Origin of the sequence: Nocardia sp. CA-120079 (assembly GCF_050955745.1) — a bacterium.
Taxonomy (GTDB): Bacteria; Actinomycetota; Actinomycetes; order Mycobacteriales; family Mycobacteriaceae; genus Nocardia.
Genome location: NZ_CP192088.1, coordinates 6,111,273 through 6,168,943 on the forward strand (window position 1 = coordinate 6,111,273; position 57,671 = coordinate 6,168,943).

At 64.4% G+C, this 57,671-nt stretch carries 51 protein-coding genes and 3 pseudogenes (2 of these 54 cut by a window edge); 31 read left to right on the top strand and 23 right to left on the bottom strand.

Going from position 1 to position 57,671, the window contains the following annotated elements; translation table 11 throughout:
* On the top strand, window positions 1-644 hold the 3' portion of the coding sequence (locus ACQPYR_RS28270; protein ID WP_433621981.1) for a family 2 encapsulin nanocompartment cargo protein terpene cyclase. It extends 625 nt beyond the left edge of the window; 644 of the gene's 1,269 nt are visible here — the last part of the coding sequence; its start codon lies beyond the left edge, outside the window; its stop codon occupies window positions 642-644.
* A 325-nt stretch (window positions 645-969) separates the two neighbouring features.
* On the opposite strand, the gene ACQPYR_RS28275 is transcribed toward ACQPYR_RS28270, so the two are convergent.
* Genes ACQPYR_RS28275 through ACQPYR_RS28285 form a run of 3 tightly spaced genes read right to left on the bottom strand, consistent with a single transcriptional unit; the run spans window position 970 to window position 2,672 of the window.
* A complete protein-coding gene (locus ACQPYR_RS28275) occupies window positions 970-1,146 on the bottom strand; it encodes a hypothetical protein (RefSeq protein ID WP_433621982.1) in 177 nt (58 codons plus the stop codon).
* Window positions 1,147-1,551, bottom strand: a complete 405-nt coding sequence (gvpJ, locus tag ACQPYR_RS28280; RefSeq protein WP_433621983.1) for a gas vesicle protein GvpJ — start codon at window positions 1,549-1,551, stop codon at window positions 1,147-1,149.
* Complete coding sequence (locus tag ACQPYR_RS28285) at window positions 1,548-2,672, bottom strand: SRPBCC family protein (protein ID WP_433621984.1); 1,125 nt, start codon at window positions 2,670-2,672, stop codon at window positions 1,548-1,550. The genes gvpJ and ACQPYR_RS28285 overlap by 4 nt, the downstream gene beginning before the upstream one ends.
* 188 nt (window positions 2,673-2,860) lie before the next feature.
* On the opposite strand from ACQPYR_RS28285, the gene ACQPYR_RS28290 reads away from it, so the two are divergent.
* The gene (locus ACQPYR_RS28290) at window positions 2,861-3,037 is read left to right on the top strand and encodes a hypothetical protein (protein ID WP_433621985.1); all 177 of its coding nucleotides are present in this window, start codon (window positions 2,861-2,863) and stop codon (window positions 3,035-3,037) included.
* A gap of 7 nt (window positions 3,038-3,044) precedes the next feature.
* Window positions 3,045-3,272, top strand: a complete 228-nt coding sequence (locus tag ACQPYR_RS28295) for a hypothetical protein (protein WP_433621986.1) — start codon at window positions 3,045-3,047, stop codon at window positions 3,270-3,272.
* 279 nt (window positions 3,273-3,551) lie between these two features.
* On the opposite strand, the gene ACQPYR_RS28300 is transcribed toward ACQPYR_RS28295, so the two are convergent.
* Window positions 3,552-3,887: a hypothetical protein gene (locus ACQPYR_RS28300; RefSeq protein ID WP_433621987.1), complete on the bottom strand. Its 336-nt coding sequence runs from the start codon at window positions 3,885-3,887 to the stop codon at window positions 3,552-3,554.
* A gap of 278 nt (window positions 3,888-4,165) precedes the next feature.
* On the opposite strand from ACQPYR_RS28300, the gene ACQPYR_RS28305 reads away from it, so the two are divergent.
* The 3 genes and pseudogenes from ACQPYR_RS28305 to ACQPYR_RS28315 form a co-directional block, all read left to right on the top strand.
* Window positions 4,166-4,384 carry a hypothetical protein gene (locus ACQPYR_RS28305; RefSeq protein ID WP_433621988.1) on the top strand — a complete coding sequence of 73 codons (219 nt, stop codon included), beginning with the start codon at window positions 4,166-4,168 and terminating at the stop codon, window positions 4,382-4,384.
* Window positions 4,385-4,646: 262 nt separating this feature from the next.
* Window positions 4,647-6,869 carry a hypothetical protein gene (locus ACQPYR_RS28310; RefSeq protein WP_433635439.1) on the top strand — a complete coding sequence of 741 codons (2,223 nt, stop codon included), beginning with the start codon at window positions 4,647-4,649 and terminating at the stop codon, window positions 6,867-6,869.
* A gap of 745 nt (window positions 6,870-7,614) precedes the next feature.
* Window positions 7,615-7,695 (top strand): annotated as a pseudogene (locus ACQPYR_RS28315) (hypothetical protein); the annotation flags it as partial.
* A gap of 41 nt (window positions 7,696-7,736) precedes the next feature.
* Here the strand turns inward: ACQPYR_RS28315 and ACQPYR_RS28320 are convergent.
* Window positions 7,737-7,934, bottom strand: coding sequence for a hypothetical protein (locus tag ACQPYR_RS28320; protein ID WP_433635440.1), 198 nt, complete (start codon window positions 7,932-7,934; stop codon window positions 7,737-7,739).
* A gap of 451 nt (window positions 7,935-8,385) precedes the next feature.
* On the opposite strand from ACQPYR_RS28320, the pseudogene ACQPYR_RS28325 reads away from it, so the two are divergent.
* Window positions 8,386-9,433 (top strand): annotated as a pseudogene (locus ACQPYR_RS28325) (NAD(P)H-dependent amine dehydrogenase family protein).
* A gap of 548 nt (window positions 9,434-9,981) precedes the next feature.
* Here the strand turns inward: ACQPYR_RS28325 and ACQPYR_RS28330 are convergent.
* The 3 genes from ACQPYR_RS28330 to ACQPYR_RS28340 form a co-directional block, all read right to left on the bottom strand.
* Window positions 9,982-10,806 (bottom strand): SDR family NAD(P)-dependent oxidoreductase, encoded by an 825-nt coding sequence (locus ACQPYR_RS28330; RefSeq protein WP_433621989.1) that lies wholly within the window; start codon window positions 10,804-10,806, stop codon window positions 9,982-9,984.
* A complete protein-coding gene (locus tag ACQPYR_RS28335) occupies window positions 10,803-11,228 on the bottom strand; it encodes a nuclear transport factor 2 family protein (protein ID WP_433621990.1) in 426 nt (141 codons plus the stop codon). The genes ACQPYR_RS28330 and ACQPYR_RS28335 overlap by 4 nt, the downstream gene beginning before the upstream one ends.
* Before the next feature lie 389 nt (window positions 11,229-11,617).
* Window positions 11,618-12,340: a TetR/AcrR family transcriptional regulator C-terminal domain-containing protein gene (locus ACQPYR_RS28340; RefSeq protein WP_433621991.1), complete on the bottom strand. Its 723-nt coding sequence runs from the start codon at window positions 12,338-12,340 to the stop codon at window positions 11,618-11,620.
* A 274-nt stretch (window positions 12,341-12,614) separates the two neighbouring features.
* Here ACQPYR_RS28340 and ACQPYR_RS28345 point away from each other — a divergent pair, with 274 nt between their 5' ends.
* From ACQPYR_RS28345 to ACQPYR_RS28380, 8 genes are all read left to right on the top strand, one after another.
* Window positions 12,615-15,914, top strand: a complete 3,300-nt coding sequence (locus ACQPYR_RS28345) for a protein kinase domain-containing protein (protein ID WP_433621992.1) — start codon at window positions 12,615-12,617, stop codon at window positions 15,912-15,914.
* Between the two features lie 317 nt (window positions 15,915-16,231).
* Window positions 16,232-16,858 carry an NAD(P)-dependent oxidoreductase gene (locus ACQPYR_RS28350; RefSeq protein WP_433621993.1) on the top strand — a complete coding sequence of 209 codons (627 nt, stop codon included), beginning with the start codon at window positions 16,232-16,234 and terminating at the stop codon, window positions 16,856-16,858.
* 6 nt (window positions 16,859-16,864) lie between these two features.
* The gene (locus ACQPYR_RS28355) at window positions 16,865-17,737 is read left to right on the top strand and encodes an aldo/keto reductase (protein WP_433621994.1); all 873 of its coding nucleotides are present in this window, start codon (window positions 16,865-16,867) and stop codon (window positions 17,735-17,737) included.
* A 176-nt stretch (window positions 17,738-17,913) separates the two neighbouring features.
* Window positions 17,914-18,495, top strand: a complete 582-nt coding sequence (locus ACQPYR_RS28360) for a TetR/AcrR family transcriptional regulator (RefSeq protein ID WP_433621995.1) — start codon at window positions 17,914-17,916, stop codon at window positions 18,493-18,495.
* Window positions 18,496-19,029: 534 nt separating this feature from the next.
* Window positions 19,030-19,455 carry a nuclear transport factor 2 family protein gene (locus ACQPYR_RS28365; protein WP_433621996.1) on the top strand — a complete coding sequence of 142 codons (426 nt, stop codon included), beginning with the start codon at window positions 19,030-19,032 and terminating at the stop codon, window positions 19,453-19,455.
* Entirely contained in the window at window positions 19,452-20,054 is a 603-nt protein-coding gene (locus ACQPYR_RS28370; protein WP_433621997.1) for a nuclear transport factor 2 family protein, read from the top strand. Before ACQPYR_RS28365 ends, ACQPYR_RS28370 begins: the two co-directional genes overlap by 4 nt.
* Window positions 20,055-20,218: 164 nt before the next feature.
* A complete protein-coding gene (locus ACQPYR_RS28375) occupies window positions 20,219-20,779 on the top strand; it encodes a nuclear transport factor 2 family protein (RefSeq protein ID WP_433621998.1) in 561 nt (186 codons plus the stop codon).
* Between the two features lie 51 nt (window positions 20,780-20,830).
* Window positions 20,831-21,889: an NAD(P)H-dependent amine dehydrogenase family protein gene (locus tag ACQPYR_RS28380; RefSeq protein WP_433621999.1), complete on the top strand. Its 1,059-nt coding sequence runs from the start codon at window positions 20,831-20,833 to the stop codon at window positions 21,887-21,889.
* A gap of 525 nt (window positions 21,890-22,414) precedes the next feature.
* Here the strand turns inward: ACQPYR_RS28380 and ACQPYR_RS28385 are convergent.
* Both ACQPYR_RS28385 and ACQPYR_RS28390 read right to left on the bottom strand, forming a co-directional pair.
* Window positions 22,415-25,075 carry a discoidin domain-containing protein gene (locus ACQPYR_RS28385; protein ID WP_433622000.1) on the bottom strand — a complete coding sequence of 887 codons (2,661 nt, stop codon included), beginning with the start codon at window positions 25,073-25,075 and terminating at the stop codon, window positions 22,415-22,417.
* 450 nt (window positions 25,076-25,525) lie between these two features.
* A complete protein-coding gene (locus tag ACQPYR_RS28390; RefSeq protein WP_433622001.1) occupies window positions 25,526-25,840 on the bottom strand; it encodes a hypothetical protein in 315 nt (104 codons plus the stop codon).
* Window positions 25,841-25,966: 126 nt separating this feature from the next.
* On the opposite strand from ACQPYR_RS28390, the gene ACQPYR_RS28395 reads away from it, so the two are divergent.
* From ACQPYR_RS28395 to ACQPYR_RS28410, 4 genes are all read left to right on the top strand, one after another.
* Complete coding sequence (locus ACQPYR_RS28395; protein ID WP_433622002.1) at window positions 25,967-26,167, top strand: hypothetical protein; 201 nt, start codon at window positions 25,967-25,969, stop codon at window positions 26,165-26,167.
* 414 nt (window positions 26,168-26,581) lie between these two features.
* A complete protein-coding gene (locus tag ACQPYR_RS28400) occupies window positions 26,582-27,670 on the top strand; it encodes a serine/threonine-protein kinase (protein WP_433622003.1) in 1,089 nt (362 codons plus the stop codon).
* A 475-nt stretch (window positions 27,671-28,145) separates the two neighbouring features.
* Complete coding sequence (locus tag ACQPYR_RS28405; RefSeq protein ID WP_433622004.1) at window positions 28,146-28,388, top strand: hypothetical protein; 243 nt, start codon at window positions 28,146-28,148, stop codon at window positions 28,386-28,388.
* Window positions 28,389-28,522: 134 nt separating this feature from the next.
* Window positions 28,523-29,731, top strand: a complete 1,209-nt coding sequence (locus tag ACQPYR_RS28410; RefSeq protein WP_433635260.1) for an IS110 family transposase — start codon at window positions 28,523-28,525, stop codon at window positions 29,729-29,731.
* Window positions 29,732-29,752: 21 nt separating this feature from the next.
* On the opposite strand, the gene ACQPYR_RS28415 is transcribed toward ACQPYR_RS28410, so the two are convergent.
* Both ACQPYR_RS28415 and ACQPYR_RS28420 read right to left on the bottom strand, forming a co-directional pair.
* Entirely contained in the window at window positions 29,753-30,076 is a 324-nt protein-coding gene (locus tag ACQPYR_RS28415; protein ID WP_433622005.1) for a hypothetical protein, read from the bottom strand.
* A gap of 127 nt (window positions 30,077-30,203) precedes the next feature.
* On the bottom strand, window positions 30,204-30,788 hold the full coding sequence (locus ACQPYR_RS28420; protein WP_433622006.1) for a hypothetical protein: 585 nt from the start codon (window positions 30,786-30,788) through the stop codon (window positions 30,204-30,206).
* Between the two features lie 512 nt (window positions 30,789-31,300).
* Here ACQPYR_RS28420 and ACQPYR_RS28425 point away from each other — a divergent pair.
* The 6 genes from ACQPYR_RS28425 (at window position 31,301) to ACQPYR_RS28450 (ending at window position 40,931) form a co-directional block, all read left to right on the top strand.
* Entirely contained in the window at window positions 31,301-32,446 is a 1,146-nt protein-coding gene (locus tag ACQPYR_RS28425; protein ID WP_433622007.1) for a S8 family peptidase, read from the top strand.
* The gene (locus ACQPYR_RS28430) at window positions 32,412-34,697 is read left to right on the top strand and encodes a DNA/RNA non-specific endonuclease (RefSeq protein ID WP_433622008.1); all 2,286 of its coding nucleotides are present in this window, start codon (window positions 32,412-32,414) and stop codon (window positions 34,695-34,697) included. The genes ACQPYR_RS28425 and ACQPYR_RS28430 overlap by 35 nt, the downstream gene beginning before the upstream one ends.
* Window positions 34,698-35,276: 579 nt before the next feature.
* Window positions 35,277-36,314 (top strand): cupin domain-containing protein, encoded by a 1,038-nt coding sequence (locus tag ACQPYR_RS28435; RefSeq protein WP_433622009.1) that lies wholly within the window; start codon window positions 35,277-35,279, stop codon window positions 36,312-36,314.
* Between the two features lie 315 nt (window positions 36,315-36,629).
* Window positions 36,630-37,850, top strand: a complete 1,221-nt coding sequence (gene istA / locus ACQPYR_RS28440) for an IS21 family transposase (RefSeq protein WP_433635261.1) — start codon at window positions 36,630-36,632, stop codon at window positions 37,848-37,850.
* A complete protein-coding gene (istB, locus tag ACQPYR_RS28445) occupies window positions 37,850-38,638 on the top strand; it encodes an IS21-like element helper ATPase IstB (protein WP_433622010.1) in 789 nt (262 codons plus the stop codon). Before istA ends, istB begins: the two co-directional genes overlap by 1 nt.
* Before the next feature lie 202 nt (window positions 38,639-38,840).
* On the top strand, window positions 38,841-40,931 hold the full coding sequence (locus tag ACQPYR_RS28450; protein WP_433622011.1) for a serine/threonine-protein kinase: 2,091 nt from the start codon (window positions 38,841-38,843) through the stop codon (window positions 40,929-40,931).
* Between the two features lie 274 nt (window positions 40,932-41,205).
* Here ACQPYR_RS28450 and ACQPYR_RS28455 read toward each other — a convergent pair whose 3' ends face one another.
* The 3 genes from ACQPYR_RS28455 to ACQPYR_RS28465 form a co-directional block, all read right to left on the bottom strand.
* Window positions 41,206-42,318 (bottom strand): BTAD domain-containing putative transcriptional regulator, encoded by a 1,113-nt coding sequence (locus tag ACQPYR_RS28455; RefSeq protein WP_433622012.1) that lies wholly within the window; start codon window positions 42,316-42,318, stop codon window positions 41,206-41,208.
* Window positions 42,319-42,541: 223 nt separating this feature from the next.
* Complete coding sequence (locus tag ACQPYR_RS28460) at window positions 42,542-43,081, bottom strand: RDD family protein (RefSeq protein ID WP_433622013.1); 540 nt, start codon at window positions 43,079-43,081, stop codon at window positions 42,542-42,544.
* Window positions 43,082-43,525: 444 nt separating this feature from the next.
* A complete protein-coding gene (locus tag ACQPYR_RS28465) occupies window positions 43,526-44,062 on the bottom strand; it encodes a hypothetical protein (RefSeq protein ID WP_433622014.1) in 537 nt (178 codons plus the stop codon).
* A 555-nt stretch (window positions 44,063-44,617) separates the two neighbouring features.
* Here ACQPYR_RS28465 and ACQPYR_RS28470 point away from each other — a divergent pair.
* The gene (locus ACQPYR_RS28470; RefSeq protein WP_433622015.1) at window positions 44,618-46,114 is read left to right on the top strand and encodes a hypothetical protein; all 1,497 of its coding nucleotides are present in this window, start codon (window positions 44,618-44,620) and stop codon (window positions 46,112-46,114) included.
* A gap of 28 nt (window positions 46,115-46,142) precedes the next feature.
* Here the strand turns inward: ACQPYR_RS28470 and ACQPYR_RS28475 are convergent, their stop codons facing one another.
* Window positions 46,143-46,307 carry a hypothetical protein gene (locus tag ACQPYR_RS28475; RefSeq protein WP_433622016.1) on the bottom strand — a complete coding sequence of 55 codons (165 nt, stop codon included), beginning with the start codon at window positions 46,305-46,307 and terminating at the stop codon, window positions 46,143-46,145.
* A gap of 487 nt (window positions 46,308-46,794) precedes the next feature.
* On the opposite strand from ACQPYR_RS28475, the gene ACQPYR_RS28480 reads away from it, so the two are divergent.
* Window positions 46,795-47,883, top strand: coding sequence for a porin PorA family protein (locus ACQPYR_RS28480; protein WP_433622017.1), 1,089 nt, complete (start codon window positions 46,795-46,797; stop codon window positions 47,881-47,883).
* A 10-nt stretch (window positions 47,884-47,893) separates the two neighbouring features.
* Here ACQPYR_RS28480 and ACQPYR_RS28485 read toward each other — a convergent pair whose 3' ends face one another.
* From ACQPYR_RS28485 to ACQPYR_RS28500, 4 genes are all read right to left on the bottom strand, one after another.
* Window positions 47,894-48,550 (bottom strand): TetR/AcrR family transcriptional regulator, encoded by a 657-nt coding sequence (locus ACQPYR_RS28485; RefSeq protein WP_433622018.1) that lies wholly within the window; start codon window positions 48,548-48,550, stop codon window positions 47,894-47,896.
* Between the two features lie 341 nt (window positions 48,551-48,891).
* Window positions 48,892-49,674 carry an EthD domain-containing protein gene (locus ACQPYR_RS28490; RefSeq protein WP_433622019.1) on the bottom strand — a complete coding sequence of 261 codons (783 nt, stop codon included), beginning with the start codon at window positions 49,672-49,674 and terminating at the stop codon, window positions 48,892-48,894.
* Window positions 49,675-49,698: 24 nt separating this feature from the next.
* Entirely contained in the window at window positions 49,699-50,952 is a 1,254-nt protein-coding gene (locus ACQPYR_RS28495) for an AMP-binding protein (RefSeq protein WP_433622020.1), read from the bottom strand.
* A 321-nt stretch (window positions 50,953-51,273) separates the two neighbouring features.
* Entirely contained in the window at window positions 51,274-51,918 is a 645-nt protein-coding gene (locus tag ACQPYR_RS28500; RefSeq protein ID WP_433622021.1) for a TetR/AcrR family transcriptional regulator, read from the bottom strand.
* A gap of 125 nt (window positions 51,919-52,043) precedes the next feature.
* Between ACQPYR_RS28500 and ACQPYR_RS28505 the strand changes: the two genes are divergently transcribed.
* Together ACQPYR_RS28505 and ACQPYR_RS28510 are read left to right on the top strand one after the other, a co-directional pair.
* Window positions 52,044-53,336, top strand: a complete 1,293-nt coding sequence (locus tag ACQPYR_RS28505) for an NADH:flavin oxidoreductase (RefSeq protein ID WP_433622022.1) — start codon at window positions 52,044-52,046, stop codon at window positions 53,334-53,336.
* 38 nt (window positions 53,337-53,374) lie between these two features.
* On the top strand, window positions 53,375-54,241 hold the full coding sequence (locus tag ACQPYR_RS28510; protein ID WP_433622023.1) for an SDR family oxidoreductase: 867 nt from the start codon (window positions 53,375-53,377) through the stop codon (window positions 54,239-54,241).
* A gap of 164 nt (window positions 54,242-54,405) precedes the next feature.
* Here the strand turns inward: ACQPYR_RS28510 and ACQPYR_RS28515 are convergent, their stop codons facing one another.
* Both ACQPYR_RS28515 and ACQPYR_RS28520 read right to left on the bottom strand, forming a co-directional pair.
* Complete coding sequence (locus ACQPYR_RS28515; RefSeq protein WP_433622024.1) at window positions 54,406-55,212, bottom strand: MFS transporter; 807 nt, start codon at window positions 55,210-55,212, stop codon at window positions 54,406-54,408.
* 233 nt (window positions 55,213-55,445) lie between these two features.
* Window positions 55,446-56,009 (bottom strand): annotated as a pseudogene (locus ACQPYR_RS28520) (MFS transporter); the annotation flags it as partial.
* 126 nt (window positions 56,010-56,135) lie between these two features.
* Between ACQPYR_RS28520 and ACQPYR_RS28525 the strand changes: the two are divergent.
* Together ACQPYR_RS28525 and ACQPYR_RS28530 are read left to right on the top strand one after the other, a co-directional pair.
* Window positions 56,136-56,798 (top strand): TetR/AcrR family transcriptional regulator, encoded by a 663-nt coding sequence (locus tag ACQPYR_RS28525; RefSeq protein ID WP_433622025.1) that lies wholly within the window; start codon window positions 56,136-56,138, stop codon window positions 56,796-56,798.
* A 103-nt stretch (window positions 56,799-56,901) separates the two neighbouring features.
* A complete protein-coding gene (locus ACQPYR_RS28530) occupies window positions 56,902-57,168 on the top strand; it encodes a hypothetical protein (protein WP_433622026.1) in 267 nt (88 codons plus the stop codon).
* A gap of 78 nt (window positions 57,169-57,246) precedes the next feature.
* On the opposite strand, the gene ACQPYR_RS28535 is transcribed toward ACQPYR_RS28530, so the two are convergent.
* A protein-coding gene (locus tag ACQPYR_RS28535) for a bifunctional 3-(3-hydroxy-phenyl)propionate/3-hydroxycinnamic acid hydroxylase (RefSeq protein ID WP_433622027.1) crosses the window boundary here: on the bottom strand, window positions 57,247-57,671 show its end. The gene runs 1,111 nt beyond the window's last position; 425 of the gene's 1,536 nt are visible here — the last part of the coding sequence; its start codon lies off the right edge, out of view; its stop codon occupies window positions 57,247-57,249.

Consider the following 57,671-nt stretch of genomic DNA (forward strand, 5'->3'; position numbering starts at 1 on the left):
CGGCCTTGGATCCGTTGCCCGACGCGGGCGAGTTCACCACACCGCTGCAGCAGGTGCTGCGCGAAGACAAGGTGCTGCGTGCGTTCGGATCCGCGATCGCGAATCTGCGCGCCCACGCAACCCCCGGGCAAGTGCAGCGCGCCTGCTACGCGACGTTCACGATGTTCGTGTCCTGGACCGCCTACGCCGCATGGCGGCACACCGGCGAATCACCTTCGGCATGGGAATATCTCGCCGCCCGCCAACACGACACCTTCTACACCTCGATGACCTTGATCGACCCCGTCGCCGGCTACGAGCTGCCCGCGAACCTCTTCTACGACGATCGGGTCCGGCAGGCCGTATTCCGCGCGGGTACCGCCGCCGTCCTGGTCAACGACCTGTTCTCGATCAAAAAGGATGCCGCCGACGAAGTACCCGTCAGCAACATGGTGCTGCAAATCGCCGCCGATCGCGGCTGCTCGCTGGCCGACGCGACCAAGGTCACCGTCGACCTGCACAACCAGATGGTGCACCAGTTCGAAGCCGACCATCACGCCCTGCGCGCCATCCCCTCCCCCGAGCTCCAACTATTCATGCGCGGCGTTCGCGATTGGATGGGCGGCTCCTTCGAATGGCACAACACCAACCCGCGCTACCGCTAGGTGGGTCGCGCCCTGGCGATAGCCTCCTGATATCGCCTGGGCAATACCAACTAACCCACCGTCCGCCATCGCCTCACTTCGAATGGCCCTGGCGCAATGGTTCGGGACACGCCCGAGCGGATCGGAAGGACTGTTCGTCCAGCAGGAGTGGGCCGACCTGTCGTCGGCAATCTGGTGCGTTGCATAGTCGCGCCGGAGGCGATACCGGTCAACCGATACCCGGACGGCCGCGACAGCACATTGGCGACTCTTATCCCGCCGGCGGAGGCATTGACCGGATCCCTCGGCGAACCAAACGAACGTCTCGACAACAGGGTTTCCGAGGTCATCGGGCGTGCCCGGTGGCCGCTCGGACTCGAGCGGGGATCAGCGCGGCGATCTCGGCGTGGCGCACCACCGCCACTTCACCAGGCGGATCGCCGACTCCGGTGGCGTGTGGCTGGGACTCGACGTCGGCGGGCACGATGCCGTACACATACACCGCTGTTGATTCGGCAGCCAATCACCGGTCCTCCCGCTTGGAGGGCCTGCGCACTGTCCGACGCTTTTCCTGCACGTCGCCGAGGAAGTCAGCGACCTTCTGACCAGCCGAGTCGAGTGCGCCCTGGGTCTTGTGCTTGGCCGCGCGTTCGGTGACGTCGCCGACTATATCGGTCAGGCCCTTCGGCTCGGAGGTCGAGATCTCGAGCCGGTTGACCGCTTCAGCGAAACGCAGATACGTGTCGACACTGGCCACCACGACCCGCGCGTCGACGGTCACCAGTTCGATACCGACCAGCGACACTCGGGCGAACGCGTCGATGACCAGGCCTTTGTCGAGGATGGTGTCTACGACATCAGCCAGGCTCGATGAGTTCGGCCGAGCCATCGTGCCGGTTCCGCCGCCGCCTGAGGGTTGGATTGTCATCTACTTGCTCCTTGGCTCACACGCGACCGGCGGCTCACCGGGGTCTTGGGCCGGGCGGCCGTTCGGCGGGAAGGCGGCTCTGGTCCTTCCGCCTCGCCTTCGTCCTGCTCGTCTACCTCGTCTTCCTCGGCCTCGCTCGTTTCTTCGTCGACGGACGCGTCGTCGTCGCCGCGGTCGTCTTCAGCGTGGGTTTGTTCCTTGCGCCGTGCGGTCTCGTCGTCTTCTACGACCTCGCTGTCGTGGATCTCGCCATGCCAGCCCACGATGTCGTCGCTGTGCAGCACCGACTCCGTCATGACATGACGCTGGAAGTGCTTGAGCTCGAGCCGACACCGGCGACCTGCCGCGCGCCACAGATTGGCGGTCTTCTCGAACACACCGTGCGGGTGATACTCGAGCACCACGAGGATTCGGGTGAGGTCCGATGTGATCTCGTGGAAGGTGACGGCACCGTCGATGTAGCCCTTGGCACCTTTGGAACGCCACACGATCCGCTCGAAGGGCACCTGGTCGATGATCGTGGACTCCCAGGTCCGTCTCGACCAGAACACTTTGCCGGTCCAGCTGAGCTTCTCGTCGGAGACCTGCTCGACCTGCTCGAGCTTCTTCGTGAATTTCGGGAAGTCCGCGAATTGGGTCCACTGGTCGTACGCCAAATCGATCGGCACACCCACATCGATGTGCTCGACGATATTGGTCAGCTTCAGCTTCTTCGCGCCACCCTTACCCTTCCCGCCGGTCAGCGACTCCTTGACGTTCTCGAAATTGTCCCGGACCGCGGCCCCGAGCTTGCCCATACCTCCGCTCAGTAGCGCTTGGAACGGCGAAGCACCACCGGCCAGCTTTTCCACACCGGTCACCGCGGCCAGCAGATTCCCGCCACCACCTTCGGCGTACTCGTTCAGCCGATCGGCGGTCTTCGATACCCGATTCGACAGTCCCGCCACCGCGCGGTCGGTCAGGGTCCCGGCGAGGTTCTGCACCGATTGCTGCAGCAAACCCGTCGGGGCAGTAGTTGTTTCGGCGGTCTTCCGTGCGCTCGCCCCGGCACGGCTCGCGGTTTCGGTGAGTCGGCCGACGGTGTGGGCGGTCACCTTGCCGAGTCCGTTGGTCTTCGACATCGATCTCACCTCCTCGTGCGGCGCACAGGCGCTTCGTCGGCATCGGCGCGGGCACGGCGGCGGACAGTCGAGGAGGCCGACTTACGATCCGCGGACTCGGACCGACGCTCCGCGGTTCGAGAGCTTGTTTTCCGCGTACGTGCGGCTCTTGGGCTGCCTGCCCGCGTCCGCGCGGCGGGTCGGCTCCTATGCTCGTCGTCCTCGTCGTGTTCTGTTCCGGAATCGCCTTCGCCCGCGAGATCTTCGTCCTCGTCGGCGGACGCTTCCCCGGCGCCTCGGAGGGTTTCGTCCTCGTCCTCGTCTTCGTCTGCGTACGAATCCGTTTCACGCTCCCTGTCGGCGAGAAGCGTCGAGCCCTGCTGTAGTCGGGTGTTGAGCGCATCGATACGGTTGCTCGTGGCAGTCACCGCGGCCGACCGGACCGCGCCCAGCAACTCGCTACGCACGGTGTCGGTGAGCTGCGTCAGCTCCGGCGACGATTTCAGCAACGACGTCCCGCGCTCCAGCAGTTCGGCGGGCGCTCCCGTATTCCGCCGTGCCATCGCCGCACCCGCCAGCGACAACGCGAATCGCATCTTCCGTGTGCGTCCCAGCAGGTAACCGATGCCCACCCCTATCGCAATTCTTGTGCCACCTTTCATGGCTTACTCCTTGCTTGCTCGACTGCCGCTGCACCGATACGGTTCCGGGTCGGTCGAGCGACGACACCCCGATGAGTGGGATAGGCCACATTTCGAATGGCCATACTCAGCGTATACCCGGCAACCATCCTCGCCGGACCCGCCAACACACCCCGCCAGCGCTGCTCGTTACTGCCCGCCCACCGACCTGTCCAGTGCGTCCCGCGCCTTTATCGGCGCGGGACGCACTGGCCACGCCTCAGTCGATTGCAAAGAGATCTGGTTGCGGCTGGTCGGCGGGCAGGATCCAGCCGCCCGTGGCCAGCAAGTCAGGGAACGGATAGTCCTCGGGCACGCCGACCGCGACGACATCGAGCCCGGTCTTATCCCTGTACGCAGCGATCACAGCCGACCACCCAGCATCCTCGACCGTCTCGATAATGGTGTGCCACCCACTGCGGAACTCGTCCTCGTAGGCGGCCACGAATATCCAGCCCAGCTGCGGCGTCGCACAGCGGATCTTGTCGTGCTCCTGCTGACTGGTTCTGTGGAGGCGCCCCGCCTCCCGCACCGCCATGTCGAACCGTTTCGGCATCCCGCCCTCCAGGAAGAGTGTCAGTCGACCACCAAGACGCTGGCGACCCAGGCTAAGTTCGCGACAGAACCAACCGGATGGTCTTGAACAAATCGTGACGAACCTGGAACGGACACCCACCTCACTGCAACGCACGCTCCAGAAAGCCCTGAGATCCCTAATCCGCAAGGTCCATCCGAACCCCGCGCTGCCGAACTGTTCGGCCTCGGTCCCGCTGGTGCGCGACTGCGTCACTGCCGCCGGTGTCATTGGGCGGCGCGACCTCGTCGAATTTCGCGGTGCAGTACCCCGACCGCATTTCGCATCTCATCACCATGGGCGCCCCGGCTCCGCCGCCCACTCTCTTCGGAGCCGGTGGCGGCCCGACCGAAGGGCTGAAGGTTCTGCAGCAGAGCTATCGCGACCCATCGCCTTCGCAGATGCGCAAGCTGGTGGAGATCATGACGTTCGACGCGAGTTTCGCGACCGACGAGCTGATCCAGCAGCCATGGCCCTGAACTGAATCACGGGGTCCCGAAACACAAACGTCCAACCACGCAAGGCAATCGCACCCCGATCGCGGCTGGATTCGAGTTTCCGCGGCGGCGATCGACATAGACTGACCCGTGATTGTGGTACGCAGATAAGCCAATGAGCAGGGTCCCAATTCATAAAAGCGATCGATCACAATTCTGCTGAGCGCATACGGGGCCACCCGGGCAGTAGCGACCGCGACCCGCAGAAGAGCTGGATATCCGACGTCCCGACCGAGGAGATGACATGCTCGACTGGAAAAGTGCGGTACCACGAGCGGCCACCGTGATTCGCGAGTCCTTGTTGCGGCCGGACCTTATTCGTTCGATACGGGCGGTGTCCCTCGGCCCGCTGCTGCCTTCCATCGACGGCATCGAGATCACGCAGTCGATCCAATTCTTCAGAGCCGACCAGCATCTCACCGACCCGTCGGACATAGGACCGGACAATTCTGCACGGCTTGTCGCGTCCAAACCCGCCTGGGTCCGGGTCTACGCGAATCCCGGACTTTTCATCGGCACGCGTCCGACCGGGCTCCTGGATGTCGAAACCTATGGCAATGATCTTCGCTTCCATCACACAGCCACGCTCTCGCCCCAGTTCCCTGGCTCGGTCGATGCTTCCGTCCGCGACTACCTGGCGCGGCGCAGCACAAGGACGAACACACTGAATTTCGTTATACCGGCAAACCAGTTTCACGGTCGGATGCGCTTGACCTGCACACTGACCGACCTCAGCGGCAACAGCTACGAAACCAAGACCCTTATCGTCCACGCAACGGTCCGTCAAACACTGCGGCTACGCGGAATTCTGGTGAGCTACCAGGGTCCGTCCTCCTCCTCGCCTTCGGCATCCACGCTCAACCTTGCAGCACCGACCATTGCCGACCTGCGCGTGACGGCCGCATTCGCGAGTCGTGCGTTGCCGGTCCGCAGCGATATGGACCTGGGTTTCGCCGGAACGATTCCATGGAACCTGCCACTCGACGATCCAAAGGGACCCACCAGCAAGTGCACGCCGAATTGGGATGCTCTGATGGTCGCCCTCCGAGAAGCTCGCCAAAACGACGGCAACCGGCCCGATGTCATCTATTACGGCTTGTTGCCGACAGGCACCCCGGATGGCAGTAGCCCGGGCAGCGCAGGTACCACGATCGGTTGCGGCGAAGTCGGGCTCGGCGCCAGTGTGGCGGGAAACCAGCCAACGCTGCTCCACGAGTTGGGACACGCACTCGGTTTCTCCAAGCACACATCGACCAGCGCGACCCCCCTCTCCACCGAAGACACGACATTCCCAGATTTCGAGCCGCACCCGGACGGCTCGATCGGGGAGTTCGGTCTGGACATAGCCGTGGGCGCGATTCTCCCGCCCCAAACGACATTCGACTTCATGGTGTCTGGAAGCAACAAGACGCGGTGGATGTCGCTGTTTCGGCACAAGGCGCTCATCGGACACCGACGCCTCGGACCGGAGGATCTCGATATCGACATCCCCGTGGAGTGGGATCCGCGGTGGCGGACCTACACCGATGCCGGATCCAACTCCGGTCGGAATGAATCGCAATACCGTCCGGTCATAGCGGTGACCGGGTTCGTCGACGGTGCCGGTCGGGTCGAAGTGCAGTCGGTTGCGCGGATCGCCGTCGCCAGCGGCCCCTCCGGCGAGCACACTACGCTGATCGCGCGTCTCGGTGGACGAGATGAAAAGACGCTGGCGCGAGCACGGCTGTACAAGTCGACTATCCAGAGCTGCGGCGCGGCGGACTGGGACGACTATTCGTCCGGACACTTCTTCGAGGCGTATCTGCCCGACGCAGAGCGCGGAGCAGAACTCCGCATCGAGGACACGGCGGGTGATCGACCCATCCTGTGGCAGCGAACGGCGCCGCAGCAGCCGCCGACGATCGAGCGATTCGAGGTGAAGGCCATCGGTAACAGCCTCGAAATGCACTGGCGTACCGACCGTACTCAGGAGGAGTTAACGGCCTGGCTGCAGTACTCCACCGATAACGGTTCGACCTGGGACGGGCTCGCGACGGGTATTACGGACGAGGATCCGGTCTTCGATGTCGCGTCCCTGGCGAGTGGTCGCGCCCTCATCCGCATCCTGGTGCACAACGGCTTCGATACGGTCGTCTCAGATCCGATCGAGGTCGAAGTCCCGCCGCGAACGCCCGAAATCGTCATCCTCTGGCCGGAACAGAACGGGACATTGGTCGCGGGCGGCCCGCTGCGAGTCCTGGCTTCGGCCGCCACCCCCAGCGGCAGGCCGCTCACCGACGCTGCCTACCACTGGGTGCTCGACGAGCAGAATCTCGGCGATGGCGAGGACGAATGGTTCGACGCACCCGCGCCGGGAGCCCACCGCCTCACCCTGTCCGTGCGGGCGGACGGGTTCGAGTCCGAACGGACGGTCAACTTCACCTGCATCCCCGATCCCCGCACCGAACCTCCGACCGCCCAGGATTGACCCGAGTCGCGGAATACCTTCGAAATCAGCTCCCGTACAGAACCGAATCCGGCGGCAACCGCTGGGGGACATTCGACCGCCGACCTGGTCAACCAAACAGGAGGATGAGTATCAGGACGGCAACGACCAGAAGCAGCATGTAGGTTCCATCGCCGTTGTCGACCACGGACCCGGACGCCGTTATTCCGGGAGCGCCGCTCACACTACAGCGATATCCCGGAGACGGTGCCGGACAATCAGGACGTCCTCGAGCGGTGGGCACTCGGCGAGTAGGCCCGAAAGTGTGCATCCCGCTGGCTCCCTCCCGTCCAGGTCAGAAGCCTTTCAACGTCCAGCTCGTACTGCCCGGTCCGTCTTGTATCGACCAGTCTCGGCAAGTTCTAGGCACGCTGGATATCTTCTCTCACCTGCGATTACTGCGATCCCGTCACCGTCGGCTACCGGGCGCTCGCGACCAATCCAGTCGCGCTTTCCGCGGCACCCGCTATCTCTTCGGTAACACTGGCGCTACCTAACATCCACCCCCGATCACGGGGGTGCAAGTTCACCTTGGATCGGCCGATTCGTCACCGTGCCGCGGGGGTAACAATCGGACCGCCGCACGTGACAGGACGTGGCTGACCATCGCCATGCTTTGGTACTAAGCGAAGCTGCAGCCACCTTCTGCTTGTCGCCCAGCAGGGCGTCGATACGGGCTCCGAACACAACGTTTGTGCTCCAACTGGAGGCCGACAATCAAGACGCGATGGTGGTGCGGGCCATCATCGGGCTGGCCGCGAGCTTCGGACTAGGTGTCTCGGCGGCGGGAATCGAAACACCGGAAGCCGCCCGAATACTGGTCGAGCTGGGCTGTTTTCGCGGACAAGGTTACCTCTTCTCGGAGCCGATACCCGGCAAAGACACTCGTGCGCTGATTGCACGCGGCGGATTCGTCGGCCACTTGCCCGATGGGGCCGTGCGTGATGGCCTTACGCGCGCACCGGAAGTGGCCATCAGCGACACTGCGCCATAGGCGGCGCGCAGGGTGCTCTTGTCCTGGTCGGTCACGGTGATGGCGGTGGACATCTCGTGTACTCCTCGAAATCGGTTGCGGCACCGACTGAAACCCTTGTAGTGCAAGTCCGTCGCCGAACTCGCCGACCAGGTGCGCCAAGCCTGACCGCAGCCATGAGCCTGCTCGGCAAGCAACATCCAGACGAGGCCGACAACTTCCGCGGCACCGTCCTGGTCGCCGTCGAAGCCGCGGCCCTCGCCGCCTGACGGGCAGCGGGGCCGGCGCAGCGCAGCTGGTAGCTGGCTTTGCGCACCGCCAGAAAGTGTCAGTGCGCTCGGCGTCACGGATCGACGTGGGAATGGCCACCACTCCCGGAGGTGCGTGCCCTGTACCGGTGTGATCGAGATTTCCGGCCAAATTTTTCCGTTTCGGGAAATATTTGACCGAAAGGCGTCGCCGCGGGGCGACCCTGGCGTAAGAAGTGGAGGTAATTCCATTTTCATCGATAAGAATGAGGTTTTCATGCCCTCGACCGTCTACCGGGTCGTGCAGTGGACGACCGGCAATGTCGGCAAGAGTTCCGCGCGGGCGCTGTTGGCTCATCCGTCCTTGGAATTGGCCGGATGTTTCGCGTGGTCTCCAGACAAGGCAGGGCGTGACGTCGGCGAATTGTGCGGGCACGCCACGACGGGCGTCACCGCCACCTCCGATCCGGAGGCGCTACTCGCACTCGAACCCGACTGCGTCGTCTACAACCCGATGTGGATCGACGTCGACGAGTTGGTCCGGATCCTCGAAGCAGGCGTCAATGTGGTGACGACGGCGTCCTTCATCACCGGCCACAACCTGGACGAGGACCGCGATCGCATCCAACAGGCTTGTCTGCGCGGGAATTCGACGATCTTCGGCTCGGGAGTCAGTCCCGGCTTCGCCCAATTGCTCGCGATGGTCGCCGCCAATGTCTGCGACCGGGTCGACAAGGTGACCATCGCCGAATCCGCCGACACCACCTTCTACCGAACGCCCGGTCGGCTTCGGCACACCCATCGACGATCCGAATCTGGCAGGCATGGCCGCCAAGGGCACCGCGGTCTTCGCCGAAGCGGTACGCCTGCTGGCGCTCGCGCTCGGGACCGAACTGGACGAGATCGTCTGCGAAGCCGAATACGCCCAGACCACAGCCGATCTCGACCTCGGCTCGTGGACCATCCCGAAAGGCTGCGTCGCCGGGGTGTATGTGAGCTGGCGGGGCCGTGTGGGCGGTGCGACCGTCATCGACGTCAACGTCCGGTGGCGCAAAGGCCAGACCCTGGACCCGGACTGGAAACTCGACGGCGACGGCTGGAAGATCACCGTCGACGGCCGCCCCACGGTGACCATGAACGTCGGATTCCTGCCGCCACCGGATTTCCAGGCCGAGACCATTGCCGACTTCATGGTGCTCGGCCACATCATGACCGCCATGCCCCCGATCCACGCCATCCCCGCCGTCGTAGCCGCCGCGCCCGGTATCGCCACCTACACCGACCTGCCCCTGACCGTGCCCCGCGGCGTCCTGCGCGGGGCGTAAGTGATCTGACAATGTCTGCACCAGCAACTTCGTGCGAGCTCTGTCAGTCGGTGCATTTATCGCGACGCCGGTTCTCACCGGGTCGGTCGTAAATGCGATCGACAGCAGGCCCGAGGCCGTCGCGTGTCGATCCGGGGTTTGCCCCATCCCTCACAGAAGCGGCGTCGCTGGTAGTCATAGGGCTGGGATGGCGCGAAGAGCTGCAGCGACGCGTGATGGCGTAAGGCCAACGACTGGTATCGGTACGACTGCGCGATCCGGATGAAGGAGGATCCTTGAACGTTGGCACACCAGAGTTCAACCGCCCGCCTCTCGCCCCGGGCGCTCTGCCGTTGATCGGACACGGCGCGTCACTGATGCGAAATCCATTGCGATTCCTGTCGTCACTGCCGGAACACCGCGAGGGTACAGTTCGTGGTGGCCCGCGCTCAGCGGCCGGATGAGCAACTCCCCCGGACCGGGAACCGGATCGGCGGTCTCTCGGAATTCGAGGGCGCCGCCTCGTAAAACAACTGCACGTACAGCTTTCCTTTGTTGTCGGCGCGGGTTCAGTGACCGGATGTGGCCTCTTCGTCGGCGAAGTGTCTGGATGCCGCGCTCATCATTTCCACCAGGGCGCGGCGGTCGACGGTCCACACATGGGACGCGATCGACCGATTCGCCTCTCCGACAATGTGAACCGGTCCGTTACCGATGTTCGCGATGATCTCGCCAGCGACGTCACCGGGCTGCATGGTCCCCGCGTCCGGGGTGACACCCATACGCTGCATTGCCTCGGTGTCCGTCTTGCCGAGCACCGTGCAGACGACGTCGACCCCGTGCGGATGTAACTCCGACCACAGCCCTTCGGCGAAGTTGACGTTGAACGCCTTGACCGCCGAATACACGGCAATGGTGGCCGAACCGGCCAGACACGCCAGCGAGCCGACCAGAACGATGCCGCCGCGGCCACGCTGGCGCATCGCGGGAGCGAAAAGCCTTGCCAGCGTGAGTGGTCCGGTACACGCCAGCTCGATCTGCTTGCGGGACTGCTCGACAGAGTCCTCGAGGAATTCCACCGTGCGATTGGCCGCGCCCGCGTTGTAGATCAATAATCCGACCTCGAGGCCGTCGGTAGCCTGTGCCACCCTGGCACCGATATCGGGGGACGTGAGGTCGGCCACCAGTGGACGCGCCTGCACGCCGTGACGCTCTCGCACCTCGGCGGCGACCGCCTCGACCAGGGACTCGTTGCGAGCAATCAGGATGAGATCGATTCCCCGCGCGGCCAATTGATCGGCCAAGGCAGCGCCGACGCCTTCGGAGGCGCCAGCGATCACGGCCCACTGACCGTACCGGCGGGTGAAGGCATCGGGTTCAACAGGATTCGTCACGAAACACTCCCCTTAGTCATCACACGAGCCATCCGGGCGACTCGCTTACGGATCCGCCACCCGTCGGCGGTGCGGACGAAAACGTCCTCGTAGTTGCCTACGGCGTCGATCCAGCTCGACGGATCACCTGGTGTAGCGATGAGGACCGCGTGCACATAGGACCGGACGTTCGCGCGGTCTCCATCGACGTCGATGACGAAGTTGGACAACCGGTGGTGCGTCGGTCCCATCGGGTCGTGCGAGGCGACCATGAAGTCGGTGAGCGCATCGATACCGCTGAATGTCCCGATTTGGCCGTAGTCGGCCTCGACGTCGCTCGTCCAACATGTCCGGAACAGTGACCAGTCCCGCTGGTCGATACCGGTGGCGTACCGGATGAGTACGTCGCTGACCTGTGCCTGATCTTCTCGGAAATCGTCCATCCTCATAGTCGCCTCACGACGCCGCCCCAGCGCGGTGTCGGTGTGGTGGACCCCTGTACGGACGTCCTGCCGACTCTTCCGGTCCTACACCGGCCAATCCGGTACTCACTCGATGACATAGACGCCTCGTTCAATTCCTTTGTCAGGGAAGCAGTGTCACCGGCCGCGATGCAGCGAATTGTGTTCGGCCGCCGACCGGTAGGTACTCGGCGAGGCGGATCCAGAAGGCCCGCACCGAGTTTCGCGGGTAGGTCGCCGGCGAATCCTGTCGGCGTTCGCCTACCGCACGGTTCTTGTTTACACCCTGCGATCCGGGAGATGAAGACCTGTCGGCGAATTTTTTCAGGCGTCTGGAAAAATATTGGTACGTGAGTCAGGCGGGCAGAGCATCATCGTCGGCCTCCAGACGTCCTCGACGACAGCAGTTGTTGCAGTCCAGCGATGATCACAGACACGTTGAATGCGAGTCGGTCATCGCCACCGTCCCGACTTGCGTTTTCGCTGACGGCGACCACCTGACGCAACACCGGGAAGTCCGCCTCGGCCGCCTCCGCCAATGCACTGGCCAGCTCGGGGACGTTGGGATTACCACCGTGCCGGGCCCTGAGCAGGTCGCGCCCCGCCGAGGATGCGGTGTCGGTGATGAGCATGAGCGCACCCCTGGCCTCAGCGATATCGAAGCCCGCGTCCACCAACGCCTGAAGGACGTGTTCGACTGGAGCAAGTACCGCCAAACCGCTCGCGTTGGGCAGTTGCAAGTAGGTCACCATGGCCCCCACTTCGACAACCGCATCCCGCAATGCCGTGGCATAGGACTGCACCACGTCGCGCCAATCCCCATCGGTTGGCAACGCGACACGGCGCAACTCGGACTCGAAAACGTCCAAAGCGACCAGTTCCCGCAACCCCTCCTTGCCGCCCACGTGATAGTTCAACGACGTGGGATCGACACCAAGCACAGCGGCGACCGCCTGCATCGTCAGCGCCTCGGGCGCAACGCTGCGCGCCGCTGCGACGATCTGTCCACGACTGATCTGCCGTGGTCGGCCCCGTCCGCGCCCGCGGCCCGAGCCCTTGCCGGCATCGGTCCCGTCGAACTTCTCACCGCTCACCACCCCAGCCTAGTTTTGCCTCCTGTTTTCCTCGATCGGGAACCACACCGGCCGCAACCAAGTCGCCGAGCTGCATCGGACAGGCCGCGCCGATGCGCGGTTGGCAATCCCCGTACCGGTCACGGCTCGGATTCTTGCCGGGACGCCGAAGACACCAACGGCCACTGGCTGTTCTTCACTCTGTCGATGTTCTCGGCGATAGGCTGGGATTGGCGAAAGGTGAGCGCATGTTGCCTGGTGTCCGGAGACATGCCGGTCGGATTGCATCCGGCCGGTGACCGATGATGATCTGCGGCAGACGCGGCGCGAGGTGGTAACGCCCGTGACGGCGGAGTTGGCTGCTGCGGGTTTCGAGGATGCGGTCGAGATCGGTCGTGGTGGTTTCGGGGTGGTGTATCGCTGCTGGCAGGTGGGGTTGGACCGGACAGTGGCGGTGAAGGTGTCGACCGCGGAGTTGGAAGAAGACAATCGGGCGCGGTTTGTTCGGGAGCAGCGGGCGATGGGTCGGTTGACCGGGCATCCGAATATCGTCACCGTGCTCGAGGTCGGTGCCACCGAGAGCGGGCGCCCTTATCTGGTTATGCCGTATCACCGGCTGGATTCGTTGGATGTGTGGATCCGCAAGAATGGTCCGCTTCCGATGGAGCGGGTGTTGGTGATCGGGGTGAAGATCGCTGGTGCGCTGGCCAGCGCGCATCGGCTGGGGATCGTGCATCGGGACGTGAAGCCGGGGAACATTCTGCTCACCGAGTACGGTGAGCCCGCATTGACCGATTTCGGTATCGCGCACATCGCGGGTGGATTCAGGACGACCGCCAGCGTTGTGACCGGGTCACCGGCGTTCACGGCACCGGAAGTGCTCGAAGGCGACGAGCCGACCCCGGCCGCGGATGTCTACGGGCTGGGTGCGACCTTGTTCTGCGCGCTGACCGGGCACGCCGCGTTCGAGCGGCGCAGTGGTGAGAGCGTGGTGGCACAGTTTGTTCGGATCACCACTCAGCCCGCGCGGGACCTGAGGGAGACGGGTATCCCCGCGGACGTGTCGGCATTGGTGGAGTCGGCGATGAACCGCGACAGCCACGACCGGCCCTCGGCCGCGGAGCTGGGCGAGAGCATCCGGCAGGTGCAGCAGCGCCACGGGTTCTCGGTGGGCGAGATGGCGCTGCAGGGCGCACCGGATCTGGAGCATCCCGATCAGAAGCCTCCCGTGCATCACAACGCGAAGCCATCGTTGCGGGCAGGACGCAGGCCGATTGCGGCTGCGCGCGACCATAGCGGCAATCTGCCGCTCGAGCTGAACAGTTTCGTCGACCGGCGCACCGAGATGTCGGAGCTGAGGAATCTGCTGTCGAGCGCGCGGCTGGTGACGTTGACCGGCACCGGAGGTGTCGGCAAGACACGACTGGCGCTGCGCGCCGCGACACAGGCCCGACGGGATTTCACCGATGGGGTATGGCTTGTCGAACTGGCCGAGGTCTCCGACCCGACGATCCTGGTCGATGTGGTGGCGGCCACCCTCGGTGTCCGGGACGAACCGGCCACGCCGTTGCTCGAGGTTCTGCTCGAGTTCCTCAGTTCACGAGAAACCCTGCTCGTTGTGGACAACTGCGAGCAAGTCGTGGAGACCGTGGCCGAACTGACCGAGACGTTACTGCGGACCTGCCCGGAGCTGCGGATTCTCGCCACCAGCCGCGAACCGCTGAACATCGCTGGGGAAGCGGTACTGCGGGTGGCGCCATTGTCGGTCCCTGACCTCGACCGGGAACCGACCTTGGCGGTGCTGCCCCGTTTCGACGCGGTGACATTGTTCGCCGACCGAGCCGCGGCCGCCGTACCTGGCTTCGAACTCGACGAAGACAACAAGCCGGCCGTCACCGGAATCTGCGCTCATCTGGATGGGTTGCCGCTGGCGATCGAGCTGGCCGCGGCCCGAATGCGGTCGATGTCACCCGATCAGATCATGGCCCGGCTCTCCGACCGCTACGCCTTGCTGACCCGCGGCAGCCGCACCGCACCCTCACGGCAGCAGACACTACGGTGGTGCATCGACTGGAGCTACGGATTGTGCGCTCCGGCGGAAAAGCGACTGTGGGCCCGGCTGTCGGTGTTCGCCGGCAGCTGCGAACTCGACGCCATCGAGTTGATATGCGCTGCCGACCTGGCACCGGACACGCCGCTGGATGTGCTGTCCTCCCTGGTGGACAAGTCGATTCTGATCCGGGAGGCTTCGGAAACCGTTGTGCGATTTCGGATGCTCGAGACCGTACGCGACTACGGCCGGGAAAAGTTGCGGGAGTCCGGCGAAGACACCGAGCTGCGCCGACGCCACCGCGACTGGTACCAGCAGTTGGCGCTGGACGCAGAAGCCGGGTGGATCAGTGACCGGCAGCTCGACTGGATCGCCCGGCTCGGACGTGAGCTACCCAACCTGCGCGAAGCGCTCGAATCCTACCTGGCCGAGGACACCAAGCAAGCAGCCGAAGCAGGGCTGCGCGCCACCGCCGCACTCTATGATTTCTGGGGCTTTCGCGGCCGGTATGGCGAAGGTCGATCCTGGATCGACCGCTTTCTCGCCCACCCCAGGGCACAGTCGATACCCGACCGCATCAAAGCACTCTGTGTCGGCTCCCAACTGGCGGCGCCACAGGCGGACTTCCAGTCCGCGGCCGCCCTCCTGGAGCAGGCGCGAGCGCTGGCCGAAGAGGTCTCCGACCCCGCCATCCATGCGCAGATCGCCTATGCGGCCAGTCTTCTCGCAATGGGTAGCGGGCAAGCGGACGACGTATTACCTGCCCTCGAACGTGCCGTCGAGGTGCTCAGCTCGAACCGGACGGCGGCTCTCTACATCGGTGCGCTGCACGTTCTCGGCTGGGCATACGAAATGCGCGGCGACATGACTCGAGCGAGCGAACTTTACCGCCGAGTGTTTTCCATCACCGAAGCCCAAGGCGAACTGATCTATCGTTCGGCTGCGCTACGCGGCTTGGGTGTGGCCGCATGGCAGCAAGGCGAGTTGGATCGTGCCGAGCAGCTGCTCGCGGAAGCACTGCGAGTCAACGAGAGTACGAGCAACCCGGTGGTCGCCGCGCTCAGCCTCGAGGGATTGGCCTGGAGTGCCGCCGAGCGCGGCACCGCCGAGCCCGCGGCCATCCTGATGGGAGCCGCGCAGGGACTCTGGCGCATGGGAACCATAGGTACTGCGATACCGAGCATCACGCGCTTTCACGAGCACTGTGAGCAGGAAACACGTCGCGCCCTCGGCGCACGCGGGTTCGACGCGGCATTCCGGCGAGGCGAGACAATGGGTATGGACGCCGCTGTCGGTTACGCACTCGGCGAACAACCCCCTGCCACAACGCACGCACCCACGATATTGACCAAGCGGGAGCGTCAGGTCGCCGACCTGATCAGCCAAGGACTCAGCAACAAACAGATCGCCGCCAAACTGGTGATATCGCAACGCACCGCCGAAGGCCACGTCGAACACATCCTGACCAAACTCGGCTTCACCTCACGCGCCCAGATCGCGGCGTGGAGCGTGGCCGAAGCCCAGTCAGGAGTCCGGGAAACGTAAGCAGTCTGACACAGCATGGGCGTTTCCACGGTGCTGGGGCAGACGCACACCTGTCATGTGAGCATGTCCATGTTTCTTAATTTCATGATCGAAATCAATCGGGTGGCATACACATCCGATCCAATGGCAGCACCGAGAGCTCGATGCAGTGAGTTCGCTCGGCCGATACTCCACGCACACGACCACCCTTTACTAAGCGGACAACTGTCCGGTACTCTTGGAGTTACCGGACAGTTGTCCGCTTAGGTCTCATCCGCTGCCACCCGCGCGGTCAGCGGAACAGAAGTACACCCGCACACACGGAAAGTTTCCTTGTCATGAATTTGCTCATCCTCGGCGCGACCGGTCCCACCGGTCGCCACCTCGCCGATCTGGCGCTGCGCGCCGGTGACACGGTCACGGTCCTCGCCCGCAGGCCCGAGGCTCTGGACGACTTGGCGGATCGGGTCACCGTCGTCGCCGGAGACGCCACTTCGCACAACGATGTCGCCAAGGCCATGGCCGGGCAGGACGCTGTGATCTCGGCTCTGGGCAGGAGCACATCCGTGCGTGCCGACGACCTATTCACTCGCGCCGCGGCCGCTGTGATCGGCGCGGCCCAAGAAGTCGGCGTTTCCCGCCTGGTATGGCTGTCGTCGTTCGGCGTGGGAGACGCCTACCGTTCGGCGAGCCCCCTGCAGAAGCTCATGTACCGAACATTCTTGCGGAACCTCTATGCGAACAAGGAGATCTCCGAACAGCAGATCCGTGCCAGCGGCCTGGACTGGACGCTCGTCTACCCCACCGCACTGACCAAGGGCCCCGCCAAAGGCACCTACCTCGCCGACGACCGTCTCCCGATGAAGGGCACCCCGACGATCAGCCGCGCGGACGTCGCCGATTTCCTGCACAAGGCGGCACACAGCCCCGAGTGGATCCACCGCGACGCCGTCATCACCGACTGACCGACAATGAGCACCGACTCCCGCACCTCGCACGAATTCCTGCTCGGCGGCGACCTGCCGATCAATCGCATCGGCTTCGGTGCCATGCGACTGTCGGCCAACGGCATCACCGGCCCGGCCCGCGACCCGGAAACCGGTCGCATCGTGCTGCGCCGCGCTGTCGAACTCGGCGTCAACCACATCGATACCGCCTCCTTCTACGCCAGCAGCGACGGCACCGTCAGCGCCAACGCTGTGATCCGCGAGGCCCTTTACCCTTACCCGGCCGACTTGGTCATCGCCACCAAGGTCGGCCCAGCACGGACCCCAGAGGGCGGACTGCAGCAGACCACCGACCCCACCGCCCTGCGCCCGATGATCGAGGCGAACCTCGAAACACTCGGTGTCGACCGCCTCGACCTCGTCTACCTACGCATCGGCATGATGCAACCGCCACACGGGGAGTCCATCGCCGAACGCTTCGAAACACTCGCCGGGATGCGCGAGGAGGGGCTGATCCGCCACCTCGGCCTCAGCAACATCGACACCGACCACCTCGCAGAGGCCCGGGCAATCGCGCCGGTAGCGGCGGTCCAGAACCACTTCCACGCCGGCAAGCGCGACGGTGCCGAAGTCCTGAAGGCTTGCGAGCAGGCCGGCATAGCTTTCGTGCCGTACTTCCCACTCGGCGGCGGCATGAGCGACCTCACCGGCGACCGCATGGCCACGGTCGCCCAACGCCACGGCGCCACCGTCGCGCAGATCGCTCTGGCCTGGCTGCTCGCCTTCACTCCCGACGCCCTCGCCATCCCCGGCACCGGGTCTCCCACCCATCTCGCCGAGAACATGGCCGCCGGTGCGATCCGCCTTACAACGGAGGACCTCGCCGATCTCGCATGATGAGGATGAGCCCCTCAGTCGCCGAAGCCCGATCCGATGGCGCATCGAATCCGTTTTCCGCTGACAAGAGTGACCACGAGCGGCAGTAGCCGACGCTATCGTGGACATAATCGGACTGATGTCCGGTTCTCGGATGGTGCGTGCGAGGCTGTGGGTCCGAGCCTGGTAGGAGGGAAATGAAATCCGGGAACGACGGGCCGCAACGCTCGGATGCACAGCGCAATCGGGAGCGAATCCTGGAGGTGGCGCTGGCCGAGTTGTCGCGAGACGCGGATGCCCCGCTCAGTTCGATCGCCAAAAAGGCGAGGGTCGGGCAAGGCACGTTCTACCGCAACTTTCCCAACCGTGAAGCGCTCGTTCTGGAGATTTACCGCCAGGAGGTGCAACTCCTCACCGATGCCGCGACCGAACTGCTCCAAACCCGGGTGCCCGACCGGGCCCTACGTGAATGGATGGAACGACTCGCTCGCTTCGCCGTCACCAAGGTCGGTTTATCGGACGCCATGCGTCGGATCATCGGCACAACCGACGCCCCAGCACAGCCCGGATACGCGCGAGTAGTCGAGACGATCGAGGCTCTGCTCGCCGCAAATCACGAGGCCGGCACCATCCGTCCCGAGGTGACCGCCGACGACTTCATCCTCGCCATCGCCGGCCTCTGGCAGATCGATACCCGCGGAGATTGGCAAGCCAAGACCACTCGGCTCCTGGACCTCGTCATGGACGGTCTACGCGCCGGCGCACCCCGACAGCGATGACGACCCAGAACTCGGCATGCGGCGCTCAGTCCCGATATTGAATCGACACCGCACGGGCCGATCCACGAAGCGGTTGACAGCGGCGCTCGCATAACCGGCGGCGACTTTTCCGGTGTCATCGGCCCCGTGTGGCCGTAGACGAACCCGTTCGCTCGAGGAGGACCGGGCCCGAGTGCTGACCGTGCAGCGCGGTCCACCACCGCGTGGCCGGAAATCGCGCCGATCGCCCCCATGGACGCCGGTTCGTCGGCGACGGAAAATCGCCTGCTCGCGGAAGTATTCACGGCGAGACGCGATTTCATCGACAGGCAGCTGGAGTACGCCGGCCCCAGCGCGAATCACACTGCACCGCAGTCAATTCCAATCGACACTCTCGTACACCGATCTTCTGCCGGTTTGACGCTATTTCGCCGCCAGAGCTAAGATTCTATCAATTATATGACAGTTCTTATCGAATAACCGATAGATCGTGCTGGCCTGCTAGTAGGATTCCCCTTCATCCCGGTTCCGCAGGCCCGACAACCAGGAAGGCGAGTGGGAACAGCGGTGGATCCGCGAACATTGCAGGCGATCAACGCGATCGAGTCACTCAAGGCGCGTTATTTCCGCAGTCTCGACACCAAGGACTGGTCCGTATTCGGCTCCGTCCTCGCCGGGGACATCGACGTGGACACGACGTCGGTCGGTGGCGACCGTGTCAGGGGAGCGTCGAACCACGTGGCCGCGCTGCAAACCGATTACGGCAACTCGGTGACGGTCCATCACGGACATATGCCCGAAATCGAGATCACCGCTGCGGATACGGCGACCGGAACGTGGGCAGTTCAGGTGCAGCTGGTCAGACCGGACGGCAGGCGCTGGCTGTCGTCCGGACACGATCGCGACACCTACGGCATTCGCGACGGTCGATGGGTGATCACGAGCATGAAATCGACTCGCCTGCAGGCGGACCCGCTATGACGTACACGCAGCGAACCTTCCCTGGCGCGACAAGCTTCGGTCCGGCGCACGTAGGGCTGCGAGGCGGATCCGCGGATCCCGGTGACGTGGCGGCGAAAGATCGCGTCGAACCCGCCACCGCAGTAGCGGCTGTTCACGCGATCAAACAGCTCAAGGCGCGCTATTTCCAGGCGATAGATGCCAAGGACTGGGATCTGCTAGTGCAACAGGTCACGGCCGATGTGGTAGTCGACACGACCGCCTCAGCCGGAATCAGGACGACCAGTGCCGACGCTTTCCTCGCTTATCTCCAGGCCACCATCGGGCCCGCCCAGACCGTCCATCAGGGGCACATGCCCGAGATCGAGGTGCTGACTCCGACTACAGCGACCGGCGTGTGGGCTCTGCAGGACCTGCTGGTCTGGCCCGACAATATCCGAGGCATTGGATCCGGGCATTACCACGAAACCTATGTGTTCGCTGGTGACCGCTGGCTTATCAGCAGCTCCACACTCACTCGGCTCTGGCTCGACCCGGCCGCGGCGCAGCGACTTTTTCAGAACCGGCCACGTCGGTGGTGGCTCGGCAGGCGGACCGTCCTCTTGCGCTGGCGTCGATGAATCAGCGCCAATACCTGCCGCATCGGCAGGAGACGCTGGCCGAGGATTGCCGCGAAATCGACTCGCTTGCAAATGGATCAGTTTTGACCGCGCCGGATGAGGCGACTGCGCCTGCCGCCCGACCGGAGGTTTTGCCCCGCCGCCGTGCTCGCGTCGACCATAGCTTGGGAGTCGCACACACGCGGTCCGACTTCCTGATCGACATTTCGGTCACAGCCCTCGATGTCACCGGCGAGGCGTTCCCGAACTCGGATCCGGGATGCACCTCAGCGCAGAACCGTGTGGCCCCGGCGGTGTCTGTGCCGGCCGTCCATTCGATCAAGCAGCTCAAGGCGTGCTACTTCCGCGCAATTGACACCAAGTACTGGGCGACGCTCCTACAACTGATGACCGACGATGTCGTGGTCGACACCACCGCATCGGCCGGGATGAGGACGATCGGGGCGGACGCGTTCGTCGGATTTCTCCGGTCCGCGATCGGCTCGGCACGGACCGTGCACCAGGGACATCTGCCCGAGATCGATGTCATCTCACCGACGACAGCGACCGGGGTGTGGGCCATACAAGAAGATCTGCTGATCCGCCTGGCCGACATCAGGGTCCTCGGATTCGGGCACCATCACGAGACCTATGCACTCGTCGATGATCGATGGCGCATCAGCAGCTCGAAACTCACTCGGCTATATCTGGACCCTGTCGGGGAACAGCGCCTCTTCGGTATGTGAAGGCCGGGTCGACCATGCTCCTCATCCAGCCACCGAGATGGAACGAATCCCTTGCCGCACACCACAATCGAGCAAACGGCGCGACGGCACCGGGTAGTCCAGTGGGCCACCGGGAATGTCGGCCGACCCGCTCTGCGCGCCCTCATCGAACATCCCACCCTCACGCTGGTCGGGGTCCACACCCACACCCCGGACAAAATCGGCACCGACGCGGGCCGCCTGTGCCAACTGCCGACAGACACCGGAATCACCGCCACCGGCCATATCGACGAAATCATCGAACTGGGTGCCGATTGCGTGGTCTACACACCGCGCGTCCTCGACATCGACACCGTCTGCCGACTACTGGCCACCGGCACGAATATCGTGACCACCCACGGCATATTCCATCATCCGACCAGCATGGATCAAGCCCTCTACGCACGCGTGGAAGCGGCATGCTGGTCCGGCGGAGCCTCGATCCACAGCACCGGCCACAGTCCCGGCTTCATCACCGAAACCATCCCCATCACACTCGGCTCGATCCAACAACGCCTGGACCACATGATGATCGACGAATACACCGACCTCACCGACTCCGAAACCCCATGGACACTGCTCGGCATGGGCTTCGGCACAAGCCAAGCGACATTCGAGCCGCACCGCCTGACCCAAGCCCGCCGCACCATCGGCCCATCACTGCGCCTGGCCGCCGACGCCTTCGGCCCACCACTCGACGCGATCGAGGTCCGCGGCGAACTCGCCACCGCCAACCAGGACGTCCAGGTCGGCGCCGCCGTATTCCGCAAGGGAACCGTTATCGCACAACGGATCACAGTCTCCGGCACCCGCCGCGGCAAACCGCTACTGCAGTTCCGCTCAACCCGATACTGCAGCACCAACATCAGCACCGACTGGCCACTACGCCCGACCGGATGGCATATCTCGGTCGAAGGTGACACACCCCTCGAGGTCGACCTACTGCCCGGAGAAACGTCGACCCAGGCGAATGCCGCATCGCCGACCTACGCGGCCAACCGCGCCGTCAACACCATCCCCCACCTCTGTGCCGCAGCACCAGGCATCCGCACCGCCCACGATCTGCCACCCATTGCCGTAACAGTGTGGTGATCCCGAGGAACGCACTACCGGAGAGTAATCAGCGGCATGTGGTAGTGCCACCATTTATTACCGCAACGACGGCCAACTCATAGCCTGCTCTGTCAAATCCACTCTCAGTGCGCGGGACGAGAATGCGCCGACTCGGCCTCGCGGATCGGACCGCGATCGACATATTACGCACCATTTTCCATTTCTGCCACCCAGGCAGACATTCCACTCGAGGAGGTCGTCCAGAAAGTCACGGATATCATCGGAACCTGGTGATCACGGGGAAGGCGGGAGACCACGTGCGTGGTCTCCCGCTTTTCTGTTCTAGGCGAACCGACGACCGGACCGGACTACACTCGGTGATCTCGATGTCTTTACCAGAAAGATCGACCGAATTCCTGATCGAAACCGTCACCGTAATCCGAAAGCAGGAGCTATTAACTTCCGATCATCTCGAATTCGGTATCACGAGCCCCTGAGGTGGTTTATGCACGATTCCGGACTTCAGGCGGAACACGCCCCGAAAGCCCTGAGCGGTAGTCCACATCAGTATGGTGGTCCAGATATTTCCAGTTCTTGTAGAGTGGGATGGATTGTGGGGTTGGGACTGATGATCTGGAGGCGCAGGTAGCGCGCGGTGACTGCGTTTTGCACTGTGCCGCTCGCGGAGTCGGTGGCGACCGGTGTCCAGTTGTGATTGTCGGCGGATGCGGTGATCGTGTATGACGGTTCGAGATCGGCCCAGTGCGGGAGGATCTTGTCGATGGGTTGATCGGTGCCGAGATCGACAGTGAGGTTTCCTCGGTTGCTGTCGGGTGCCCATCCGGTGGCGAGGCTGCCGTCGACTGCTGCGTCGGCGTATCGGCCCGGTTCCTCGGAGGACGCGGTGACCGATGTACATCGGGCGAGGTTTCCGCTGTGGGTCAGATCTGGTCGCCGAGTCGTGACGGTCAACTGCTGGCCGGCGCTGAGGAGGTGTATGCCGCTCGTGGTTTCGACCTGCATCGGTACACCATCGGTGAGGGTGATGGTGGTGTTGTCCGGTCCGATTTCGGCGTCGAAAGTTCTCCCCTGCCAGTGCATTCCATGTATCGACAATCCGGATTTCAGATCAGGTGACAGGATGGGGTCGATGCGGATCGTGTCCTCGCGCAGGCGCAGTCCGAGCAGTCCATTGGTAAACGACTGCAGGAATCCGCCGGCCGCGGTGACGAACGTGAACGCTGGTGCGCTGAGCAGGATTTCCTTGATACCACCGACACCACGCGACTCCGCGAATTGCCCGAACGGCGCCCGCATGAATGACCGCACCGCACGTTCGAGATAGGTTTTCGTCACGCAGCCGGGGCGCCCGATCGCCGCAGCGGCGATGGCGTGGACGGAGTCGGTCATCGCCGGTCCGTCGGGATCGGTGCGTTCAGCATAGTAGTCGAGCGTTTGTGCCGAAACCTCTTGGGGCATAGGCCATTCCAGCGGATAGATCAGCAGCGCGGCGTCGGCTTGCTTGATCGGTGTACCTGGATATCCGTCGTACTGGAGGAAGGTCTGCCGCGCTGGGTCGAACGGTATGCGTAGCCGGTCGGCGATCGTGTTCCATTCCGGTGGGCTCGGTTCGCCGATCACATCGGCGGCGTGCGCGGCAGCGCGCAGGGCAAGGGCGGCCACCGCGTTGGTGTAGACCCCGTCGCGTACGCCGTTGCTGTATTCATCGGGACCCGCGACATTGTTGATCGAGTAGCTGCCGTCCGAATTCTGCGTCACCCGCGAGACCCAGAATTCGGCGACGTTCGCCATGATCGGCCAGATGCGGCTGCGTAGGTAATCCTCGTCACCAGTGGCGAGATAATACTGCCAGGCCGCTAGGGCGACATCGCCCTGCAGATGAATCTGATTCAGGCAGTGCGGCGGCAGCCAGCTCAGACATTCGGCCAGATCCCCGCGGCTCGCGCTGGTCCACGGATAGAATGCGCCAGCGAAACCGAGCAGCCGCGCATTGGCCTGCGCCGCGGGCAGCGTTTTGTACCGGTACTCCACAACCGATTTCGCCAACTCGGGCGCGAACTGCAACAGCGTCGGGAACATCCAGGTATCGGCATCCCAGAAAACCGCGCCCCCATAGTTGTCGCTACTGAGCCCAACCGGTGAAATGCTGTTGTCCTGTTGGGAGTTCGTGCTCGAATACAGCGAATACAGCGAGCCACGCACCCAAGCCTGGACCTCGGGATTATCCGGAATGACAATGTCGCCGTGCCACAGCGCCCGCCACGCCGCCGCCGTGTCGGCGAGCAGCCGTGACCAGCCTTTGTCCGCAGCCCTGCCAGCGGCGTCGAACGCCGCGGTGACCGGATCCGACGCGGTCAGCGTTGTGTCGACACCGACGAACTTCGTCACCTCATAGATCTGCTCCGCCTGCACCTCCCACCGCGCATCCCGGCCGATACTCAGATCGCGCGCTGGCGAAACCTGCTGTGCCGTCGAGGATGTCGTGCGTAACACCGAAGCGACCTCCCCGGTGACCGCGGTGCCATCGGTTCGGAAACCGACACCGATACCCTCCTCACCGCGCGCTCCACCATCGATCTGCGTCATTCGCCGCGCCCCGGCACCGTCGAGCACATCACTGACCACGACCTGACCCGACCAGTGCGGAACCATCGTCAGACGCACCGCCCCGACATGCTGATCGACGCGATCGGTGAGCACCTCATACACCAGATCGGTGGCCTTACCGTCCCGTGTCGTCCAGGTGAGAGAGGTGCGCACCAGCCCGCACCGCTGATACACCGTCTGCGCGAAATTCGTGATCTGCGCCGACGCTGTTGCGCCGGAGTACTTCTCGTCGCCGACACCGACGGTGAGCCCGGACCAGTTCGGAATGGCCGCCGCCACCTCGCGATCCGCGGCGACCAACGGTGTGTGACCGTACAGTCCGGCCACGAACGCGCCGTCATAGCGCGGCGTGTACAGCGGCCAACCACTCAACTCGTCCGTCACGGCGTAGCCCATACCACGCGGGGGCACTCGCAACCCGAGATAACCATTGCCCACGAACGGATGTCGATCATAGGCGGCATCGACCTCCCCGCTCGACGGCGACCACTCCGACGCAGCGGCGACCTCGTCATCCGGGCAAACAGTCCCCGCTATCGCCTCAGATATGTGGCGGACCGCGACCGCGGGAACCCGAACCCCCAGCGCGAGAACCATCAGCATCCCGATAGCGATCCAAGCCCTGGCCCACACGCCGACCCGCCCGAAGCACCTGCCGATTAGGGACAACTACGTACCTCTCCATGCAGCGACTACTACGCGTACGCCAGCGTCACGAAGGACGAGAGTCGACTATCGATTATTCGATAGATATTGTCTAATAATTGATAAGACCCTAATTCCGTGCCGGTCGAGGGTCAAGACCGTATTCCTGCTGCGAGCGAGCAGAATTCATGCCCGAGACGCATCGATGGCGAGCCGGCACCGCGAACCCGGAATCGCATGTACGCGCGACTGTCTCCGCGCCTTCGGCGCAGGGCTCTCGCTCTATCAATCACCAAATGAAGGGAAGTAGTGGGGAGGTGGGAGAAGAGACCACAAAAGAAGGACCACAAAAGGGGGTGGGAGTAGCTCGGTTTCGGTGACTGTTGATCAGGTTGGCGGTGGTTATCGGTTGGGCAGGTCGATGGTCTGTGCCGTGGTGTCTTGGGAGCTGCTGATGTCGATGCCGAAATCGGCCAGCCAACAGCGGAGTTGGTCGCGTGGGGTGATCGCGAGGCGTCCGCCGGTGAAGCGTGGGTCGTCGGTGATTTCGGCGATGACGTAGTCGGGCGGGACGAAGGTGAGCATGTCGTCGTCGTTGGTGAACTCGGTCTCGGCGAGGACGAGCCCGTCGAGCGGAGCGGCGAAGACGTCGACTCCGAGCGGTGGAATGCTGTGCCGGGTCTTGATCAGCATGTTGGCGGGCAGCGTGGCGAACATGCTGTATTCGGTGTCGGTCAGGTAGGTGTTGGTGATCAGTCCTTGGACAGGTCCCGGGGTGGGGGTGGGGATCTTCGCGGTAATCGCCTGTGCCGCAGCGGCGCTGGCCGTCCGGTCGAGATGCCCGTGCCGCTGTACCGCCTCAGCATCCTGCTCTCCTGGCCCGGTAACAGCCTCGCCTCGCCCGCTAAGCGGTTGGAGGCGGAGTCCTGGCTACGAAAGGCCGCTCGCACCGGCCTGCCCGAGGCGATGAGCAAACTCGATGCCCTGGCCACCGAGCGCGGATGGAGACGACGGATATGGCCGTTCAACAGAAGGCTCGGGTGAACGGTGTGCTGTTGAGGCACTCCCCGAAGCTAGGAAGCATCGAGGCTGGACACCGGAACCTGCATTACCGAATATCTCGAGCCGGTTGGAAAGGCACGCGGACACTGCTCAAAGGGCTCGGAGTGCGGTAGTTGATCGTGGACGACGGCACCGAATGGGGCGAACGTCCAGCTGCATCGGCGGTGCGCCCCTGGCCAACACGGTGATCGTCCTAACCGATCGATCGGCGCGGATGCCCGTACGCCGGCGACGCATCGGACGGCAGCGGTCACCGCCGCTGCTGTCCCCGGCCGTGCGGCGTCCTGACGCCGCACTCGGTGCGGTGCCGGACAATTTCCGGCGAAGTCCGCGAGCATGGATGCGACAGAGATGATTCGGGCAGAGATCCGGGCTCCGGTGTGGTAGTCGTACAGGGTGGATGGGACTCCATTCGGGCGGTATCGGCTGCTCGAGTTGCTGGGCGCGGGTGGGATGGGGCAGGTCTATCGGGCCCACGACACCGAGACCGATCGGGTGGTGGCGCTCAAAGTGCTGTCGCAACATCTGGCGCACGACCCGAAATATCGCGAGCGATTCCGGCGGGAGGCGCACGCTGCGGCGAGGTTGAGTGAACCGCACGTCATCCCGATCCACGGCTACGGTGAGATCGACGGGCGCCTGTATCTGGACATGCGGCTGGTCGAGGGTCACGACATCGCCGCCCTGCTCGGCACCGGGCCGATAGCGAAAGACACCGCGGTGGACTACATCCGGCAGATCGGCTCGGCCCTCGATGCAGCGCATCGGGCCGGGCTCGTGCACCGCGATGTGAAGCCCTCGAACATCCTCGTCACCCCGGGCGATTTCGCGTACCTCATCGATTTCGGGATCGCCGTCAGCAGCGGCGACGCCAGCTTGACCACCACCGGTGCGGCCATCGGCAGTTTCGCCTACACGGCGCCGGAACGGCTCCTGCACGGCGCCTGCGACGCCCGCTCGGATGTGTACTCCCTGACTTGTGTTCTGTACCAATGCTTGACGGGCTCCCAACCATTCCCCGGGGACAGCGTCGAGCAGCAGATCACCGCACACCTGAACACGCCACCACCACGACCGTCCGCATCCGCAGCGGTGCCAGCCACATTGGACGCGGTCATCGCACGGGGAATGGCGAAGAACCCGGACGACCGTTATCGCACGGCCGGGGACCTGGCCACGGCGGCGCGAGCCGCGCTCGACGCCACACCCACAGCGACACCCGCACCCTCCAGGCTGGCAACCACTCGAATCAATCCGGCCTCGCAACAACGAACCCGCAACCGGCCCGGATCGACGTGGATCGTCATCCTTGTCGTCGTGGCCGCCATCGCCTGGTGGGTGATCAGCAATCGTACCCACCACGACTCAACCCCCACGAGCCCAACGTCGCTCACCTGCGTCACCGCGGCACCTACATCGGCGAGTATCCCCGGCGTCCCCACCGCACCCGCACTGGGCTCGCCGTCCGGTTCGTGCGCGCGCTGAGTTTCCGCTGCGGGTGAGGCAGGCTCTTCGGCATTCACGAGAGGTTCGGGTGCCGGTTCATCGCCATCACCACCTCGGCCGAGTCCGAAAGCTCGACGACGGTCACACCCTCCTGACACGTCGGCACGCAACACGTCTGGACCTTTCCAGGAAATCAAGCGGCGACTTGCCCGTGCTCGAGCGTTCCGAGCCATACGAGAAATTCACTCCCCTGCGACGGTGATCCTGCTGAGCGACTGAATAACCCACCAGCCAGAACCACGAAAAGTGGGACAGAACCGAGATTCGAAGAGCGACAAAGGCATGCAACTTCACTCCGCCATGTCGGTGAACAGCGGTTTGTGCGGCCTAGGCCAGATTGACACCATCCTGGGGCGCGCGTCCTAGAGGGCCTCGACGGCGAGAATCCGCCCTCGAAACTGAGCATGCGGGCGTTGAGCAGGGCTTGCGCTGCGGCGTCAGCTATCTCTCGGCAATGCTCCGCCACACCACCCTGCGATTCGCAGAACGCAACTTCGGCAAAGCCGTCGCCAAGGCCTATGGCGGACACTCCGATCGGTTCAGCAGCGCCAACGACATCTGCACCACCGCCAGCATCGAAGAAGTCGCCCGCGTACTCGTCCTGCTCATCGGAGACCCGTTATCTTCTTCGCAGCCCTTGATCGAGGGCTACGGTCGCCAGGCCCGGTATGACTTCTTGCCCCTGTCGTTCGCATGATCCGGGGGGTGGTGTCGCCGGGACCTGGTGGCGTCGACGGACCGCTGATAGGGACAGGGCCGAGGGTAGGTCTCTTCATAACGTGGGTGCCGGGCGTCGACGCCGGATCGGCGACCGTGCCCGGTTTCGACGCGATGAGGAACTGCGAAGTGGCACAGGCGTATGCCGTGTTCTGCGGCGTTGACGTAGGTAAGGGCGAACACCACGCCGTCGGTCTCGACACCGGCGGCAAGCGGCTGTTCGACAAGGCATTACCGAACGACGAAGCCCGGCTACGAGCAGTGTTCGATCGTCTCGCCGAACGAGGGCCACTGCTGATCGTGGTCGACCAGCCCAACACCATCGGCGCCCTGCCAGTGACAGTCGCCCGCGTGTGCGGTCACGACGTCGCTTATCTGCCTGGCCTGTCGATGCGCCGCATCGCCGATCTGTATCCGGGACAAGCCAAAACAGACGCTCGCGACGCCTACATCATCGCTGATGCCGCACGCACGATGCCGCACACGTTGCGCCGCGTCGATACCGGCGATGAAGCACTGACCGAACTCGGTGTGCTGGTCGGCTTCGATGACGACCTGGCCGGGGAAGCCACCCGCACCAGCAACCGCATCCGCGGCCTGCTCACCAGCATCCACCCAGCCCTCGAACGCGTCCTCGGCCCCCGCGTCGCCCATCCGGCGGTCTTGGAAATCCTGTCGCGCTGCGGCGGGCCAGCCGGAATCACGGCAGCCGGACGGCGCAAACTCACCGCCATCGCGGTCAAACACGCCCCACGAATGGGCGCTCGACTGGTCGATGAAATCCTTGCCGCGATACCCGCGCAATCGGTCACCGTCCCCGGCTCCAAAGCCGCTGAGGTCGTGCTGCCCAAACTCGCCGACTCACTGAAAACAATCCTGCTGCAACGCAAATCCATCGCCGAGGACATCGAGAGGATGCTCGATGACCACCCTCTTTCCAAGGTCCTGACCTCGATGCCCGGCGTCGGAGTCAGGACCGGAGCCCGCATCCTGCTCGAAGTCGGCGACGGCTCAGCCTTCGCCTCCGCCGGCCACCTCGCCGCCTACGCGGGCATCGCCCCGGTCACTCACCGATCCGGCAGCTCCATCCGCGGCGAACACCCCGCCAGATCCGGCAACCACAAACTCAAACGCGCCTTGTTCCTGTCCGCCTTCGCCGCGCTCCACGACCCCGCCAGCCGCGCCTACTACACGCGAAAACGCGACGAAGGCAAGAAACACAACGCCGCCCTCATCTGTCTGGCTCGACGCCGCTGCGATGTCCTCTACGCCATGCTCAAAACCAAACAGCCCTACCGGAATTCGCGACCTGCCACCGCCTAAGCTGCCACACCAGAGCAGGGATCACCTGCCCAGATCCTCGGCACCTCGGGGTCTGGCCGGGGCGCCGCGCTGCCACCAATCGATGGCGTCGCCGTCATCGGCCATCCGCGCAATCAGCTGCGCGGTCGATTCCACCTGCGCACCGGACTGGTCACAGAACGACCACAGCTGCCGGGCCGCCCGATGAAACTGGTGGATCACGGCGTCGACCTCGAACGCGTCTTGCTCGCCCGCACGGAACCGGTCCACCGCCCAACCGACGTGCTCGATCAGCACACCGAGCTGCGCCTCGTGATACACAGCCACCGACGCACGGGCAGCCTGCCGTTCAGCCTTCGTCGCCACCCAATCACGCTACCGACAACCGGCTTCGCCCAACACCGTCACCAGCCACGCATCTACCCCGTGACTTGACAACAAACATAGGGACACCCCCCGCAGAATCGGGCGATCTATTCCCTGCGTTTGAGCACTATTGCCCTGCCCGATTCCGCTCCCACTCCAAGTTGAACAGTCGCTTTTCCCTCTCCAACTCCCACTGTTTCCGTTGAAGCTCTGCGCTTCGCATGCCGGATTCATGCTTGCTCCGATCAGCTGCGTCGGCTGATGCTTCGCGGCGTGCTGCCGCCTTCTCCAGCCGACGGTGTGCGGTGTAAGCGGGTGCCACGATGCCGCCGATGATTCCGCCTGCCAGGTAGCTACCTAGTGCGAATCCGGCGAGCGGTCCCGCGATCGCAGCTGTGATTGCAAGTATCAACATCAGGTCGGCCAGCCTGTGGAGCCTGAGTATCGAACGGACTCTGTAGTTGGCGAGATCGTTCGATGCTTCTTCGAGGGCCTCACGTATCGCGTCAGGAACGTTGGTGGTCCCCGTGGCGACCGCGGGTACTTCAGGGCGGCCCGGCATCCGTCCAGAGGCGGCGGTCTTCTCGGATATCCATGCAGCGATCAGCCCGGCGATCGCCGATGCGTATCCACCCACAGAGGCAGCGATCCAGAGGACGACGGGTCCTCTCTCGGGATCGTTGGCGGCGTCGGCAGCGAGCAAGATCCACATGAACCGCAATCCTCCCATCTAGATGACCCGACATGCCGCGATTCCTCGCACGATGCATATGCATCGACACTGCCCCTTCGGCAGGATCTGGCCCGCGACACCCGCGGACCATGCTCTCGGGATCGTTGAAACCGCACTCCCCTGGCGCGCCCCGCGACGCGATGCAACATCTGTTCCAGCGATCGGTGCCTGAGGCAGGATGATTGCTGCTCGCACACCTGTAGTTCCTCAGCTCGGCGATCTGCCGACGCAGCTGCTCGACCTGCTCCATGGCCGCCGCCTTCCGCCGGGCGAGCTCCTCACGCCACGACTCCATCACCGCTTCGGCGATAGGTCGCCAGCAATCACCGCAGCTCACAATGCCCGAGACCGCTATTCGATCAGTTTGTTCACAGGCACTCACGCACCCGGCCGGGACGGAAACAGGTAGTGCGCTACTCCATGCAGACACGTGGCGCGGGCGGAGAATATTCCTGCGCGGAGATCACGCAAATCAACCTGAGGGGGTTCCCATGTCAACATCAGTCGGCACCGCGACACTCGCCGCCGAGCAGGTCGTTCCGGTCGAACCGCCGATCCAGCACGATCGGGCGGCGCTGCCCGAACTCATCCAGGCGACACAACTCGTCCGGGCCATGCAGGCGCGCGACACATTCAACGTCGACGGCGCCCGCGCGACGGTAGCCGTGCTCGACACCGGGCTGCGCACCACGCACGTCGACTTCGCGGGCCGTGTGGTCGCCCAACGCAACTTCACCGCCGACAACAACGGCGACTCCGAGAACGCAGCCGACGGAAACGGCCACGGCACCAACGTGTCCGGCATTGTCTGTGCCGGCGAGATCCACACCGGGATGGCTCCGCGCGCGAAGCTGGTCGCGGTGAAAGTGCTCGCGAACTCCGGCGGCGGCAGCTTCACCCAGATCCGCGACGCCCTGCAGTGGGTGCTCGACAACCGTGCGCAGCACGGCATTTCGGTGGTCAGCATGTCGCTGGGCGCATCGGACAACCGCGACACCGACGCCGATCTCGACGGCGATGCGATCGGCGCCCTCTTCCGGGAGCTGACGGCGGCCGGTGTCGTCTGCTGCGTCGCGGCCGGCAACGACTACTTCGCGTTCGGCAGCGCGCAGGGCATGAGCTATCCGGCGATATTCCGCGAAACCCTCAGTGTCGGTGCGGTATACGACGCCAACGAGGGCGGATTCAGCTACCAGTCCGGAGCGCAGGCAATCTCGACGGCACCCGACCGCATCACCCCGTTCTCCCAGCGGCTGCACCGCAAGGTCGGCGGCGACTGCGAGACCGACATCTTCGCCCCCGGTGCACCGATCACCTCATCGGGCATCAACAACGATCGCGGCGAGTCGATCCAGCACGGCACCAGCCAGGCGACGCCGGTGATCGCCGGCATCGTGGCACTGTTGCAGGACTTCTGCATCCGAGTCACCGGCGCCCTGCCGAGTGTCGACGAGATTCGCGACTGGCTGGTCCGCAGTGCGGTCGACATCATCGACGGCGACGACGAGCAGGACAACGTGCAGCACTCCGGCCTGCGCTACGGCCGTGTCGACGCGATGGCCGCGTTGACCGCATGCGCGAAAGACCTCGCTCGGCGCCAACTTGCGGACGCCGGCGACCCGACCGTCGCGGTCTAGACCGATGAGCACCGACCTGGAAGCGGTCGCCCGGCTCCGGCTGGCCCGCAGCGAACCCGAGATCCGACATTCGGTACACGTCGCGGCACGCGGCAACCCGTTCGCCGCCGAACCGGACCCACGGCGCATCGCCGCGCGGTTGCAGGCGAAGTCGAGTGGCGAGTTGAGCGCCGACGACGCGCAGCGGGCCGCCACGGTGATCCACCGGTCGGCGCAATCCGGAGGCGAAGGGCTCGCGGCGGCCGACGCCCCGTTGACGAATGCGGCGGTCGCCGCGGCCACCCGGGTCAACCGGCCGGAGAAGATCTACGGCGACACACTGGATTTCGTGAACGTCGCGTTCCTCGAGAAGGGAACGCGGGTGGCTCGAGCTGTCGCCCGCGTCGCGTTTCGAACCGGAAATCCGCAGGGATCGGGCTTCCTCATCGGTCCCGGGCTGTTCCTCACCAACCATCACGTGATACCGGACGTCGAGACCGCGCAACTGCTTTGCCTCGAATTCGACTATGAACTCGACCTCGCCGGACGCCCGCGCCCGGTGACCCGGTATGCCATCGACACCTCGGTGTTCGTCACCGACGACGTCGAGGGGCTCGACTTCACGATCGTCGCGGTCGGCGCGCGCATCGACGGCGACCGCGAGCTTGCCGAATTCGGCTTCGTGCCGCTGTCGGATTCATCGGAAAAGCACATGCTCGGCGAGTTCGCCAATATCGTCCAGCATCCGATGGGCCGGCTCAAGGAAGTCGTCCTGCGGGAGAACAGGCTCGTTGCGCGGCTGGACGAGGTGCTGCACTACGTCACCGACACCGAGCCCGGCTCGTCCGGTTCACCGGCGTTCAACAGCGACTGGCAGGTGATCGCGCTGCACCACTGGGGCGGACCCTGGCGACAGGTGCAAGACGCAGCCGGACAACCACTTCCGGTCAGTGTCAACGAAGGCATCCGGATCACGGCGATCCTCGCGAAGCTCGGTGCGAGACTGACCGAACTCCCGGAGCCGGTCCGGAACCGGATCGACGCGGTCATCGAACTCGGCAAGCAAAACAACGGCGAGGGACTCATCGCGGCCCCGATCGCCACCCAACAACCGGCCGGGCCGGTCGTGGCCGGGCCCCGGATGTCCGCGGACGGCGCGATGACATGGACGGTTCCCATCGAGATCTCCATCCGGATCCCGCAACTGCCGGCGCAACCGACGGTGGTCACCACCTCGGAAGCCGCACCGCGCGGCGACTACGCCGAGCGCAGCGGGTACAACCCGAACTTCCTGCCAGCCAATATGGTTGCGCTGCCGAAGTTGAGTCCCGCGCTGGCCCCACAGGCCGCACCGAACAAACAGGCCCGCCCCGGCGACGACCCGTTCGAGCTGCGATACCACCACTTCAGCGTCGTGGTGAACCGGTCCCGCAAGCTCGCGTTCTTCACCGCCTCGAACATCGACGGCTCGACGAGCAAGAGCGTCGACCGCAAAACCAAGACCGTGAAGCCGTTGCTGCCAACCGATCCCGGTCTCGAGTCGATGAACGGCGCCGAAGCCGCCGAGACCTGGTACACCGACCCCCGCATCGAGCCAGGCGACTGCGCCGGCGCCGAGGTCTATGCCCGACAAAAGGTTCCGGGTTTTCCGAGCGGCAATGGCCGGATCGCTCGAATGTTCCAGCGCGGGCACCTGGTTCGCCGGCTCGACCCCGTCTGGGGCAGCGACGATCTCGCACTGGCGGCTGAACTCGACACATTCCACTTCACCAATTGCACCCCGCAGGTCGGGTTCTTCAACCAGGGCACGGCCGATCCCGCGAAACCTCTAACAGGCGGCGGACGGCTCTGGCGTGCCGTCGAGAACTACGTGCTGCGCAACGCGGTCGCCGAACATCAACGCGTCACCTGCTTCACCGGACCTGTATTCGACGAGGCCGACCGAACCTTCCGGGGACTCCAAGTACCCGGCCGGTTCTTCAAGATCGCCGTATGGGTCGAAGACGGGCGGTTGCGCTCGCTGGCCATGCTCGCCGATCAACGCCCAGTACTCGAGGTCTGGCCAGAAGCCCTGGAACCGGAAGCACTGGGCGAGGAAAACTTCCAGAACTCCGGCGAACTCGACCGGGTCGCGGACTTCCTGTCGACGGTCAAAGGTGTAGAGAAGCTCACCGGCCTCGATTTCGGAGATGCCGTACGGGCAGCGGACATTCGGACCGGCCTACGTCAGCGCACCGCGCACCGACCAGCCGAGCTACTCGACCGACGATGACAAGGCTCGGTGCGGGACGCTGACACGGATCTTGGTGGTCCGCCAGCGCGCCGGGCAAGCCGACGTCACCTTCACCACCACGACACCACGGCCGCCCTCCACACACTATTGACGACTCCGCGGCGGCCGCTGTCACCCGGCACGTGTACGCCTCAATCGTGGGTGACGGTTCGGTCGATCATTCTTGCAGCGCTTTGCATCGGCATTGGCCGGTGGTTCTCCGCCTGTCGTCTACCCCAAGTAGGCGTTCAACTCCACGTCATACTCGAACAACGGCGACAACAGGAACTACGTCCCCGGCGCGATCCCCCTCCGAGCCAGCCAACCCTGCTCCCCATCCGGCAACGTCTCCACAAACGACATCGGGTTCCTCGGGCGGTTCGGCTGATCAGTCGCGAACCTCACCCACCAACGTGATTCAGCCACCGAGAATTCTCTGGTCAATGACCGACCCAGTAGCAGGGACCCGAACGTCGCTACCTATGCGGCGGGGCCCTGCCTGTCAGAACTCGGCCGAATTCCGATCATCGAGGAGGAACATGATCGAAAGAAGAGGTCAACCGCGATCAAGGAGGAGCCGTGCCGCACTCATCGATCCACACCGCCTCGCTTCTGCAAGGCGAAGAGATCTACCGTAGCGAACTCGGCTCGCTGACCAGGCTCACCGCTGACAACTTCCCGATCCTCAGCGGGCTCTCGATCAAACGCCTCACCCTGGCGCCCGGCTCGATCCGGGAACCGCACTGGCACGCCAACGCCACCGAACTCACCTACTGCACCGCCGGGCAGGCGCTGGTATCGGTACTGGACAGCGGCAGTAACTTCTCGTCCTTCCTGGTGCGCGCCGGGGAGATGTTCCACATCGATTCCGGCGCCCTGCACCACGTCGAGAACATCGGCGACACCGATGCGGAATTCATCCTGGCCTTCCGCCACGAACGCCCCGAGGGCTTCGGCTTCAGCGCCGCGCTCGGCGCGATGACCGACTCGGTGCTCGGCAACACCTACGACCTACCCGCAGCCGACTTCGCCACAATCCGGCGCAGCACAACCGCGAAGCTCGTCCTGCGACGCGACGGCGCCCCCGAGGTCCCCGCCACCGCCCAGTTCGGCGACCCGCACCACTTCCCCCTCGAAGCGATGCCGGCGCCGGTGGACTCACCGGTCGGATCAGCGCGTACCGCCCGCGAACAGTTCTGGCCCGCCCTGCACGACATCTCGATGTACTCCCTGCGAATCCGCGAAGACGGCATGCGGGAACCGCATTGGCACCCCGTCACCGCCGAAATGGGTTATGTCCACCGAGGTTCGGCGCGCATGACAATCATGGATCCGGACGGAACCCTGGACACCTACACCGTGCACGAAGGCGAGGTCTACTTCATCCCCCGCGCCTACCCCCACCACATCGAGGTCACCGACTCACCACAAATCCACCTGCTGATTTTCTTCGACCAACCGACACCCGCGGACATCGGATACCGCGCTTCGGTGAGCGCTTACTCCCGCAAGGTCCTCGCCGCGACATTCGGTATTGCGCTCGATGCACTGCCCGACCTCCCCTTCACCCCCTCCGATCCGCTGATCGTCACCCGGAACAACCCACTCGTCTCGTAGCGGTCGACGAATGCAGGCCACTGCCTGCTCCGAAAGTTACGTCCCAACAAGGCCTTCCACGACCTGTGGATATCGAGCTGCAACGTCGCATACGGCCGCGCCGCCAGCGACCGACTCCACTGGCTCCACGCATCCGGCGAGCCAACCTCCCACTGCGGGTGAAGCCAATTGCTGCCTCGAACCGATCGATGTGCGCACCATTGCGAGTTCGCATCCGATGCAACTGGCGACGGAAGTGTCAGCGCTCTTCGAAAATCCGGCCACTAGCGCTCTTTGAAAATCGGCCACCCATCCACGATCGGAAGGGTGATCTCAGTGCAGGATTGGGCGCAGATCAGGTATCTCCATGCGAGCGAGGGCCTGTCGATGCGAGCGATCGCGACCAGGTTGGGTATTTCGCGGGACACGGTCTCGCGGGCGATCAAGTCCGACTCGCCCCCGCGATATCAGCGGGTGTCGGGTCCCTCGGCGTTCGATGAGTTCGAACCGCTGGTGCGGGCGTTGTTGGCGGAGTTCCCGGTGATGCCGGCGGCAGTGATCGCCGAGCGGGTGGGCTGGTCGGGGTCACCGTCATGGTTCCGTAAGAAGGTCGCCGAGCTGCGCCCGGAGTACGCGCCGAAGGATCCAGCCGATCGGCTCGAGTATCGGCCTGGTGATCAGGCGCAGTGTGATCTGTGGTTCCCACCGACACCGATTCCATTGGGCGCCGGGCAGATCGCGACACCACCGGTACTGGTGATCGTGGCTTCGTTCTCGCGGTTCATCACCGCGATGATGATCCCGACCCGAACGACGGCGGATCTGCTGGCCGGGATGTGGTCGCTGCTGTCGGGGCAGTTGGGCAACGTTCCACGAAGACTGTTGTGGGACAACGAATCCGGTATCGGTAAGGGCGGTCATCTGGCGGCCGGGGTGGCCGCGTTCACCGGGATGCTGGCCACCCGCATCATCCAGTGCAAACCCTTCGACCCGGAATCGAAGGGCATCGTCGAACGCGTCAACGGCTATCTGGAAACCTCGTTCCTGCCGGGCCGGTCATTCGATTCACCAACCGATTTCAACACCCAGCTCGCCGAGTGGCTGCCGATCGCGAACGCTCGACACGTCCGCCGCATCGCAGCCAGCCCTGCCGAGTTGATCGGCGCCGATCGGGCGGGCATGACAGCGTTGCCGCCGATCAGCCCGGCGGTCGGGTTCAGCAACCGGGCCCGGTTGCCACGGGACTACTACCTGCGGGTTCTGGGCAACGACTACTCGATCGACCCGACCGTGATCGGCCGGATGATCGACGTCCACGCCGATCTGGACACCGTCACCGCCCGCTGCGACGGACTGCTCGTCGCAGCTCACCGCAGAGCCTGGTCGAAAGCGTTGACCATCACCGAGCCCGCCCATGTCAAGACCGCCGCCCGACTACGAGAAGCGTTCGGACACAAGCGATCCCGAACAGATAGCGATGATGGTGGATTGGTGCGCAACCTCGCCGACTACGACGCCCGCTTCGGGGTCGACTTCAACAACGAGACAGTCGCGTGATGGCCGCACCCCGCGACACCGCCAAACAGATCGAGTACTACGCCAACGCCTTGAAGGCCCCTCGCATCCGCGACAGCGCCGCGCGCCTGGCCGACCAAGCCCGCGACGCGGGCTGGACGCATGAGGAATACCTTGCCGCGGTCCTGTCGCGGGAAGTCTCTTCCCGAGAGTCCTCCGGCGCCGAAATCCGCATCCGCGCAGCAGGATTCCCCGCCCGCAAAGCGATCGAGGAGTTCAACTTCGACCACCAACCCGCCCTCAAACGCGACACCATCGCCCACCTGAGCACCGGCCAGTTCATCACCAAAGCCCAGAACGTGGTGCTACTCGGGCCGCCCGGCACCGGCAAAACCCACCTAGCGATCGGGCTTGGCATCGCCGCCGCCCACCATGGCCACCGGGTCTTGTTCGCCACCGCGGTCGAATGGGTCACCCGCCTGCAGACCGCTCACCAGCAGGGCCGCCTGGCCGCGGAGCTGGCCAAGCTGCGCCGCTACGGGCTTTTGATTGTCGATGAGGTCGGCTACATCCCGTTCGCGCAGGACGCGGCGAACCTTTTCTTCCAACTGGTTTCCAGCCGTTACGAACACGCCTCGCTGATCTTGACATCGAATCTGCCGTTCTCCCGCTGGGGAGACGTCTTCTCCGACCACGTCGTCGCCGCCGCGATGATCGACCGCATCGTCCACCACGCCGACGTATTGACCTTGAAAGGCAACAGCTACCGACTCCGCAACACCGAAATCGACACACTCCCGTCCATGCGGACAGACAACACGGCAGACTAGACAACCATCAAGTGGCCTGATTTTCGAAGAGCGCCACCGGCCGAAATTCGAAGAGCGTCGACAGGAAGTAGCAATCGCGGAAGTTCCAACGGATATGTGAGTATCTGCTGTTCAAGCCGCTGGTTCGACGCAGACTCAGTGCCGATGCCTGTCGTCAGCAAACATCACGCACGAGCGGCGGTCGGGGATGAGAATGGTGTGTATGCGGGAACTGACCCCCGGCCGAACGTTCGCGGGTTACCTGATCCAACGCCGGCTCGGCGCTGGCGGTATGGGCGCGGTGTACCTGGCGCGCGACCCCAAATTTCCGAGATCTATCGTGCTCAAGCTGTTGGACAGCGCCGACGACGAGTCGCGTCACCGCTTCCTGAGCGAGGCCGATCACATCGCCACGCTCGAACACCCCAACATCGTCGCTGTCTACGACCGCGGCAGCGAAGACGACCAGCTTTGGATCTCGATGCAATACATCGACGGCGGCGACGCTGCCACAGCGGTGCGGACACGCGGTGCGCTACCGGTCGCTCGGGCCGTGCGGATCATCTCCGAGGCCGCCAAGGGGCTCGACTTCGCACACGCACACGGTGTGCTGCACCGTGACGTCAAACCGGCCAACATCCTGCTCGGCCAACCGGCTGGCGGTCAGGACGAGCGGGTGGTCGTCGCCGATTTCGGCATCGCGAAGGCGCTCGAGGACACCCAGGGACTGACCAGCAAAGGAATGCTGCTGGCCACCTTCGCTTACACCGCGCCGGAACGGTTCAACTTCACCGCAGTCGATGCTCGCGCGGACGTGTACTCCCTCGGCTGCACGTTCTACCACCTGCTCACCGGATCCCCACCCTATTCGGGTACAGCGGAGCAACTGTGGTGTGCGCACCGCGAGGCACCGATCCCACAACCAAGCCGGGCGACCGCTGCCCGCGACGCCGGCCTGACCAGAGCCTTCGACAGCGTCATCGAACAGGCCTTGGCGAAGAACCCCGATGATCGTCCACCGAGTTGTGGCGCCCTCGCCGCGGCTGCCCGACAAGCCTTGGACTCGGCCGCACCCGCCCACGCCGCCACTGATGCGACACCATCGACACCACTGCCCGACACGGTGGCCGATCAACCAGACCACATTTCCGTATCCACGAATCGCGCCAATGGCTTCTTGACACGTTGCCGACAAATCGTCGCGGCCGCGCAGCAGGTACTGCGCTCGAGGCCGGCGACGCCATGGTGGCGGAGGCGATCGACCACCGCAGCGATCGCGGTAGTTCTGCTGATCCTCGGGGTGGGGGTTTACACGATCTGGCCGCACCCGCGGCCCGACAGCAAGGTTGCCGAGAAGACGCTCAGCATTACCAAACCCGGTGACACAGACGAGGTGGTATTCACCGGCACCAAGGGGCAGAAGGTATTCGCCGAGGTTGCCTCGTCGACCCTGCCCTCTGGGTGTTCCGCGTTGTCGTTGCGCGACCCGGTCGGCAAGAAGATTGCGGACGGATGCATCAGCAGTGACGGCAGCGGCTTCATCGACACCACGACCCTGCCGGCTAGCGGCAAGTACTCCGTGGTGTTGCGTCCGTCGAACGACACCACCGGCAAAGCCACGGTACGCGTGATCGACGTCGTCGACCAGTACACGACAATCTCCCCAGACGGGACCCCGGTCACCAGCAAAATCGACACTCCCGGCGCCGTGAGCCGCTTCCGGTTCCACAGCACCAAGGGCCAGAAGGTGTTCGTCGAGATCGCATCGTCGACCCTGCCCTCTGAGTGTTCCCCGTTGTCGTTGCGCGACCCAATCGACAAGAAGATTGCGGACGGATGCATCAGCAGTGACGGCAGCGGCTTCATCGACACCACGACCCTGCCGGTCGACGGCGAATACACCCTCGTCATCGATCCGAAGTACACCGACCCGATAAAGAACGGAACCGGCGAGTCGCAGGTGCGGCTGTTCACCGTCATCGACCAGGACACGACAATCTCCCCAGACGGGACCCCGGTCACCAGCAAAATCGACACTCCCGGCGCCGTGAGCCGCTTCCGGTTCCAAGGGACCGCGGGTCAGAAGGTATCTGTCGAGGTGGCCCCGTCGACCCTGCCGTCCGACTGCTCCTTGTCGTTGCGCGACCCGGTCGGCAAGGAGATCGCGAATGGATGCATCCACAGTGACGGCGGCTCCGTCGATACCACTGCCCTGTCGGTCGACGGCGAGTACACCCTCGTCATCGATCCGAAGTACACCGACCAGATAAGGAACGGGACAGGCGTGTCGCAGGTGCGGCTCTTTACCCGGTGAAGTCCCTGCGTTTTCAGTTCCTGTCGGGGGCTGTCGAACTTGCTGGGCCGAAGTGCCTGTGCGGGGTCCGGTGCTCGGGCACGAAGTCCAGACCATTGGAGACGCGCCGGCACTGTGCCAGGTCCGATCCTGCGGTCTCGTTGTCGCCGAACTCGCTGATTTCGGACCGACGATCGGCGGCGTTGCCGAGCCGCTGTTCGTGCCGGACGAGGTGTGGGCACACAGCCGTCGCCACCAACGTTCCGCGGTGGGTGCACCGCACGACAACAGCAGGTCATGTTTCTTCGAAAGTCATCGTTGTCGAACCGATCCGGATCACGGTGCCGGTTGACAGCGGGGTGGTGAGCTCGATGAGTGCGCCGTTGACGTAGACACCGTTGATCGAGTGCAGGTCCCTGATCGCGAGGCCTTCCCGGCGTGGGACGATCTGCGCGTGGCAGCGGCCGACCTTCGGATCGTCCAACGTCAGATCGTTGTCGGGACCGCGCCCGATCTGCAACCCCTTCGGGAGGACCGCGACGACACGGCCGTCGTCGAACCGCAGCCGCCCGCTGCGGTGAGTCCTCGGGATCTCGGCCACCGTGGTGAGCAGCGTCTTGGCCTGCATCGTGGCGGCTGGCTCCGCCACGAGGATCGGTTCCTGCCGCCGCACCCGCTGCTCCAGCCGGACGAGCTCCGCGCACGGGTCGATTCCCAATTCGTCGGCCAGCATCGCCCGCACCCTGCGACACGCCTCCAGCGCGTCGCCCTGTCGGCCCGACAGGTACAGCGCGGTGATCAGTTGCCCCCACAGCGGCTCCCGAAATGGATATTTGTCGGCCAGCGTCCGTAGTTCGCCGACGACGTCGGAGGCCCTGCCGCACAGCAGATCCGCACTGATCCGCTCCGACACCGTGGTGATGCGTTCGTCCTCCATCGCGGTCGAGAAATCGTCGGCGTAGCGGAAACCGAGCAGATCGGCCAACGCCGTGCCGCTCCACTGATCGAGCGCGCGCTGGAAGTGCGCCGCTGCTGTGGCCGGGTCCCCGGATTTGCTGGCCGTTCTGCCGGCCTTACAGGCTGATGCATATCGCCCGACGTCGCATTCGGCATCGGAGATGTCGAGGCGGTAACCGCGGGCGACGGTACGCAGGATGGTGGAGTCGACCCCGGCCGACTTCAAGAGGTTACGCAGTCTGGCGACGAACACCTGCAGACTATTGGTGTACGCCTTGGGCGGGTTTCCGTCCCACAGCGCGTTCGCCAAGGCTTCCGTCGACACCCGCTGCTGCCGATTGATGGTCAGCATCGCGAGCATGGCCCGCGGTTTGGGACCACCCAACCGCAACTCCCGCGCATCGACGAACAAGTGCACGGGCCCGAGGACACGAACATCAATCCGCGGCACGATCACCTCCACCCCAACCTCGCCGGTGCCGGGCACCGCACTCGTCGATGCACAACCAGCCTCGCTGTTCCGGCGAAGTGTTCCAGACGCAGCCAGGTCCGCTGAGATAACCGAGCCGAACAAATGCTCCTCCTTACTCAACTACGAATCCTCACAACAACCGAATGAACGACCTTGTCATGCCAGGTTTGATGCTTGGCGTCCCAGAGGGGCCACAGGCCGTTCAGCAGGCCCGGAATACAGAAAAGGCAGTTGTTCCCGACGACATTGATCGCCAATTGGGCACACCACCGGGCAAGGGCGAGAGATGGCCCCAACGGTCGCCCGGTGCTTCCTCGATCACTGCGATCCTGACCCACTTCTTACCGAGGGACTGGCCGGTTCTGCCCTGCAGAATCACCTGGTTCGATACGGCGATCGCGAGGTAGATGAACACCCCGAGCCCCGCGATCACCAATCCCAGCCAGTTGGGTTCGGCTTCCGCGGATGGACCGTACTGCTCCCGGGCGACCCTCGTCGGCTCGGTGGCGATGGCGAGTCCGATACCCGCGACGATCACGGTGGGCACCACGGCCAGGGTGACGTCGGTCAGATAGGCGCCGACTTGAGACCACCACGACGCATACGGATAGTCACGTCGCGGGAGAGGCTGCGGCCAAACAGAGGGCGACATCGGCGGCTGCCCCCAGCGCAGGTTCTCCTGCCGGTACTGCGGGTACCCGAAGTAGCCTGGTCGTCCAGGATCCGAATTCAGGTTCGTCACGATATCTTCCGATCCTCGATGCCCGCGTCCGGCTGGCCATGCGTTTCGACCGGGGCGGGTGCCTCATCGGCGGCCACCATGAAGAACGTGGGTGCCGACTTCGTGGGCCGGTTCACGACGTTCGCTTGCCCGATCATCGTGCGACAACCCGCTCCCGCGAACACGGGTGGCCGACTACTCGTTTCCACCACTCGGTCATTCCCAGGCGTCTGCGTTCCGCTCAGGCGCCGTGCTCGACGACATAGGGTCGTCATACTTTTCTCCTCGAAGTTCGATGTACGGATCGGCTCGGCCCGCTGCACATTCGGGTGCGATGATCACTTGCGGGTGCAGCGGGACCGGCTGTCACGGAGTGCCTGGTACCGGCGCCGTATCGCCTGGAGCCAGCTACGGCGCCGTCCGCCTTCACATCAGGCCACCTTGAAAGTGCCCCGGTAATGACCGCTATCGCCTCGGAAGGCGAGCACCGCGATCGACCTGCCGCGTGGGCAGCGACAGGCGCTGCGGGCGACCGATAGGGTCGTCGTTGCCCTGCTTGGGGACACCCATGTAGATGGTGTGCAAGCTCCGAAGCGCATCCGAGATGGTCCCGGCGAGCACATCGGCCCGCTGGACCGGCGCTTGGCCGACCGTGCGCGCCAGCGCCCCGGTCCATGCCAGATTCAGGGCGCTCCGATAGGCGGCCGTCGCATCGTCGGCGACGTCGCGACCGTTGTCCTGTTCGATCAACTGAACGACGTACAGGGACTTGGGGTCGTACGCGGCGACCGCGACGTCACGGGTGCGACGGTCTCCGTCGTCCATCTCGTTCCAGAAGCTACCTGGCCCGGTCACGGTGAACTCCGTCTGCGAGGCAAGGTTGACACCGGTCGGGATGCTGCCCCGAAACAACAGCAGGTAGACATCATCTGACGTCCATTCGTCGATACCGGTACCTGTTTCGTCCACGCACTTCATCTCATCGACAAACACGTTCGCCATAACTACTTCTCCTTCAGGTCTGGGTGGAGGCGGGTTTCCGGCTCCACCGGATCGGACTTTCTGGAACCAACAATGAGGTCGCGAACTGATCACCAGCTGGCAGCCCTTGCACCCCGAAAACGAGCTGTGCCCGACAGTGGCGTGATCACGATCCATATCGACCTGGTCGGGGCGGTCACCGCCGCCGGGCTACATCGTCGTCAACGGCAGCTGGTATCGCACCGTGCGGGTATCGGACCTCTCCGCCAAAGGAGGGTCCCGGTCGCCGCGCGTAACAACGGATTTCGGCCCGGTGCCCCGTCCGGATAGGCGCTGTGCCGAACTTCGGTGACTTTTCGGCGACTACTACCGGAAAACTTCTTCAAGCCCCTGCACATCCTGCGTCCGGCCGACGACGAACTGATCACTGCCCGATCGGACCGTCGGCGTCGGTGCTTCGGGGTTGCCAGGATTCCGTCAGCCGGTGGCAAGCGAGGGGCCGAAGCATTGGTGCCAGTCCGGTCGACCGGACAGAGGGAGCCGAAAGTCCGCTTCCGCCAACGAAGGAGATAAACCATGACTCGCGCAACCCTGAACGTGAAGATCGCCCTGAAGAACCTCCATTGCCATGACGAGGGCGACGGATTGGGCAATGCTGCACCGTATCTGTGGCCGGTCTTCTTCAAAGTCGATGGCGAGGGCTACGCGGTGCGGTCGGCAACTGCCGGCCTCGCCGGGGCGCCGGTGATCGAAGCCCGCCCCGGCGGTCACGGTAACCTCGGCAGGTCCGAGGAAGGAAAGACCGTCAACGTCGGCCACAATGTGGGCGTCCCCGCCGCATTAGGCACGTGGGACAGCACCCTGAAGCCGATCCCCATCGTCGATGAGACGCTGCGGGCCAGGTTCGGCAACGATCTGCCTGGATTCGCCGGGGTCGTGGTCGTGCTCATGGAGGAGGACGGCTGGCCCGGCGATGTCCCACGGAAGGCTTACGCCGCACTGGTGGCAGCCGTGTCCAAGGGCGTGACCGAGGTGGCCGCCGAGTTCCAGCACGCGATGACCGCTCCGACGAAGGCCGAGATCGAGACCAAGCTGGCTGCCATAAAAGACGCCGCAGCCGACAAGGTCACGAAAGCGGTGAAAGCCGCGATGTCGGACCCTGAGAAGGTCTGGTTCGCCACCTTCGGTGACAACGACGACCTCATCGGTAGTCACGGATGGGTGTTCGGCTACGACGAGCTCAGCGCCCCGGTCATCGATTTCTCCCAGCGGTGGCGCAATGAAGGCGATTGGACGCTCACCGGGTCGGTCACGACCACACGGCAGGAATTGGTCCGCTACACAGCGGCGTGGACGCAGAACACGAGCGGCGAGATTCAGATCTATGACGCCACGTACGCCCAGTACCGGGCACGCTACGACGAGCTGTGGCCGAAAGGCTGGCGCCTGCACAGCCTGAACGCCGTCACGGTGAACGGGCAACCCCTTTATACCGCAGTGTGGCGTCCCGGCACTGGTGGTGAAATCCAGATCTACGGCGCGGCATTCGCAGAATACAAAGCCAAGTACGACCAGCTGTGGCCCCAGAACTGGCGGCTCACACTGCTCACCAGGTACGTAGTCGGCGGTCAGACCCGATACACCGCGGTGTGGGTTCCCGGCAAGGGCGGTGAGACTCAGATCTATGACGCCACGTACGCGCAGTACCGGGCGCGCTACGACGAGCTGTGGCCGAAAGGCTGGCGGCTCAAGCTCGTCGACGTCGTCACCGTGAACGGACAACCTCGTTACACCGCAGCGTGGGAACCGTCCACCGTCGGCGAGGTCCAGATCTACGACGCCACGTACGAGCAGTTCGAACAGCGCTACGACGAGCTCTGGTCCGGCGGGTGGCGACTGAAGTTCATCTGCACCTACAACCTGAACGGCCCGCGCATCACAGCGGTGTGGCGCAAGACGCGGGAACCGGAGGTGTGGGTGCACGGCTGGGAGCATGACGACCTACGGGCGCGCTACGACGCGCTGTGGCCGAAAGGCTGGCGACTGAAGGTCCTTGATCGATACACCGTCTGATCGCGCTGCGGCCGTTGGGCTCCGGTGGTCAGCCCGTCACCGCGACACGGTGTTCGGGCTGACCCGGATAAGCAGCCGGTGCTCCGGTCACCGGCTCCGGGACGCCCTGGACGAAGACCAGCGGCCCCGCCGACTCGATCATCGCGGTCGAGCAACCGGCCCCCAGCCCCGCTGCACCCTCGGTGACCACCACGTCCCGGGGGTGCGGCGGCCCCAACCATCCGCGGACTCGGCTTCGAGGAGAATTGTCATGACGACGTGGAAGCGACAGTGCCCCGCGGTCACCAACCGCGTGCACGACAACGACATTCGATGCCGACTCACCGAAGGCCATGGCGGAATACATCTTTCAAGGCAGTTCGACGAATTCATCCGATGGGACGAGATCGGGAACCCCACCGCGTCGACCAACGTGTTCGAGTCCGCAGATCACTTCCGATATTAGTGACGAAATCTTCAGATATGATCAAGGCCGATGTCAAGCACTTCTGATGAACCCATCAATTCGTGCCGGAAGCTACATGCCGTAGCTGAGGCTGGTTTGACGCGATACCTCACCATACTTACACTCCGTAGCTACGCGGTGTAACTTAGATCACGATCTCGCCTTGACGTGTCGTGCACCACAGTTGGCGAGCGGCAGAGTGGAGAGTGTTGTGAGGCACATACGTTCCACCCGAATGCGGGTAACCATCGGCATCGCACTTCTGGTCGCGGCAGCGCTCGTCAGGTTCGTCGGCGTGCCGTTCGCATGCCGGCTGCCGGAGGGATTCGCATCGTCGCAGCAACTGATAGGTGAGTACCAGACGCTCGATCCGGCGACCTTCGACCTGGGCACGCCGACGGCCGTGGCTGCCAAACGGGACACCGCCGTCGAGCAGACCGATTGGGCGACGGCCGTCATCAGATCCACCACCGTCCTGGACCTGCCGTCAGGACCCTTGACTTCCGAGTACCGCTACGCCGTCGATCGGGCCGACTACGGCCAGAGCCGAGCACCATCGGGAGCAAGAGTCCAGGATCAGCTCGGCGGCATGGTGATTTCACGACCGATCGGCGCCGGCAAGGACAGCTTCAAGGTGTACAACCCGGTGCTCGACAAGACACAGCGAATGAAATTCACCGGCGCGAGCGAGATCCAAGGCCGAGAAGCGTACGGATTCAGCGGTACGGCGACCGGACTTGTCGCCGACCATCAACTCCTTGTCCCGTACCAGTCCGCCATCGCGGATATGGCGAAAACCGGTGACGGGACGACGATCCCGAAGCTGCTACTCGAGATGATCGCCCCGAATTTGCCTGCTCGGTACTCCGCTGGTTTGAAAGCTGTCCTTCCCGAGCTTCCCAACGAGGTGCCGATCGGGTTCACCATCGACGACACGACGTCGATGACGCTGGACAAGCAACTAGGGGCGCCGATCACACTGGCCGCCGAGCAAACCACGATCTTGAATGTGTTCGTCGATCTCGAGCTCGTTCCCGTACTGCCGCTTTCGAAACTGGCATTGCACAGCACCGACCAATCAGCCGCGGAGGCGGCGCGTTTCATGGCCGATAGTGGGCGGAAACTGACAGTCTTCCGAACCTATCTGCCGATCGTCTTGGCATCGGCCGCACTCACGATCCTCGCCATCGCGGCGGCCATCCGCTCGACTGGCCGCAGGCGCGCCGGGCGATCTGCCCCGGACATCGAGATCGCGGCCGCCGATCCCCTACTGGGCCAGCCCGTCCGCGCCCAACACGAACTTCTAGAACCGCAGCGACGCTAGAGCAACGAGGTCAGCCGCGAGCCGGCCGCTTCGCGGCCTGTGGCATGACCAAGATGTTGTTGGCCACACCTTCGACGGCGGCCGTGTAGTAGACAACGAACTTCTTCCGCGACATCCGCGGGTTGGCGAGCAGCCAGCGTCCGAGTTGCTCACCGATACCCGACACCGCGTACGCGAATGCGGTGAGCGCCTCCTCTTTCAAGTCGGGCGCATAGGGTCTGGCCATCTCGATGGTCGCATTGATGGAGTTCTGGCGCAGGCCCCGAAGTTCCTCGGCGAGAGGACCTTCGAGATTCGCCGACGTGGTGAAAAGCAAGTTGAAGCGGCGCGGATCGGTGGTGATGATGTCGCAATACGCCGCGCTGCCCGCCTTGATCCGCGCCGTGAGGTTGTCCCGGGCGGCAGCCACACGGTCGAAAACCATCTGCTCGCATTGCTCACGAGCCCGCCGAACACACGCGACGAAGACCGCATCCTTCGATCCGTAGCGCTGGTAGACAACGGGCCGGGTGACATTCGCCGCACGCGCTATGTCCTCGATGGTCACCCCCTCGAAGCCCCACTCGGTGAACAACTTCTCGGCGATATCGAGGAGCTGCGTCTCCCGCTCGGCAACCGGCAGCCGGACACGCTTAGGGCGTTCTGCGGCTACTGACGACGCGGGCATACGCGCGATGTTACATCGTGTAGCTTTATCGGTCGCGCTACTGCGCATCCCACGGATCAAAGAGCATCTGTCTCGGATCGACAGCGCCTGATGCTCCGCGGAATTTCACTGCGGCACAGTCACTTTCGGCGACAGTTCGGCACGATCGCCCCGCAACGCGACCTGACTACACCGAAATCGATCCTCGATGGTCACTGCGGACTCCAACGGGCCGCGGGTCAGTGACGGGGCGCGATGGCCGCGAAAAGGCGGCGACCAGATGATCCTGGTCCGCGGATGCGGAGCCTTGGCGTGGCGGCCGACGAGACCGCGTCGAGTCCATGCTCGAAGCTGGTCGTGAGTCAGCCTCTCGAAGAAGCCTTCGAGACCGTCGGGTACGCGCGGACCACAGGCACCGAACGTTCCACGCTGTAGGCGTGCACGGCGGTGCAGGCGGTGTGCTGCTGGTCGATCAGAGCGGTGACCGAGTGTGATCGCAGGAGTTCGTCGACTGCCCCACGGCTCGGCACACCGAATACAACGGCACCGTGATGGCGGTGCTCCAGCGGGTTGTCGTGGCACACCCCGGGCGAGGTGTTGTACCACCTGGTCCACGGCAGGAAGGTATAGGTGCGCACGTCCCGCACGCCCGCGTCGAGTAGCGCACGTCCTACGCCCCCGTGCACGAATTCGCGGAACACCGACCCGCGCACCCCGCTGCGGCGGCGCAACAGCAGCATGACGTGATGCCCGATGGTCTCGTCGAAACCGTCGGTCCACCAGCGACCACCGCCAGGGCCGGTCACGTGTCCGATTACCTTGCCGAAGACGTTCTGTTCGTCCAGATACACCTCACGGGCGTACGGAGCGGTCATAAGGGTCGCGACCGTGCTGCGGAACCGGAGCTCGGCGCATCCATCCAGACGCCAATCCTCGGGGATGCGCGTGCCGACTCCGGCGGTGGCCGGCCAGAATCCGTGGTCGGTGGTCGAGAAGTGCCGCTGGGTGTACTCCACCAGATTGGGCAGCTTCTCGACCTTATCTGCATGCGTGCTCGCCCAATAGGTAGTGGCTACCTCCCGCGGCATGTCGCCGCGAAGCATCAGCGGAGACAGCATGGAGCTGGTGTGAATGGGAAAGGTCATCGTCGACTCTCTCGGTAGTGCGGTTCAGGTGTAGATGCTCTTGATCAAGTCCGCGTGGTTTCGTGCGACGACCGCGCGCTTGATCTCGAGGCTGGGCGTGAGTTCGCCGGATTCGACGCTGAGTTCGCGAGGCAGGATGCGGTACTGCTTGATCGTCTCCCACCGGTTGAGCCCGGCGTTGACCGAATCCAGGGCGCGCTGGACGGTGTCGCGGATCGCCTGCTCGGGCATGCCGACGGCGGCATCGGGGTCAACAGTCAGCAGGATGCTGGCGAAATTGCGCCCGTCGGCGATGACGATCGCGTGCGAGATGATCGGGCACGCGACTTTGACCGCGGATTCGATGGCCGTCGGGGCAATGTACTTGCCGCCGCTTGTTTTGACGAGATCCTTCTTGCGGTCGGTGATCCGGAGGAATCCGTCGGCGTCGAGTTCGCCGATGTCGCCGGTGGCGAACCATCCGTCGGCGTCGAGCACCGCGGCGGTTTGTTCGGGCACGCCGTGATAGCCGCGCATGATGCCCGGCCCGCGCAGCAGGATCTCACCGTCCTCGGCGATCGTCACATCGGTGCCGGGGAACGCGATGCCCACCGTGCCGATCCGGATATCGCGCGGGCGGTTGACAAACGACGCGCCGGTCGTCTCGGTCAGCCCATACCCTTCGAGCACCGGCAGGCCTGCGGCGGTGAACCATTCGGCGATCTGCGGTGAGCGGGCGGCACTGCCGGACACCAGGTATTCGAGGTTGCCACCGAAGCGGGCACGGATGCGCGCGAACACGAGCCGGTCCGCGATCGCCATCTGCACTGTGCGCCGACGAGATACGGGCTCGCCCGCCGCCTTCCGACGCACCGAGTCGATGCCGATGCGGAAAGCCCAGGTGTACAAGGCTTTCCGTAGCCCGCCGTTCGTGGTCGCCGCGATGGCGACCCGGCTGTGGATCTTCTCGAAGATCCGGGGCGCGGCGGCCATGAAGCTGGGGCGGACCACGGGCAGGTTGTCGAAAATGCGGTCGATGCGGCCGTCGATCGTGGTGACGAAACCGATCTCGTCGAGCCGGGTCGAACTCGCGATACCTACCCGATCCTCTGTGCTCACTCCCAAGGCGAGCAGCCCCGCGGCCAGGTGCCGACTCCGAGACGCGGTGTCACCCCAGGTCAGCGACTCCCATCGATCATCCGGGCGCGGCGCGCGAAAGGCCTCCGTGTGCGGCGCGCTGGCGCACTGCGCCAAAAAGCGGGCGCCCACGGAGGAGAAGGTCGATGTTGTCGTGGTCACGGTGGTGCTCCGGTCCTTTGTGCTCGCTTAGTGCAATGTCGGTCGCTCGGACGCAACGAATCGCCGCCTTCTCGACATAGTGACGAGATTATCAACACAGTGTTGACCGAGGTCAAGCCCTCACCTAGAGTCGGGTCCCAGCTGTTGTGGTCGCCATCACTGCGCGCGGACTCCAGCGGCTCCGGTCACCTCGAACGGCCGGAATCGAAAGGACGAATTCCGTGAGAACGGGTACGCGCTCGCGCCCCTGCCACCGGCCCCGGCGGCGAAGTGGAATTTTCAATCGTGACTGCCGTCGACGGATGGCGTCGACGGCAGCCGTCACCGCCGGTAGACCGCCGACATGTAGATCGAGACCAGGGTGTCGAGCAGCCGCTGCTCCGGCACCGCAGGCCCCTGTACGGCAAAGGTCATGAAAAGATTGCGCTCTACCATCCAGCTCAACGAGGTAGCCAGATCGCGTGCCGGAATCCCCGCCGCCGCGGCGCCGCGGCGACGCTCGGCCTCGATCGCGATCAGCGCGTCCTCGACGAACTGCTCCATTACCTGCGACCACAGTTCCCGCACCGCGACGCTGGTGTACTGCGCAGCGACAGCTGCGGAAGCGACCGCGCGGTGAGCGGCGAAGGTGTCGACGAACGCACCGATCGCGGCCCGCCAGCCTTGCTCCTCCCCTTCGTCGAGGTGCAGCAAGGCGTCGCCGCGGTTCCTGCGGGCCTCCTGGATGACTTTGTCGAACAGAGACAGCAGCACCTGCTCCTTCGACGCGAAATAGAAGTAGAAGGTCGGCCGCGAAATACCGGCCCCCTTGGCGAGATCGTCCACGGAAATCTCGGCGAGCGGCCGTTCGGCCAGTAGTCGCTCCGCGCCGGCGAGGATCGCCCGCTCGCGATCGTCACCGCTGACAGCGGGCGGTCGGCGACCCCGAGTGGAAGGCCGGGGAGTGGGCTCGACTGCTGAATCCATGGCCGTGAGTTTACCGACGGCTACGCACCATTCTCGACACTCTGTCAACTTGAACGACGGAGCGTCGACAACCTCCGTCCGTCGACTCGCGACGCGTACGGCCTGCAGAGAAAGCGCATACCCGCATGACCGAGCGCAGTGTGCTCGAAACGCCGTTGTCCATCGGCTCCATGACCCTTCGGGGCCGGCTGTTCAAATCCGCGACCAGTGAAACCCGCTCCACCGCAGGCGGTTTCGTCACCGATGAACTGTTGCGATTCTACGAGCCGATCGTCGAGGCCGGCACACCCATGATCGTTACCGGCAATCTCTTCGTCTCGGCGCAGGGCAAGTCCGCCGGGCACCAGGCCGGTATCGACGCCGACGACAAGCTCCCCGGCTTACGCGACTGGGTCGCCCTCACCCACGGGCGCGACGTGAAACTGATCGCACAACTCAACCACGGCGGTCGCCAGATAGCCAGTCCCGCACCAGGAGTCGATCGCATCGTCTCCGCATCCGCGGTCCGCGAACCGATGCTGGGCACCAAGCCGTCCCCACTCCGGGCCGACGAGATACCGACGGTCGTCGAATCATTCGCCGCCGCGGCGGCACGTGCGAGACAGGCAGGATTCCACGGTGTGCAGATCCATGCCGCACACGGTTACCTGCTCAATCAGTTCCTGACCCCGCACACCAACCGCCGAACCGACCGTTATGGCGGCAGCCTCGACAATCGGGCCAGGCTGCTGCTCGAGGTCCTGCGCAGTGTGCGTTCCCGTCTCGGCGAGGACTATCCGATTCTGATCAAGCTCAACGGCACCGACGATCTCCCCCTCCGGGCGGGCGCGACCACCGACGAACTCGTCCGAGTCGCCAAGTGGCTACAAGACGAGGGAGCCGACTCCATAGAGATTTCCCGCGGGCACTACGAATCGTGGCCTGGCACAATCCAGGGACGATACAAGGGCTTCTTCCATGCGAGTCTCACTGTGGGCTCAGGTCGGGATATGTCTGCGGGCCAGAAAGCGTTCGGACGCGCCTTGGGCCCGGTCTTCGAATACGTCGCGGGGAGACTGCGCCCTCCAGTGGAGGGATTCAACCTTCCCCAGGCGCAACGGTTCACCGACGCCCTCGACATCCCGATCATCTGTGTCGGTGGATTCCACACCCGGCGCGCAATGGAGACGGCGATCGACAGCGGCAAGGTCGACGCCGTCTCCGCCGCCCGGGCGATGATCGCCAACCCCCACCTGTACCGCACTGTCCTGCAAGAGACTTCCGATGCCCCGGACTGCGCGTACTGCAACAGCTGTATCGCCCGCCATGGCGGCATGCCGATCGACTGCTACAGCGACGAGATCCGATACACCCGCGACCTGATGATCGACCGGTACCGGCGCGAGTCCATCGCGCCCCCGGGCATCGGAAATCAATAACCATCCACGGAAAAACCATCCGAAGACAAGGAATAACCATGTTCACGAACAGATCCCGCAACACCTCCGACACCGACACGCTACGCGGCGCGCGCGTCGTGATCACCGGTGGCGCACACGGCATCGGCCGTGCGATCGCCACGCAGTTCGTCCACGCGGGCGCGTATGTCGCAGTCGGCGATATCGATGGCCACGCTGCCCAGCAAGCAGCCGCCGAACTCGGCAACGACACCTTGGGGACCGCGCTCGACGTCACCGACGAAGCGAGTTTCGCGTCCTTCCTCGATACTGCCGAGAACGCCATAGGGCCGATGACGGTCATGATCAACAACGCCGGCGTCGACTGGATGGGCCCGTTCCATTCCGAGCCGTCCCATGTCAGCCGCCGCCAGTTGGACGTCAACCTGATGGGGCCGATCATCGGCTCACGCCTGGCACTGCAACGCATGCTGCCGCGCCGCGGCGGGCACCTGGTCAACGTCGCGTCCGCGGCCGGTCGAGTACCGCAACCGGGAAGCGCTGTATACACCGCGACCAAGTTCGGCGTTGTCGGCCTGACCGAGGCGCTGCGGCTGGAATACCGCGAGAGCGGAGTACGCTTCAGCGTCGTCCATCCCGGACAGGTGCGGACCCAGATGATCGACGGCACCGGGCGGTCCTCGCGTCTACTGCGAGTGATCAGCCCCGACGACTGCGCCCGTGCCGTCATCGACGCCGTGCGCCGCAACCGCTTCGAGGTATGGGCGCCGGCCGACCAGCGCATCGGCATACAGCTCGGAAACCTGCTGCCGCGCGCCCTCCGTGAGCGAGCCATGCTCGCTCTCAAGGTGGACGCGATCGCCCGTGACGCCGACATCTCGGCGCGCAGTGCATATCACGAGCGCGCGTTCGGCAGCGACCGGTAAGGGCTCGCGGGATCGCACCATCCGCAGCCGATAGTCGTACACGCAGGGTTATGTTCAGCACCCACAAACGATCTGCAGACGACTGACAACTGTCCCAGCGCCGTCCGGCGGAACACACGACGTGGGCGCGCTCCGAAAAGCGCGCCCACGTTTCTCTCCCGGGTTCAGCCGACCAAAACGGCTTCCTCCACAGTGTTGGGTACATGAGCAGGCGCCGACTTGCGCCGCGCCGGGAGCAGCACCGCGACGCCGAGGGTGCCTGCCGCGAGCACGATCGCCGCGATCAGGCTGGTGTGCGAAACCGCGTGGGCGAATGCGGCATCCGCGGCGGACACCAGTTGTGCGGCCTGTTCGTGCATTCCGGCCGCGTCGATGCGTTGGGCCACCATGAGCGCGCCGCCGATGGAATCCTGTGCCACGCCAGCCGCTTCCGCGGGCAGATGACCATTGACCACGGGACCGAGCTCGTCGCTGTACGCGGTTCCCAATAGCGAGCCGAGGATGGCGATGCCCAAGGTGCCGCCCAATTCGACGGAGGTGTCGTTGACCGCGCCACCCACCCCGAGCAGGCGTTCCGGGAAAGCGTCCATGATCGTGTCGGTGGCCGGTGAGACGCTCAGGCCGATCGCGAGGCCCAGCAGCACCAGCGGCCAGGCGAACGCGCCGTAGCCGGATTCGGCGTCGACCCGGGTGAGGACCACCAGGGCGAGAATGCCGAGCAGCATGCCCGCCACAACCATGGTGCGCAGTCCGAGGCGCGGAGTCAGCACACCGGTGATCGCCGAGCCGACGAACACAGCGCCCGCCAACGGCAGCAGCCGCACCCCCGTATCGAGTGCGTCGTATCCGAGCACGAACTGCAAATGCTGGGTGACGTAATAGATCGAACCGAAAGCAGCCAAGAAGAACAGCAGCACAGCGAGATTCGCACCGGCGAAGGCGCGGTCGCCGAACTTGCGGACATCGAGCATCGGGTTGGAGTGGCGCAGCTCCCAGACGATGAACGTAGCGCCGGTGACCGCAGCGAGAATACCCGCGCCCAGGCGGAGGCGTGCCAGCCATGGCGAGGTCCCTCGATGATCATATATACGAGCGACGCGACGGCGACCATCGACAACGCGCCGCCCAGCAAGTCCAGCCGCTGCGCCGAGTGTGCCTTCGACGGAGGAACAAGCACCAGCGCCGCGACCATCGAAACGACCGCGATGGGCACGTTGATGAGGAAGGTCGATGCCCAGCCGTGGTCTTCGAGCAGCCAGCCCGCCACCAGCGGACCGACCGCGATCGCCAGACCGGTGGTCGCAGTCCAGATCGTAATCGCCACGGCGCGTTCGCGTTTCGGGAACGTAGCGACGAGTAGCGAGAGCGTCGCAGGCATGATCATCGCCGCCGCGAAGCCCATGATCGCACGAGCCGCGATTACCCAGCTCGCGCTGTCGACGAGCGACCCCAGTACCGCACCGCCCGCGAAGATGCCGAGGCCGAGCAGCAGTATGCCGCGGCGGCTGTATTTGTCCCCGATCGCGCCCATGAGGAGCATCAGAGCGGCATAGGGGATGGTGTAGGCGTCGATGATCCACTGCAGTTGCTGACTGGACAAGCCCAGGTCGATGGTCATATCGGGAGCGGCAACGATCAGCGACGTATTGGTCATGACGCCGATCAGCACACTCAGGCACAGCACCGCGAGCGCCGCCCATCGGCGGCCGTAGACGGTGCCCGGTTCAACCGGTTCGGTGACTAGCAGAGCCACTTGCGTTCCTCTCATTCAGGCCATTCATATGCACACCATTGTGCAATTGCACGTTATTGTGAAACTTAAGGGATTTGCACAGCAACGTGCAACCGTGGAACCCTGAATCGTGAAGGGACTCACATGACAGCGACGGGAACCATGACTTCATCAGCGACACCGGGCAGCCGGGCGCAAGCCAATCGGCAGCGAATCCTCGACGTCGCGGCCGGCGAACTGGCTCGTAACCCCGCATCCAGCATGGAGGAAATCGCCTCCGCAGCAGGTGTTGTGCGCCGTACTCTCTACGGCCACTTCCCTACTCGCGAGGCCCTGATCGACGGCATTCTCGACCTGGCGTCGGAGGATATCGCCCGGACGCTACGCCCGCTGAACCCTGACGAGCCGGTCGCCGTCACCTCGGCCCGCTGCACGATCGCCCTCTGGCGGGTCGGCGACAAGTACCGGCTGCTGCTGAAACTCACGGAGACGAATCTCGGAGCGCGGATCGCGGAACGGCTGGCACCGGTCCACGAGCACGGCACCGCGATGCTGCGCCATGGACAGCAACTTGGCATCTACTCGGACCACCTTCCCGCCGAAGTGCTTTCACGCGCCCTCGCCGGACTGGTCCTCGCCCTGCTCGAGGCGCGCAACGACGAGTCGTGGACCGAGCCCGAGCCGCAGCCGGAAGTAGCGGCGGCTCGCGCTTGCCTGATCACCCTGGGCGTGCCACCCGGCGAAGCCGATGAAATCGCCAAGACCGCAGCAGCATTGGAGGCTCGGACGGCAGTCGCGAACAACCCGACCGAAGCCGCCTCCTAGAGTCATCCGCGCCGCATCTCTGCGCGGATGGTCATCGCTCATTTGCGATCTCGGGGGTGATCCCGATGCGCTCCTCGCCAGGGCACGACTGCGACGACATGTCTTGGATGACGACGACGCCCTCGTCCCGGCGTGGTCTGCGGTGCAGTTTGATGGAAGCCTCGGCGGTCACCGCTGCTACCACGGCGCGCTCACCATCGGCGCGGACAGCCGCGAGCACATGCTCGACATACTGGCCGCGCCGACGGTCTCGGCAGTAGTCGACAACCAGTCGCGTGTGCTCACGGCCGCGCACGCCTACACGATCGACCGCACGATCATGGTGATACGAAACGGCCGCATCGTCCCGTTCGACCAGCGCTGGTTATGACGCGCTCGCAACGTCCTGCGGCACAATTGACGATATCTGCATAAATGGCCTCGATGGTCAGCTATCGTCACGTGACACTCAGCTCGCACGTGCCCGCCGAATACTCGGCGCGAATCGCGGAAGCGATGCGCACAGGTCAGGCAGGCTTCCTCTGCAGTTCTGCACGGTGCCGTCCGGTCGAACCAGGAGCGCGCCCGCGCGGCTGTGGCGAATCCAGCGGTATAGCTTCGTATGCGGCTCGGGGCGCAGCATGATACCGCCGCGTTGTTCCACGATCGTCCGATCACCCGGCGACAAATCGGCCGTGGTGATGATGGCGTATCGGCCCATGACGACCTCGTCCACGCGCCGCCCATCGGCCAATCGGTCGTTCGGGACCAGCCGACCGGCCAGACCTCTGTGTATCCACGGTGCCACCACAAGCGACGAACGGTGCAGGGGCGGGGACTCGCCGCTGGTAACCATCCCGGTGAGACCAGGCACGACGCGTAGCCGCGGTGCGA

Bases quoted from the DNA above. Each gene is read 5' to 3' on its own strand.
- ACQPYR_RS28470 (WP_433622015.1), top strand. From the start codon at position 44,618: ATGACTCGCGCAACCCTGAACGTGAAGATCGCCCTGAAGAACCTCCAT.
- ACQPYR_RS28515 (WP_433622024.1), bottom strand. From the start codon at position 55,212: ATGCTCGATGTCCGCAAGTTCGGCGACCGCGCCTTCGCCGGTGCGAAT.
- ACQPYR_RS28290 (WP_433621985.1), top strand. From the start codon at position 2,861: ATGCTCGTCGTCCTCGTCGTGTTCTGTTCCGGAATCGCCTTCGCCCGC.
- ACQPYR_RS28390 (WP_433622001.1), bottom strand. From the start codon at position 25,840: ATGTTCGCCACGCTGCCCGCCAACATGCTGATCAAGACCCGGCACAGC.
- ACQPYR_RS28285 (WP_433621984.1), bottom strand. From the start codon at position 2,672: ATGTCGAAGACCAACGGACTCGGCAAGGTGACCGCCCACACCGTCGGC.
- ACQPYR_RS28310 (WP_433635439.1), top strand. From the start codon at position 4,647: ATGCTCGACTGGAAAAGTGCGGTACCACGAGCGGCCACCGTGATTCGC.
- ACQPYR_RS28465 (WP_433622014.1), bottom strand. From the start codon at position 44,062: ATGGCGAACGTGTTTGTCGATGAGATGAAGTGCGTGGACGAAACAGGT.
- istB (WP_433622010.1), top strand. From the start codon at position 37,850: ATGGCCGCACCCCGCGACACCGCCAAACAGATCGAGTACTACGCCAAC.
- ACQPYR_RS28360 (WP_433621995.1), top strand. From the start codon at position 17,914: ATGAAATCCGGGAACGACGGGCCGCAACGCTCGGATGCACAGCGCAAT.
- ACQPYR_RS28480 (WP_433622017.1), top strand. From the start codon at position 46,795: ATGCGGGTAACCATCGGCATCGCACTTCTGGTCGCGGCAGCGCTCGTC.
- ACQPYR_RS28450 (WP_433622011.1), top strand. From the start codon at position 38,841: ATGCGGGAACTGACCCCCGGCCGAACGTTCGCGGGTTACCTGATCCAA.
- ACQPYR_RS28320 (WP_433635440.1), bottom strand. From the start codon at position 7,934: ATGTCCACCGCCATCACCGTGACCGACCAGGACAAGAGCACCCTGCGC.
- ACQPYR_RS28510 (WP_433622023.1), top strand. From the start codon at position 53,375: ATGTTCACGAACAGATCCCGCAACACCTCCGACACCGACACGCTACGC.
- gvpJ (WP_433621983.1), bottom strand. From the start codon at position 1,551: ATGACAATCCAACCCTCAGGCGGCGGCGGAACCGGCACGATGGCTCGG.
- ACQPYR_RS28335 (WP_433621990.1), bottom strand. From the start codon at position 11,228: ATGGACGATTTCCGAGAAGATCAGGCACAGGTCAGCGACGTACTCATC.
- ACQPYR_RS28490 (WP_433622019.1), bottom strand. From the start codon at position 49,674: ATGACCTTTCCCATTCACACCAGCTCCATGCTGTCTCCGCTGATGCTT.
- ACQPYR_RS28485 (WP_433622018.1), bottom strand. From the start codon at position 48,550: ATGCCCGCGTCGTCAGTAGCCGCAGAACGCCCTAAGCGTGTCCGGCTG.
- ACQPYR_RS28350 (WP_433621993.1), top strand. From the start codon at position 16,232: ATGAATTTGCTCATCCTCGGCGCGACCGGTCCCACCGGTCGCCACCTC.
- ACQPYR_RS28425 (WP_433622007.1), top strand. From the start codon at position 31,301: ATGTCAACATCAGTCGGCACCGCGACACTCGCCGCCGAGCAGGTCGTT.
- ACQPYR_RS28505 (WP_433622022.1), top strand. From the start codon at position 52,044: ATGACCGAGCGCAGTGTGCTCGAAACGCCGTTGTCCATCGGCTCCATG.
- ACQPYR_RS28355 (WP_433621994.1), top strand. From the start codon at position 16,865: ATGAGCACCGACTCCCGCACCTCGCACGAATTCCTGCTCGGCGGCGAC.
- ACQPYR_RS28420 (WP_433622006.1), bottom strand. From the start codon at position 30,788: ATGTGGATCTTGCTCGCTGCCGACGCCGCCAACGATCCCGAGAGAGGA.
- ACQPYR_RS28525 (WP_433622025.1), top strand. From the start codon at position 56,136: ATGACTTCATCAGCGACACCGGGCAGCCGGGCGCAAGCCAATCGGCAG.
- ACQPYR_RS28500 (WP_433622021.1), bottom strand. From the start codon at position 51,918: ATGGATTCAGCAGTCGAGCCCACTCCCCGGCCTTCCACTCGGGGTCGC.
- ACQPYR_RS28405 (WP_433622004.1), top strand. From the start codon at position 28,146: ATGCTCCGCCACACCACCCTGCGATTCGCAGAACGCAACTTCGGCAAA.
- ACQPYR_RS28300 (WP_433621987.1), bottom strand. From the start codon at position 3,887: ATGCCGAAACGGTTCGACATGGCGGTGCGGGAGGCGGGGCGCCTCCAC.
- ACQPYR_RS28385 (WP_433622000.1), bottom strand. From the start codon at position 25,075: ATGGTTCTCGCGCTGGGGGTTCGGGTTCCCGCGGTCGCGGTCCGCCAC.
- ACQPYR_RS28410 (WP_433635260.1), top strand. From the start codon at position 28,523: ATGAGGAACTGCGAAGTGGCACAGGCGTATGCCGTGTTCTGCGGCGTT.
- ACQPYR_RS28370 (WP_433621997.1), top strand. From the start codon at position 19,452: ATGACGTACACGCAGCGAACCTTCCCTGGCGCGACAAGCTTCGGTCCG.